The sequence below is a fragment of the Nocardia sp. CDC160 genome, from assembly GCF_035818795.1.
GTDB lineage: Bacteria > Actinomycetota > Actinomycetes > Mycobacteriales > Mycobacteriaceae > Nocardia.
This window is the reverse complement of the sequence record NZ_JAYKYT010000002.1, coordinates 1-57518: the sequence shown is the minus strand read 5'-3', so window position 1 is coordinate 57518 and position 57518 is coordinate 1. Positions and strand designations below refer to the sequence as shown.

At 68.2% G+C, this 57518-nt stretch carries 52 protein-coding genes, 1 tRNA gene and 1 riboswitch; of the genes, 18 read left to right on the top strand and 35 right to left on the bottom strand.

What is annotated here, in order from left to right; translation table 11 throughout:
- Positions 1-34: 34 nt before the first annotated feature.
- From VMT40_RS07615 to VMT40_RS07600, 4 genes are all read right to left on the bottom strand, one after another.
- The gene (locus VMT40_RS07615; protein ID WP_326357283.1) at positions 35-1105 is read right to left on the bottom strand and encodes a hypothetical protein; all 1071 of its coding nucleotides are present in this window, start codon (positions 1103-1105) and stop codon (positions 35-37) included.
- Between the two features lie 70 nt (positions 1106-1175).
- Positions 1176-1358 carry a hypothetical protein gene (locus tag VMT40_RS07610; protein WP_326357282.1) on the bottom strand — a complete coding sequence of 61 codons (183 nt, stop codon included), beginning with the start codon at positions 1356-1358 and terminating at the stop codon, positions 1176-1178.
- Positions 1359-1367: 9 nt separating this feature from the next.
- Entirely contained in the window at positions 1368-1793 is a 426-nt protein-coding gene (locus VMT40_RS07605) for a DUF1707 SHOCT-like domain-containing protein (protein WP_326357281.1), read from the bottom strand.
- A 92-nt stretch (positions 1794-1885) separates the two neighbouring features.
- Positions 1886-2812 (bottom strand): LysR family transcriptional regulator, encoded by a 927-nt coding sequence (locus VMT40_RS07600; RefSeq protein ID WP_326357280.1) that lies wholly within the window; start codon positions 2810-2812, stop codon positions 1886-1888.
- 64 nt (positions 2813-2876) lie between these two features.
- Between VMT40_RS07600 and VMT40_RS07595 the strand changes: the two genes are divergently transcribed.
- On the top strand, positions 2877-3443 hold the full coding sequence (locus VMT40_RS07595; RefSeq protein ID WP_326357279.1) for a UbiX family flavin prenyltransferase: 567 nt from the start codon (positions 2877-2879) through the stop codon (positions 3441-3443).
- Positions 3444-3469: 26 nt separating this feature from the next.
- Positions 3470-4963 (top strand): UbiD family decarboxylase, encoded by a 1494-nt coding sequence (locus VMT40_RS07590; RefSeq protein ID WP_326357278.1) that lies wholly within the window; start codon positions 3470-3472, stop codon positions 4961-4963.
- Between the two features lie 5 nt (positions 4964-4968).
- Here VMT40_RS07590 and glsA read toward each other — a convergent pair whose 3' ends face one another.
- On the bottom strand, positions 4969-6804 hold the full coding sequence (gene glsA / locus VMT40_RS07585; RefSeq protein ID WP_326357277.1) for a glutaminase A: 1836 nt from the start codon (positions 6802-6804) through the stop codon (positions 4969-4971).
- A 144-nt stretch (positions 6805-6948) separates the two neighbouring features.
- On the opposite strand from glsA, the gene dxs reads away from it, so the two are divergent.
- Complete coding sequence (gene dxs, locus VMT40_RS07580) at positions 6949-8886, top strand: 1-deoxy-D-xylulose-5-phosphate synthase (RefSeq protein ID WP_326357276.1); 1938 nt, start codon at positions 6949-6951, stop codon at positions 8884-8886.
- Between the two features lie 114 nt (positions 8887-9000).
- Positions 9001-9804: an enoyl-CoA hydratase gene (locus VMT40_RS07575; protein ID WP_326357275.1), complete on the top strand. Its 804-nt coding sequence runs from the start codon at positions 9001-9003 to the stop codon at positions 9802-9804.
- Between the two features lie 31 nt (positions 9805-9835).
- Here VMT40_RS07575 and VMT40_RS07570 read toward each other — a convergent pair whose 3' ends face one another.
- Positions 9836-10300 carry a hypothetical protein gene (locus VMT40_RS07570; RefSeq protein WP_326357274.1) on the bottom strand — a complete coding sequence of 155 codons (465 nt, stop codon included), beginning with the start codon at positions 10298-10300 and terminating at the stop codon, positions 9836-9838.
- 168 nt (positions 10301-10468) lie between these two features.
- Between VMT40_RS07570 and VMT40_RS07565 the strand changes: the two genes are divergently transcribed.
- Positions 10469-10891: a MarR family winged helix-turn-helix transcriptional regulator gene (locus tag VMT40_RS07565; protein ID WP_326357273.1), complete on the top strand. Its 423-nt coding sequence runs from the start codon at positions 10469-10471 to the stop codon at positions 10889-10891.
- Entirely contained in the window at positions 10891-11901 is a 1011-nt protein-coding gene (locus tag VMT40_RS07560; protein ID WP_326357272.1) for an alpha/beta fold hydrolase, read from the top strand. The genes VMT40_RS07565 and VMT40_RS07560 overlap by 1 nt, the downstream gene beginning before the upstream one ends.
- Here the strand turns inward: VMT40_RS07560 and VMT40_RS07555 are convergent.
- Both VMT40_RS07555 and VMT40_RS07550 read right to left on the bottom strand, forming a co-directional pair.
- Positions 11886-13130 carry a ribonuclease D gene (locus tag VMT40_RS07555; RefSeq protein WP_326358517.1) on the bottom strand — a complete coding sequence of 415 codons (1245 nt, stop codon included), beginning with the start codon at positions 13128-13130 and terminating at the stop codon, positions 11886-11888. The genes VMT40_RS07560 and VMT40_RS07555 overlap by 16 nt on opposite strands.
- 203 nt (positions 13131-13333) lie before the next feature.
- Entirely contained in the window at positions 13334-13960 is a 627-nt protein-coding gene (locus VMT40_RS07550) for a DUF3000 domain-containing protein (RefSeq protein ID WP_326308289.1), read from the bottom strand.
- A gap of 74 nt (positions 13961-14034) precedes the next feature.
- Between VMT40_RS07550 and hemE the strand changes: the two genes are divergently transcribed.
- Complete coding sequence (gene hemE, locus VMT40_RS07545) at positions 14035-15102, top strand: uroporphyrinogen decarboxylase (RefSeq protein ID WP_326357271.1); 1068 nt, start codon at positions 14035-14037, stop codon at positions 15100-15102.
- 309 nt (positions 15103-15411) lie between these two features.
- Positions 15412-16758, top strand: a complete 1347-nt coding sequence (locus VMT40_RS07540) for a protoporphyrinogen oxidase (protein ID WP_326357270.1) — start codon at positions 15412-15414, stop codon at positions 16756-16758.
- A gap of 28 nt (positions 16759-16786) precedes the next feature.
- Here VMT40_RS07540 and VMT40_RS07535 read toward each other — a convergent pair whose 3' ends face one another.
- Positions 16787-17737: a serine/threonine dehydratase gene (locus VMT40_RS07535; RefSeq protein WP_326357269.1), complete on the bottom strand. Its 951-nt coding sequence runs from the start codon at positions 17735-17737 to the stop codon at positions 16787-16789.
- Between the two features lie 190 nt (positions 17738-17927).
- Here VMT40_RS07535 and hemQ point away from each other — a divergent pair, with 190 nt between their 5' ends.
- Entirely contained in the window at positions 17928-18623 is a 696-nt protein-coding gene (gene hemQ / locus VMT40_RS07530; protein WP_326357268.1) for a hydrogen peroxide-dependent heme synthase, read from the top strand.
- Between the two features lie 137 nt (positions 18624-18760).
- Here hemQ and msrB read toward each other — a convergent pair whose 3' ends face one another.
- The 4 genes from msrB to VMT40_RS07510 form a co-directional block, all read right to left on the bottom strand.
- On the bottom strand, positions 18761-19204 hold the full coding sequence (gene msrB, locus VMT40_RS07525) for a peptide-methionine (R)-S-oxide reductase MsrB (RefSeq protein ID WP_326357267.1): 444 nt from the start codon (positions 19202-19204) through the stop codon (positions 18761-18763).
- A 10-nt stretch (positions 19205-19214) separates the two neighbouring features.
- Positions 19215-20510 carry a glycosyltransferase family 87 protein gene (locus tag VMT40_RS07520; RefSeq protein ID WP_326357266.1) on the bottom strand — a complete coding sequence of 432 codons (1296 nt, stop codon included), beginning with the start codon at positions 20508-20510 and terminating at the stop codon, positions 19215-19217.
- Between the two features lie 216 nt (positions 20511-20726).
- Positions 20727-22289, bottom strand: coding sequence for an alpha/beta hydrolase (locus tag VMT40_RS07515; protein ID WP_326357265.1), 1563 nt, complete (start codon positions 22287-22289; stop codon positions 20727-20729).
- Positions 22290-22321: 32 nt separating this feature from the next.
- Positions 22322-23095, bottom strand: coding sequence for a pyrimidine reductase family protein (locus VMT40_RS07510; RefSeq protein ID WP_326357264.1), 774 nt, complete (start codon positions 23093-23095; stop codon positions 22322-22324).
- A gap of 35 nt (positions 23096-23130) precedes the next feature.
- Between VMT40_RS07510 and zapE the strand changes: the two genes are divergently transcribed.
- Both zapE and VMT40_RS07500 read left to right on the top strand, forming a co-directional pair.
- Entirely contained in the window at positions 23131-24153 is a 1023-nt protein-coding gene (zapE, locus tag VMT40_RS07505) for a cell division protein ZapE (RefSeq protein ID WP_326357263.1), read from the top strand.
- A 100-nt stretch (positions 24154-24253) separates the two neighbouring features.
- Entirely contained in the window at positions 24254-25060 is an 807-nt protein-coding gene (locus VMT40_RS07500; protein ID WP_326357262.1) for a tyrosine-protein phosphatase, read from the top strand.
- A 7-nt stretch (positions 25061-25067) separates the two neighbouring features.
- On the opposite strand, the gene VMT40_RS07495 is transcribed toward VMT40_RS07500, so the two are convergent.
- Positions 25068-25349, bottom strand: a complete 282-nt coding sequence (locus VMT40_RS07495; protein ID WP_326357261.1) for a hypothetical protein — start codon at positions 25347-25349, stop codon at positions 25068-25070.
- 123 nt (positions 25350-25472) lie between these two features.
- Between VMT40_RS07495 and VMT40_RS07490 the strand changes: the two genes are divergently transcribed.
- The gene (locus tag VMT40_RS07490; protein WP_326357260.1) at positions 25473-28784 is read left to right on the top strand and encodes an AfsR/SARP family transcriptional regulator; all 3312 of its coding nucleotides are present in this window, start codon (positions 25473-25475) and stop codon (positions 28782-28784) included.
- Between the two features lie 168 nt (positions 28785-28952).
- On the top strand, positions 28953-30833 hold the full coding sequence (locus VMT40_RS07485; protein ID WP_326357259.1) for an ABC-F family ATP-binding cassette domain-containing protein: 1881 nt from the start codon (positions 28953-28955) through the stop codon (positions 30831-30833).
- A gap of 7 nt (positions 30834-30840) precedes the next feature.
- Here the strand turns inward: VMT40_RS07485 and VMT40_RS07480 are convergent, their stop codons facing one another.
- Together VMT40_RS07480 and VMT40_RS07475 are read right to left on the bottom strand one after the other, a co-directional pair.
- Positions 30841-31371, bottom strand: a complete 531-nt coding sequence (locus VMT40_RS07480; RefSeq protein WP_326357258.1) for a GNAT family N-acetyltransferase — start codon at positions 31369-31371, stop codon at positions 30841-30843.
- Between the two features lie 8 nt (positions 31372-31379).
- Positions 31380-32612, bottom strand: a complete 1233-nt coding sequence (locus tag VMT40_RS07475; protein WP_326357257.1) for an MFS transporter — start codon at positions 32610-32612, stop codon at positions 31380-31382.
- A gap of 221 nt (positions 32613-32833) precedes the next feature.
- Here VMT40_RS07475 and VMT40_RS07470 point away from each other — a divergent pair, with 221 nt between their 5' ends.
- Together VMT40_RS07470 and rox are read left to right on the top strand one after the other, a co-directional pair.
- Entirely contained in the window at positions 32834-33829 is a 996-nt protein-coding gene (locus VMT40_RS07470) for a hypothetical protein (RefSeq protein ID WP_326357256.1), read from the top strand.
- Positions 33830-33996: 167 nt separating this feature from the next.
- Positions 33997-35424 carry a rifampin monooxygenase gene (gene rox, locus VMT40_RS07465; protein ID WP_326358516.1) on the top strand — a complete coding sequence of 476 codons (1428 nt, stop codon included), beginning with the start codon at positions 33997-33999 and terminating at the stop codon, positions 35422-35424.
- 206 nt (positions 35425-35630) lie between these two features.
- Here rox and VMT40_RS07460 read toward each other — a convergent pair whose 3' ends face one another.
- From VMT40_RS07460 to VMT40_RS07420, 9 genes are all read right to left on the bottom strand, one after another.
- Entirely contained in the window at positions 35631-36755 is a 1125-nt protein-coding gene (locus VMT40_RS07460; protein ID WP_326357255.1) for a hypothetical protein, read from the bottom strand.
- 215 nt (positions 36756-36970) lie between these two features.
- Positions 36971-37273, bottom strand: a complete 303-nt coding sequence (locus VMT40_RS07455; protein ID WP_326358515.1) for a hypothetical protein — start codon at positions 37271-37273, stop codon at positions 36971-36973.
- Between the two features lie 114 nt (positions 37274-37387).
- Positions 37388-37460, bottom strand: a tRNA-Gly gene (locus VMT40_RS07450).
- A 259-nt stretch (positions 37461-37719) separates the two neighbouring features.
- A complete protein-coding gene (locus VMT40_RS07445; RefSeq protein WP_326357254.1) occupies positions 37720-39084 on the bottom strand; it encodes a hypothetical protein in 1365 nt (454 codons plus the stop codon).
- A complete protein-coding gene (locus tag VMT40_RS07440) occupies positions 39081-40736 on the bottom strand; it encodes a cutinase family protein (protein WP_326357253.1) in 1656 nt (551 codons plus the stop codon). Before VMT40_RS07440 ends, VMT40_RS07445 begins: the two co-directional genes overlap by 4 nt.
- Before the next feature lie 17 nt (positions 40737-40753).
- Positions 40754-41464 carry a hypothetical protein gene (locus VMT40_RS07435; protein WP_326357252.1) on the bottom strand — a complete coding sequence of 237 codons (711 nt, stop codon included), beginning with the start codon at positions 41462-41464 and terminating at the stop codon, positions 40754-40756.
- Positions 41461-43164 carry a hypothetical protein gene (locus VMT40_RS07430; protein ID WP_326357251.1) on the bottom strand — a complete coding sequence of 568 codons (1704 nt, stop codon included), beginning with the start codon at positions 43162-43164 and terminating at the stop codon, positions 41461-41463. Before VMT40_RS07430 ends, VMT40_RS07435 begins: the two co-directional genes overlap by 4 nt.
- A gap of 4 nt (positions 43165-43168) precedes the next feature.
- Positions 43169-43780 carry a hypothetical protein gene (locus VMT40_RS07425; protein WP_326357250.1) on the bottom strand — a complete coding sequence of 204 codons (612 nt, stop codon included), beginning with the start codon at positions 43778-43780 and terminating at the stop codon, positions 43169-43171.
- A 2005-nt stretch (positions 43781-45785) separates the two neighbouring features.
- Positions 45786-47072 (bottom strand): hypothetical protein, encoded by a 1287-nt coding sequence (locus tag VMT40_RS07420; RefSeq protein WP_326357249.1) that lies wholly within the window; start codon positions 47070-47072, stop codon positions 45786-45788.
- Positions 47073-47616: 544 nt separating this feature from the next.
- On the opposite strand from VMT40_RS07420, the gene VMT40_RS07415 reads away from it, so the two are divergent.
- Entirely contained in the window at positions 47617-48273 is a 657-nt protein-coding gene (locus VMT40_RS07415; RefSeq protein WP_326357248.1) for a hypothetical protein, read from the top strand.
- Positions 48274-48276: 3 nt separating this feature from the next.
- On the opposite strand, the gene VMT40_RS07410 is transcribed toward VMT40_RS07415, so the two are convergent.
- The 3 genes from VMT40_RS07410 to VMT40_RS07400 all read right to left on the bottom strand — a co-directional run bounded on the left by VMT40_RS07410 (position 48277) and on the right by VMT40_RS07400 (position 49833).
- Positions 48277-48591 (bottom strand): DMT family transporter, encoded by a 315-nt coding sequence (locus VMT40_RS07410; protein ID WP_326357247.1) that lies wholly within the window; start codon positions 48589-48591, stop codon positions 48277-48279.
- Between the two features lie 9 nt (positions 48592-48600).
- Positions 48601-48663, bottom strand: a riboswitch (guanidine-III (ykkC-III) riboswitch).
- 79 nt (positions 48664-48742) lie between these two features.
- Positions 48743-48937, bottom strand: coding sequence for a DUF397 domain-containing protein (locus VMT40_RS07405; RefSeq protein WP_326357246.1), 195 nt, complete (start codon positions 48935-48937; stop codon positions 48743-48745).
- Entirely contained in the window at positions 48934-49833 is a 900-nt protein-coding gene (locus tag VMT40_RS07400) for a helix-turn-helix domain-containing protein (RefSeq protein WP_326357245.1), read from the bottom strand. Before VMT40_RS07400 ends, VMT40_RS07405 begins: the two co-directional genes overlap by 4 nt.
- A gap of 562 nt (positions 49834-50395) precedes the next feature.
- Between VMT40_RS07400 and VMT40_RS07395 the strand changes: the two genes are divergently transcribed.
- Positions 50396-50623, top strand: coding sequence for a hypothetical protein (locus tag VMT40_RS07395; protein ID WP_326357244.1), 228 nt, complete (start codon positions 50396-50398; stop codon positions 50621-50623).
- Between the two features lie 60 nt (positions 50624-50683).
- Here VMT40_RS07395 and VMT40_RS07390 read toward each other — a convergent pair whose 3' ends face one another.
- Entirely contained in the window at positions 50684-51430 is a 747-nt protein-coding gene (locus tag VMT40_RS07390) for a DUF3658 domain-containing protein (RefSeq protein WP_326357243.1), read from the bottom strand.
- Between the two features lie 101 nt (positions 51431-51531).
- Between VMT40_RS07390 and VMT40_RS07385 the strand changes: the two genes are divergently transcribed.
- Complete coding sequence (locus VMT40_RS07385; protein ID WP_326357242.1) at positions 51532-51885, top strand: VOC family protein; 354 nt, start codon at positions 51532-51534, stop codon at positions 51883-51885.
- A 487-nt stretch (positions 51886-52372) separates the two neighbouring features.
- On the opposite strand, the gene VMT40_RS07380 is transcribed toward VMT40_RS07385, so the two are convergent.
- The 6 genes from VMT40_RS07380 to VMT40_RS07355 form a co-directional block, all read right to left on the bottom strand.
- Complete coding sequence (locus VMT40_RS07380) at positions 52373-52573, bottom strand: hypothetical protein (RefSeq protein ID WP_326357241.1); 201 nt, start codon at positions 52571-52573, stop codon at positions 52373-52375.
- 33 nt (positions 52574-52606) lie between these two features.
- Positions 52607-53449, bottom strand: coding sequence for a hypothetical protein (locus tag VMT40_RS07375; RefSeq protein WP_326357240.1), 843 nt, complete (start codon positions 53447-53449; stop codon positions 52607-52609).
- A complete protein-coding gene (locus tag VMT40_RS07370) occupies positions 53446-55788 on the bottom strand; it encodes a TPR repeat region-containing protein (protein ID WP_326357239.1) in 2343 nt (780 codons plus the stop codon). Before VMT40_RS07370 ends, VMT40_RS07375 begins: the two co-directional genes overlap by 4 nt.
- Positions 55789-55791: 3 nt before the next feature.
- Entirely contained in the window at positions 55792-56118 is a 327-nt protein-coding gene (locus tag VMT40_RS07365; RefSeq protein ID WP_326357238.1) for a type VII secretion target, read from the bottom strand.
- An 86-nt stretch (positions 56119-56204) separates the two neighbouring features.
- Positions 56205-56597 carry a hypothetical protein gene (locus tag VMT40_RS07360; RefSeq protein WP_326357237.1) on the bottom strand — a complete coding sequence of 131 codons (393 nt, stop codon included), beginning with the start codon at positions 56595-56597 and terminating at the stop codon, positions 56205-56207.
- Between the two features lie 37 nt (positions 56598-56634).
- Positions 56635-57114 carry a PPOX class F420-dependent oxidoreductase gene (locus tag VMT40_RS07355; RefSeq protein ID WP_326357236.1) on the bottom strand — a complete coding sequence of 160 codons (480 nt, stop codon included), beginning with the start codon at positions 57112-57114 and terminating at the stop codon, positions 56635-56637.
- Positions 57115-57518: the final 404 nt, after the last annotated feature.

Below are 57518 nucleotides of genomic sequence, written 5' to 3'. Positions count from 1 at the left end.
TCTATTGATCTGCCGCGGCACCGGATTGGCCGCGTCAGGAGGTGCGCAGGCTGGCGATCATCTGCTTGGCCTGGTCGGCCGGGAGCTCACCGGTGGTGCCGCGGTCGGCGAGGACGGTCATGACCAGGGTGGCATTGCGGGGACCGGCGAAGGCGAAGGTGTAGACGGAGTATCCGTTGGTGGTGCAGCCGGGCTGGGTCGGCTTCCACGGACCCGACGTCTCGACCTGCTGCCCGGTCATGCCGCTGGTGGTGGTCACCGCTACCGGCGCGCCGGGCTTGCCGCCGGTCGGGTCGTCGTAGCCGCCCTCGATGGCGATCTTGGCCGCCTTGGTGGCGGCGGCCCCGAGATCGGTGCCGGGGAGCTGGGCGACGAAGGCCAGGGAGCGGAAGGCCGAGCCGGGGCAGTAGTTGTCGCCCTCGCTGGACCTGGCATACCCGATGAGCACGCCGTCGGCCCCGGACTGCGTGGAGGTTTGGGTCGGCGCGGAGATGGTCCACCCGGCGGGTACGTCGTAGCTGATGCCCAGGGCCGGGGCGACCACGGTGCGGCCGCCCGGCTTCGAGCCGGAGGGGGTCGGGGACGGGCTGCCGCCCTTGCTGGTGGACGGATTGCCGCCCTTGCTGGTCGGGGGCGCGCCCGCGGTGCTGGTGGGCGCGGCGGACGTGCTACCGGAATCGTCGCGGGTGAGCGCGTAGGCCGCGATGCCGCCGCCGACCAGCACGAGCACCGCCGCCACGGCACCGAGAATCAGCCACGTCCGATTCGGTCCGCCCGGCGCGGGAGGTCGGCCGTAACCCGGAACCGGTTGCTGCCCAGGAAAATTCGGGTCGGCCTGCCCGGGATAGAACTGCTGCGTCGGCTGGTAACCCGGCTGCTGATAGCCCTGCGGCTGATTCGGGTCGATCGGCGGATACGCGGGCTGCCCCCACCCTTGCTGGCCCTGCTCCGGCTGTCCCCAGCCCTGCTGCACCGGCTGCCCCCATGCCTGCCCCGGGTCCGGGTACGCGGGCTGCTGGTACGGGGCCTGCGGCGGATATCCACCCGCTACACCGTGATTCGCGGAACCATAGGGATTCGACCACTGATCATGGTTGTCCGTCACGTGTTTTCACCCTCGCACCCGGCCCGCCGAGACTCCTCGGCCTGTCGCGGCTCACCCTAGCGGCTGCGCTCTAGCCCTGCGAGGCGGGAGTTTCCGGATCCGTGTCGGGCGGGGTGGCGGGGGAGGGGGACAGCTTGATCACACCGGCATCCAGATCGATGGCCAGCCGCGGCCGGTGCGTCTGCCCGTCGCCGCTCTCGCTGCCGTCGTCTTCCAGCTTCTTGCCGGGGAACAGTTCGCCGATGACACCCACGAATCCACCCTAGATCCGGTAGTACCGGGGCCCACGCGGCCCGAACCCGCGCCGACCGCGAACGAATGCGAAGAACAGCACCGGGAACAGGAAGAACGGGAAGAAGTGGGTCGCCACCGCGAAGGTGATGCCGAAGACCAGAATCGCCGCCACCCCGATCGGCGCGTACGGCAGCGCCCGCCGCGGCGCCGGAACCGGTGTCGGCGCGAGGACCTGCGGCGCGGGCGGCTGCGGCCGGGGTAGGTCCCCGAACAGCGCCGCCAACTCACCCGCGGTCTTGGCGGCGTACGCCCGCCCCACCCGCTCGTCGTATTCGCTGACGTCGAGGCGGCCCGCCGCGAAGTGCTCGCCCAGCGCCGCGGCGGCCTGCTCGCGTTCCGCGGTGCCGACGCGGACATCGGACGGTCCGTAGACCGCGGGGTCGAAATCGGTCATGACATCCGCCTCATGGGAGGAAGGGAATCTCGTTGTCCGCCAGCGTAGGCGCGTTTTCGGCGGCGCGCCTACACCCGTCGGCGTAATCCGCGCTACGCCTGCTGACGTATGTCCGCCGCGCGGTGTTCGGCGGCCAGCGCTGCGAATTCGGCCACGCGCGGATGATCGTTGTCGGACCGCCAGACCAGCAGCACCCGGGCCGCGGGCAGACCCGTCAGCGGCACGAACGCCACTTCCGGATGGGTGAAGTAGCTGGGCATGGCGGTGGTGGTGGCGAACACCGCGTTGTTGTGGGCGACGGCCGAGAGCATCTCGGGTTCGGTGCGGGCGGGCGCGGCATGCGGAATCGGGCGGCCGGACGGCGTGGTGGCGGGTGGCCAGAAACCGCGCGCGAATTCGGGACTCACGTCCGGGTGCGGCGCGATCACCCGCAGGTCGGCCAGCTCCTCGATATCGATGCTGTCCCGCGTCGACCACGGATGGCTGCGCGCGATGGCCAACAGCCGCGGGAACACCGCCAGCTCCGGACCCACCGTCAGATCCGGTTGTTCGACCGGGGCCACGCAGATCTGCACATCCACCTCGCCGCGCCGCAGCGGCCCATGGATATCGGTCCACGCGACCTGAATGCGCGTGACCGGACAGTCCCGGTGCCGGGCCCGGAACACGGCCAGCGCCTCGTCCAGCGTGGACCCGTACGGCCCGAGGAATCCGACGCGCAATCCCCGTGCGGCGGTGCGGGTTTCGGTCAGCGCGCGCTGCAGGTCGGCGAAGGCGGGCCGGACGCGCGCCAGCAGGTGTTCACCCAGCGGATTGAGCGCGACCCGGCGGCTGGTGCGCTCGACCAGCCTCCGGCCGATGCGCCGCTCCAGGCTCCGGATCAACTGGCTCACTCGGGGTTGCGACAGACCCAGGCGGGCCGCGGTGCGCCCGAAGTGCAGCTCCTCGGCCAGCACCACGAAGGCTTCCAATTCGGTGGGGTCGACGCGAGTTTCGCGAGCAGGGTCTTCGATCAGCATTGCTTATCGATCTTTCCGGATTTCGCCGTTGATGGCCATCCGGCGGATATTCGATGCTGAAGCCGTGAGTGACGTGCGGCGTTTGGTGGTCGGGATCAGCGGGGCGACCGGGATCGCCTACGGGATGCGGGTGTTGGAACTGGCCCGCAAGGCCGGGGTGGAAACGCATCTGGTGGTGACCCCGGCCGGGCAGCAGACCCGCGCCTACGAAACCGAGCTGAGCGCGGCGGATCTGGCGGCGATGGCGGATGTGACCTACCGGCCCGCCGATATCGGCGCGGCCATCGCCTCGGGGTCGTTCCGGACCGCGGGAATGATCGTGGCCCCCTGCTCGATTCGCACCCTGTCGGCGGTCGCGTACGCCAATAACGACAACCTGCTGACCCGCGCCGCCGACGTGACCCTCAAGGAGCGCCGCCGACTGGTGCTCATGGTCCGCGAAACCCCGCTCACCCTGGCGCATTTGCGCGCCATGACCGCGGTCACCGAGATGGGCGGCATCGTCATGCCGCCGGTGCCCGCCTTCTACCTGAACCCGGAATCGGTGTCGGACATCGTCGACCACACCGCCGGGCGCGCCCTGGACCTGCTGGGCATCGAGGTGCCCGAACTGCCCCGCTGGGGCGAGTAGACCGACCGAAGGAAGTGAAAGAACCTGTGGCCCACTTGAAGAGCCTGCGCGAGTTCATCGACGCCCTCACCGCGATCGGCGAGATCCAGGAGATCACCAAGGAGGTCGACTGGAACATGGAGCTGGGCGCGATCATTCGTCGCTCCTACGATCTGAAGGCCCCCGCTCCGCTGTTCACCAATATCACCGACTACCAGGACAGCGGATTCCGCGTGCTGGGCGCGCCCGGTGCGCTGTCGGGCCCGGCCCATCGGCTCGCGCGAATCGCGTTGGCGTTGGGTCTGCCCGCCGAGGCCAGCGGTCAGCAGATCGTCGAGGCGCTGGCCGACGCGCGTGCCAAGCCGGGCATTCCGCCGGTCGTGGTGGACCGCGCGAGCGCGCCGTGCAAGGAGAACATCAAGCTTGGCGACGACATCGACCTGTTCGTGTTCCCTACCCCGAAGCTGCACGGCAACGACGGCGGCCGCTACATCCAGACGTACGGCATGAACATCGTCAAGACCCCGGACGGTTCGTGGACCAACTGGTCGATCAACCGCATGATGATCCACGACCGCAACACCCTGGCCTGCCTGATCCCCGGGCCGCAGCATCTGGGCATCATCCGCTCGAAGTGGACCGAGATCGGCAAGCCCATGCCGATCGCCCTGGCCATCGGCGTGGAGCCGGGCCTGCCGTGGGTGGGTGGCATGCCGATTCCCGAGGGCGAGGACGAAACCCACTTCCTGGGCGCGCTTTTCGGTGAGGGCCTGGAACTGGTCCCCGCCGAGACCGTCGATTTGCTGGTTCCCGCCACCGCCGAGATCGTGATCGAGGGCCATATCGCCCTCGACGAAACGGTCATGGAGGGCCCGTTCAACGAATTCCCCGGCTACAACGCCACCGAGGCCAGCCCCAAGCAGGTCTTCCACGTCTCGGCCATCACCTACCGTGACGGCGCGATCCAGCCGACCGTGGCCGCGGGACCGCCGGTGGAAGAGGACCACACCATCATCGGCACCACCAGCGCCGCGGAAATCCTCTACCTGCTGCGCCAGGCCGGACTCCCGATCTCCTCGGCCTGGTACAACTTCGAGGCCGCCGTGCACTGGCTGACCCTCGCGGTGAAGCAGGACTGGCACGAGACCACCGGCCTCGGCTCGCACGAACTGGTCGACCAGATCGCCAAGATCATCTTCACTGGCAAACCGTCGGTGAACGCCCCCAAGATCCTGGTCGTCGAGGACGACGTCGACATCACCAACCTCGACGAGGTCGTATGGGCCTTCGCCACCCGCTCCCATCCGGATGTCGATCGCGGCGAATTCCATTACCCGCCCGCCGTTTCCGACCAGCTCGCGGTCTACCTCTCGCCGGAGGAGTCGCACAGCTTCAAGGCGGGCAAGGTCATCTACAACTGCCTGCTGGCCGACCACTTCCCGCAGGGCCGCCGCCCGGTGAAGGGCAGCTTCGAAAACGGCTGGCCCAAGGAAATCCAGCAGCGCGTGCTCGACAACTGGCAGGCCTACGGCTACCGCTGATCCGGTCAGATGCCGCCGTGCGCCGCGACCGCGCGCACGGCGGCATCGGCCTGGGTGTAGGCGGCGGCCGCGAGGCGTTCCAGCAGGGCGAGTTTGATTTCGGGGGCCTGGCTGGTGAGTTCGTCGAATTTCACCGGGGGGAGGACGGCCAGGCGGACCGTGGTTTCGGCGTAGACGTCGTTGGCGTAGGGCATGTCGGCGAGCATGGAGGTTTCGCCGAAGGACATGCCGGGGGTGAGGGTGATGAGGCGGTGGCGGCGGTTGTCGCGGTCGGTGAAGGTGAAGCGGACACGGCCGTCGAGGATGAGGAACAGGCCGCAGCGGGGGCTGTCGCGGGGGACGATGAGCTCGCCGCGGGCAATGGTGCGGGTCTCGAATTCCTTTGCCAGGCGGGCGCGTTCGTCGTCGGGCATATCGGCCAGGGCCGGGTGCTCGTCGATGGTCAGGGCGGCGGGGCATTCCTGGCCGGGCGGGCGGTGCCGGTCGAGAATGAGTTGTTCGCACCATTCGGTGGCGGAGTCGCGGTCGATGAAGACGCGGCCGCGCGGGTCGTCGGGGACCAGGCTGGAGAACTGGTGGCCGAGTTTGGCGTCCGGATCGACCAGGGCCACCCGGCAACCCGCCGCGGCCAGTTCGGCCTCGAGATCGTTGAGCATGCGGATGGCGATCGGACTCACGTCCCCGACCTCGCGCAGATCCAGCACCAGCGCCTCGAGCGTCCCGGCGGTCTCCTCGACGGTGCGGACCGTGGATTCGGCACCGGCGAAGAGCAGGTCGCCGTGGAGTTCGAAGATGCGGGCGCGGTCGCCGAATTCGTGCAGGACGGAGAGTTCGTCGCTGTCGCGGCGCAGGCGGGAGGGTGCCTCGGCGACGGAGTAGGCGGCGCGGATTGCGGTGTGGGCGGCGCGGGTCACGTGCAGGAAGTGCAGGCCGAGGCGGTCGGAGAGTTCGCGGCAGGCCTTGACGCCGCGCACGCTGCTGCCGTGCGGGTCCAGGCGCGGCGAGTACACGGCGATGCCGATCTGTCCGGGCAGCACGGCCAGAATCCCGCCGCCCACACCGCTTTTCGCGGGCAGCCCGACGGTGGTCACCCAGTCGCCCGCCGAGTCGTACATGCCGCAGGTGGTCATGACCGAGAGCACGTGCTCGACCAGCGGCCGGGTCAGCGCGCGTTCGCGGGTCAGCGGGTTCACGCCATTGTTGGCCAGGGTCGCGGCCATCATGGCCAGATCGCGGCAGGTGACGTCGATCGAACACTGCCGGAAGTAGCGGTCCACCGCCTCGTCCGGATCGATGTCGATGATCCCCGCGCCACGCAGCAGCAACCCGATCGCCCGATTGCGGTATCCGGTGCGCGCCTCGGAGGCGTAGACGGCCTCGTTCAAGCTCAGCTCACGTCCGGCGAATCGGCTGTAGCTCCGCCGAATTCGGGCAAACCGGTCGGCCGCATCGGTGCCCTTGATCAACGAGGCCGCCGCGATGGCCCCGGCATTGATCATTGGATTGCGCGGCCGCTGCGTCTTGGGGTCGAGACTGATTTCGTTGAACGGTTCCCCGGACGGCTCCACGTCGATGCGTTCCGCCACCGCCGCGGGCCCGCGATCGGCCAGGGCCAGCGCGTACGTGAACGGTTTGGAGATCGACTGAATCGTGAAGGCGGTGTCCAGATCTCCGCTCCCGTACACCCGTCCGTCCGCCGTAGCCAGGCAGATGCCGAACGAATCGGGTTGCACCGCCGCGAGTTCGGGAATGTAGTCGGCGAGCGTTCCCGACGTGTCGGCCCGGCACAACTCGTAGACTTCGTCGACGATGCGGGCCACGACGCCGCCGGAGGGGACCACCGAGCCACTGTAACCGGCGTAACGTGTGTTGAGCTTCACATCCGCCGGGGATGTCGCAGGTGACGAATGTTCCTGGCGTCGGGGGCCGAAAATGCCTCCGTAGACTGTTGCAATCACAGGAGACATCCGGAGGGAGCAATAGCCGTGGGAGTGCTTTCCCGGGTCGACACGCCCGAGGATCTGCGTCGGCTGTCGGTACCGGAGCTACACGAGCTGGCGGAGGAGATTCGCGAGTTCCTGGTGCGGAAGGTCGCCGTTACCGGCGGGCACCTGGGGCCGAACCTCGGGGTCGTGGAGCTGACCATCGCGTTGCACCGGGTCTTCGACTCGCCTGCCGACCCGATCATCTTCGATACCGGTCATCAGGCTTACGTGCACAAGATCCTCACCGGCCGCAAGGACGGGTTCGACACGCTGCGCAAGGAAGGCGGCCTGTCCGGCTATCCGTGCCGGGCCGAGAGCGCCCACGACTGGGTGGAGTCCTCGCACGCCTCGGCCGCGCTGTCCTACGCCGACGGGCTGGCCAAGGCCTTCGGGCTGACCCGGCAGAAGCGGCACGTGGTCGCTGTCGTCGGGGACGGCGCGCTGACCGGCGGCATGTGCTGGGAGGCGCTGAACAATATCGCCGCGGGGCAGGATCGCTCGGTCATCGTGGTGGTCAACGACAATGGCCGCTCCTACGCGCCGACCATCGGCGGGCTCGCCGAGCGGCTGGCCGGGCTGCGTACCCAACCCGCCTACGAGCACGCGCTCGACGCCACCAAGCGGATCGTGCAGAGCATTCCGCGCGTGGGGGATTCGGCGTATTCGATGCTGCACGCCATCAAGACCGGCATCAAGGACGCGGTCGCGCCGCAGGAGCTGTTCAGCGATCTCGGGCTGAAGTACGTGGGCCCGGTCGACGGACACGATCCGGTGCAGTTGGAGGCGGCGCTGCGGCGCGCCAAGGACTTCGGCGGTCCGGTCATCGTGCACGCGGTGACGCAGAAGGGGCGCGGGTACACCCCGGCGGTGAATCACGAAGCCGACCAGATGCATTCGATCGGCGTCATCGATCCGGAGACGGGCGAACCGCTGCCGGGCTCGTCGGGCACCAGTTGGACCTCGGTGTTCTCCAAGGAGCTCATCGCGCAGGGCGAGCAGCGCGACGACATTGTGGCCATTACCGCCGCCATGCCGGGACCGACCGGTCTCACGCCGTTCGGAGAACGCTTCCCGGACCGCATGTTCGACGTCGGCATCGCCGAACAGCACGCCATGACCTCGGCGGCCGGTATGGCGCTGGGCGGGCTGCATCCGGTGGTCGCCATCTACTCGACCTTCCTCAATCGGGCCTTCGATCAGCTGCTCATGGATGTGGCGCTGCTCAAGCTGCCGGTGACCCTGGTGCTGGATCGCGCGGGCATCACCGGCGACGACGGCGCGTCGCACAACGGCATGTGGGATCTGTCGGTGCTGGGCATCGTCCCGGGGATGCGGGTCGCCGCCCCGCGCGACGCGGCCACGCTGCGTGAGGAATTGGACGAGGCCCTGCACGTGAGCGACGGGCCCACCGCCATCCGGTTCCCGAAAGGCGCTGCCATCGAGGAGATTCCGGCGGTCGAGCGCTTCGAGGGCGTGGATGTGCTGCGTCTGCCCGCCACGAAGGACGCGTCGTATTCGGTGCACGCCGATGTGCTGCTGATCGCGGTCGGGCCGTTCGCCGATCTCGCGCTGAAGGTCGCGGATCTGCTGGAGGCCGAAGGGGTTTCGGTGACCGTCGTCGATCCGCGCTGGGTGCTGCCGGTGTCGGACGCCGTGGTCAAGATGGCCGGGAACCATCGCCTGGTGGTCACGCTCGAGGACAGCGGCCTGCACGGCGGCATCGGGTCCACCGTCTCCGCTCGACTCCGCAGCTCGGGCGTCGACGTGCCGACCCGCGATCTCGGTGTGCCGCAACAGTTCCTGGATCACGCCGCGCGGGCGAAGATCCATCAGGAGCTCGGCCTCACCCCGGGCGAGGTCGCCCAGCGCGTGCACGTCTGGCTCGGTGCCTCCGACACCTCGGATATGCAGGACGCTCTGCTACCGGCCGCCGAATGACGGCTCGATACCGACGGACCCGCGATCTACGGATCGCGGGTCCGTTCTTCTATGCGTAACCGAACCCCTCGCGTAGATTCTGAAACAGGTTACAGTTTCGGAGCAGGAGTTCGGATGTCGTTTGTGCTCGTCGAGAAGCCGCGTCCCCAGATCGCGCTGGTCACCTTGAACCGGCCGGAGCGGATGAACGCCATGGCGTTCGACGTCATGGTGCCGCTGCGCGAGACCCTCGAGGAGGTGGCGGCCGACAACGAGGTGCGGGTGGTGGTGCTCACCGGGGCCGGGCACGGGTTCTGCTCGGGCGCGGATCTGCAACACGCCGGGAAGGTGCCGGGGGTGGAGGGCTTGACCCGCACCAGCATCGCGCGCCGCTCCATGACGTTGCTCGACAATGTCATGCTCACCATCAAGCGCATGCATCAGCCGGTGATCAGCGCCATCAATGGCGCGGCCATCGGCGGCGGCTTCTGCCTGGCCATGGGCACCGATATCCGAATCGCCTCGGAGGACGCCTATTTCCGTGCCGCGGGCATCAACAACGGCCTCACCTCCGCCGAACTCGGCATCAGCTACACCCTCCCGCGCGCCATCGGCTCCACCCGCGCCTTCGAGATCATGCTCACCGGCCGCGACGTCGACGCCGCGGAAGCCGAACGCATCGGCATCGTCTCCCGCGTCGTCCCCGCCGACAAACTCCTCGAATCCGCCTACGACACCGCCGACCAAATCATCCGCTGGTCCCGAGTAGGCGGCGAACTCACCAAACGCCTCCTCTGGAACGGCCTCGAAGCAGCCTCCTTCGAATCCCACATGCAAAACGAGGGCCTGGCCCAGCTCTACATCCGCCTCACCACCGACAACTTCGACGAGGCCATCCGCGCCCGCCGAGACCGCCGCGCCCCGGATTTCAAGGACTGAGCCCACGCTTTGGAGGACTGAGCTTCTGGTACTAGCTGCCGGGCAGGAGATTCGAGCTGCCGGAGCCGAAGCTGCCGCCGCCGCCGGTGCAGGCGCCCTGCTTGGGTTGCTGGGGTGTTGGGGAGCCCGCGGGGGCGGCGACCACGGTCACCGTGGTCGAATCCGACCAGCTGCCACCGGTGTTGGAGATGGTGTGGGTGCCCGGGGTGAGCGGCACCCAGGCGACGGAGTGGCTGCCACCCCCGAGGCAGGTGCCGTTGTCGTAGAAATTGGCCATGGGCGTGTTCGTGCTCGTGCCGTCGTAGGGCGCGTAGATCCAATAGCTTTGTCCGACAACAAAAGATGTGGGTGTTACGCAGTTTCGTCCGGCTGTGTCGCATTGCTCGAACTCGATACCGTGGATGCCCGCGCTGGCGAGGCCGGGGGACAGGGCGGTGAGGCTTCCGGCGACGGCGACAAAGGTTGCGGCCCAGGCGATGTGGCGGGTGGTGGGCATGTGTGGACTCCTGTTCGAGACCCCGGGTTCGGGTCGACAGAATCTAACTTCCACGAACTGTGAAATGCGTTCACTTCAAAAAAGTGCTGTGCCCCGACTTGCTGGGGCACTAGAAGTTGGGTGGTCCGGGCCTGGTTCGCGGCTTCGGTAATTGTTAAGATCTTAACTGTGAACGAGGCTGCGATTTTGATGAATCGGATTGCGGGGGATCTGGCTCGGGCCGGTGATCGGATTCTTCGGGCGGAGCTTGGGATTTCGTATTCGCGGGTGCTCGTGTTGCTTGCGCTCGATCTCGATGGCCCGGCCAGTCAGCAGGATCTCGCCAGGTGGCTCGGGTCGACGGCCCCTGCGGTCACCGGGCTGCTGGGTGAGCTGTCCGCGGCGGGTTACGTCCAGGTCAGCGCCGATCCGGACAATCGGCGGCGCAATCGTGTCGACCTCACCGGGGAGGGGCAGCGCATCATTCGTGCCGCGCGCGCACTGCTCGACCGCAGCTTCGACGAACTGCTGCGCAAGGCCGACGTCGATGGCGCGGTGCTCGTCACCGCGCTCTCGCGCATCGCGGCGACAATCCAGAAGGCAGGCGACTGATGGTCAATCCACTCGCGGCGATGCTGCGCCGTCCGCTCGAACGTCGGCGGCGCGCACGGCTGCTCGAACTCGTTGGGCCCGATGCCATTCGCGAGGAATCCTTCGTCTCGTTGGGTGGCATCGATCAGTGGGTGACCATCCGCGGACGCGATCGGTCGAACCCCATTCTCCTTGTGCTGCACGGGGGTCCGGGATCGCCGTATACGCCGTTCAACTCGTGGCTGGGGGACTGGGAACGTGAGTTCACCGTCGTCCAATGGGATCAACGCGGTGGCGGCAGGACATTCATCCGCGCCGACGAGCGGGCCCCGGACCTGTCCCTCGACCGTCTCGTCGCGGACGGCCTGGAACTGAGCGAGTCGCTCGTCGCGCGGTTCGGCCGTCGGGTGCTGGTGCTCGGCAGCTCGGTGGGCAGTCTCATCGGCGCGATCATGGCCAAGCGACGCCCCGAGCTCTTCACCGCGTTCATCGCGGCCAATGTGCTCGCGCCCGATCCCGAACACGAGGGCTTCCGCCTGGTGTACGAGCGTGCGGATCGGCGGCGCGATCGCCGCGCGCTGCAACGCATCGGACCGGATTCCACCCGCTGGAGCCCCGAGGAGTCACTTCGGTTCAGCAAGATCGCCCTTCGGGCGAGCGTGGGAGCCCCCGACATGGTCTACGACCTCATGCTCCCCGCCCTCATGTACGACCCCGAGCTGAGCATGTCCGACATTCGCGCCTTCGACCGGGGCATGACCGTCTCGCTGCACGCCCTGCAACCCGAGTACGAATCCTTCGACTTCGACGGCCTCGGCTACGACTACGCGGTGCCGGTCGTGATCGTGCAGGGGGCCGCCGACCTGCTGAGCCCGCCCTCGGTCGCGCGCCGCCATTTCCAGCGCGTCCAGGCACCTAGGAAGCGCTTCGTCGAGATCGAAGGCGCGGGCCATCTGGTCGAATTCGCCGACCGGTCACGCTTTCTCGCCGAGCTGCGCACCACCGACCGCGTGGGTCAGGCCTTCGGATAGAGGGCTTCGGCCAGGCGGGGAACGGCGAGTTCGCGCTGCCAGGGACGGGCGCCGCCCGCGGCGAGATAGTCCTCGATGAGGGTGGGTGCCTCGCCGTTGGTGGCGGATTTGGGCAGGCCGTCCCAGCACATGCGGCGCAGCAGGTCGGGGGTGAGGAGATTTTCGACGGGGATCGAGACCTCGGTGGAGAGATCGGTCATGGCGGCGCGGGCGCGCTGGAGGCGGGCGGCGGCGGCCGGGTCGCGGCGCTCCCAGCGGTTGACCGGCGGCGGGCCGTCGAAGGGCTGGGTGAGCGGGGGGAGTTCGTTGTCGGGCAGGGCGCGGGCGCGTTCGATGGCGCCGAGCCATTCGCGGGAGTAGCGGCGCTGGCGGGGGCCGCCGAAGATCGGCAGGGTGCGCAGCTGGGCGATGGACTTGGGCTCGTTGGTGGCGGCGGCCACGATCGCGGAGTCGGGCAGGATGCGGGCGGGTGCCACATCGCGCAGGCGGGCCAGGCGGTCGCGGGTGGTCCATAGTTCGCGGACGATGGCGAGCTGGCGGGTGCGGCGCAGGGTGTGGATGCCGGAGGTGCGCCGCCAGCGGTCGGCCTTGGGGCCCGACGGTTCGGCGGTGCGGACGTGCTCGAATTCCTGTGCGGCCCAATCGGATTTACCCTGCTCGGCCAGGTCGGCGGCGACCGCGTCCCGGAGCTCGATGAGTAACTCGACATCGAGGGCGGCGTAGTTGAGCCAGTCGTCGGGCAGCGGGCGGGTGGACCAGTCGGCCGCGCCGTGGCCCTTCTTGAGCTCGCGGCCGAGCAGCTTCTCGACCATGGCGGCCAGGCCGACGCGCTCGTATCCGGCGAGGCGACCGCCCAGCTCGGTGTCGAACAGCGCGGCGGGATACAGGCCGAGTTCGGCCAGCCCGGGCAGGTCCTGATCGGCGGAATGCAGCACCCATTCGAGCCCGTTGATCGCGTCGGCGAGCGGGGCGAGATCCCCGTCCACGGGAATCGGATCGATGAGGAAGCTGCCCGCGCCCTCGCGGCGCAGCTGGATCAGATAGGCGCGATTGGAGTAGCGGAAGCCGGAGGCGCGCTCGGCGTCGACCGCGAGCGGACCGGTGCCAGCGGCCAGTGCGCGGGCCGCGGCCGCCACCTCGGCGGCGGTGTCCAGTACCGGCGGTACACCGTCCACTGGCGCGAGCAACGGTACCGCGGCAGTGGCTTCGGGTTCATCTGGTACGGACATGGTCTTGAACTTTACGGGTAGGGCAATGGCGAGCCGCGTCACGTCGGTGAAACGACCGGCCGTGACACTGCGTCGGGCCATTGGGAATCGTACGTCGCGCCGGTCGATTTCGTTGCAGTACAGACGTTCTCGCAGGCGAGGGGCGATTTTCTGGCAAGGCGTGCGGGATTTGGCGGGTCGGCGGCCGGGCTCTGGTGGGCAAGTTATTCCGGGCTCTCGTCCCGGCGCACGTCCAGCCGGGTTACCCCCGCGGGCGGCAGCCCGGCCGCGTAGGCGAGCACCTCGCAGAAGGCCTCCACGTGCGGGCGCATGACCGTGTCGGAGACGGTCCAGGAGGCGCGCAGTTCGAGTTGATGCGCGCGCGGTGGTCCGGCGATATCGCCGTAGCGCACCGAGCTGGTGGAGGTGACCGTGCCGCCGAGGGCGGTGAAGGAGGTGCGCGAGTCGAGCGCGTCCACCAGCCAGCTCCAGGCCACCTCCGGCAGCAGCGGGTCGGCGGCGAGCGCGGAGTCGATGTCGGCCTGGATGTAGGCGACCAGTCGGAACACCCCGTGCCAGGCCTCCTGCCCGGCCGGATCGTGCAGCAGGATGAGGCGACCGAACGCGTCACCGTCGGAGTCGACGGGCACCACATTGGTGTCGGGCCGCGTGACCTCCGCGCCGAGCGCGTACGAGTAGGGGGCCAGGCGCTGCGGCGGACGGATCGGTGCCAGCTCGATTCGAGGATGCACAGATGCGGTTCCCATGGCCTCGACCGCGGCGCGGAACCGGGCTGGTTCTTCGGGCTCCGGGGTCGGGGCAGCGCCGTCGCGGAAGTCGAGCGGTGTCACGAAAGGCACCGTAGACCTTGTGGGTGCGCAGCGGTGCGAGGCGCGCCGCCGGGGCCCCTTTACGATGGGCGGTGATGAACACTCACGCCCGCCGCCAGCTGACCGATGCCCCCTACCTCGTCGCCGCCACCGGTGGGGTGCCGCGGCGGCGGCCGGTGTGGTTCCAGAGACAGGCCGGTCGGTCCCTTCCGGAGTACCGCGAGGTGCGCGCCGGAATCGGCATGCTGGAATCGTGTTTCGATCCGGAGCTGGTGTGCGAGATCACCATGCAGCCGATCCGCCGCCACGACGTGGACGCGGCAATCCTGTTCTCCGACATCGTCGTTCCGCTCAAGGCGGCGGGCATCGACCTGGATATCGTGCCGGGCGTGGGTCCCGTCGTCGCCAATCCGGTGCGCACCGTGGAGGACGTGCGCAAGCTTCCGCGCCTGCGGCCCGAGGAAGTGGGCGCGGTGACCGCGGGCATCGGTCTGCTGCTGGACGCGCTCGGTGAGGTCCCCTTGATCGGATTCGCCGGTGCCCCGTTCACTTTGGCGTCCTACCTGGTCGAGGGCGGGCCCAGTAAGAACCACGAGCGCACCAAGGCGATGATGCTCGCCGACCCCGAAATCTGGCATCAGCTGATGGGCGTGCTCACCGACATCACCATCGAATTCCTGCAGGCCCAGATCGGCGCGGGTGTCGATGCCGTCCAGCTCTTCGACTCCTGGGCGGGCGCGCTGACCCAGGCCCAGTACCGCGAATACGTGATGCCGCACTCGGAACGGGTCTTCACCGAGATCGCCGACGCGGGCATCCCCCGCGCCCACTTCGGCGTCGGCACCGGAGAACTGTTGGGCGCCATGGGCGAAGCGGGCGCGGACATCGTCGGCGTCGACTGGCGCATCCCCCTGAACGAGGCCGCCCGCCGCGTCGGCCCCGGAAAAGCCTTGCAGGGCAACCTCGATCCCGCCGTCCTCTTCGCGGGCCCGAAGGCCATCGAATCCGAGGTGCGCCGCATCGCCCACGAGGCCGACGAGGCAATCACCTTGGGCGCCAAGGGCCACATCTTCAACCTCGGCCACGGCGTCCTCCCCAACACCGACCCCACCGTCATCACCGACACGGTCGCCTTGATCCACAGCCTGCCCGCACCGCTCTGAGCCGACACCTGCGGAAGATATATTTCGCCGCGCTGTCGGCTGTCGAGGTTGCGCGGTATCAATCACGTTTTGCCGCGAGTCATTTTCGTCGCGGTCGCGCCTTCACACCGCTGCTGCAGGTGAAAGCCCAGGTGAGGGCCAGGTTCGCGAGAAGTGGTTCGGGGCTCGGCGGGCGGGGACCGGGCGCGGGCGAGCGGCGTGCCCGGGAGTAGGTTGGCTTCGAGAGCGACTCGACGCGTAGGCGCGGAGTCGCGGTCGCGGGTGCGAAATGGTGCGGTCGCGACGCTGACGAGGTGACGAGGAGTGTCGATGCGGGTCGCGATTGTCGGGGGCGGCATCAGTGGGCTGGTGGCCGCGTATCGGCTGCGGAGGGCGCTGGGGGACGCGGCGGAACTGGTGCTGCTCGAGCGACGTGACCGGGTCGGGGGGATTCTGCGGACGGTCGATATCGAAGGCGATCCGGTGGATCTGGGGGCCGAGGCGTTCGTGGGGCGGCGGCCGGAGATTCCGGAGTTGATGCGGGAGTTGGGGATCGAGGAGCAACTCGTGCATCCGGCGGGGAAGCGACCGTTGGTGTGGTCGGAGGGGACCGGGCATCGGCTGCCCGAGCGGACTCTGATGGGTATCCCCGCGGCGGCGGAATCGGTTGTGGGACTGGTGGATGCGGCGACCCTGGCGATGATCGCCGATGAGCCGACGCGACCGTTGACCTGGGTGCCGGGCGGGGATGTGTCGGTGGGGGAGCTGGTGCGGGATCGCTTCGGCGAGAAGGTGGTCCGACGCAGCGTCGATCCGCTGCTCGGCGGAGTGTATGCGGGCCTTGCCGATTCGATCGGTGTGCGCGCCGCCTTGCCGACCTTGGCCGCCGCACTGGATCGGGGAGCGCAGAGTCTGACGCAGGCGGTCTCGGAGGCCTTGCCGCCGCCGAGCACCACGCCGGTGTTCGGCGGCATTCGCGATGGCTACGGGGTCCTGCTCGAGGCCCTGCGCACCGCCGCCGACGTGAAGGCCGAAACCGGCACCGCCGCAACCCGACTCACCCGCACCGCCACCGGCTGGCACCTGGACCCGGTCGGTGACGTCGACGCGGTGATCCTCGCGACCCCCGCCCCGGTAACGGCGGAACTCCTCCGCGACACGGCCCCCGAAGCCGCCGACCTCGCCGGTGGCATCGAACTGGCATCCGCGGCGGTCGTAGCCCTGGCCCTCCCCGCCGACACCGACCTCCCCGACAACTCGGGCATCCTGGTCGCCACCGGTGAACCCTTGCGCGCCAAGGCCTTCACCCTCTCCAGCCGCAAATGGCCCCACCTCGCCGCCCGCGATGTCGCCCTGGTCCGCGCCTCCTTCGGCCGCTTCGGCGACCCCACCTCCCTGTCCTGGTCCGACGAAGACCTCATCACCGCCGCAGTCGAAGACCTCACCACGGTCACCAACACCGAAATCCGCCCCCTCCACGCGGTAGTCCAACGCTGGCCCGGCGGCCTCCCCCAATACGCCCCCGGCCACACCACCCGCATAGCCGACCTCCGTTCCGCCACAGCCGATCTCCCCGCCCTGGCCCTCGCCGGTGCCTACCTCGACGGCGTAGGCGTCCCCGCCTGCGCCGCCACCGGCACCAAGGCCGCGGCCCGCATCACCGCCCACCTCGCCTGAGTCGACAACTATCGACCAGGGTCGGCTGTCAGCGGGTGACGAGGTCGCTCGGGTCGGTGTTGGCGCCGCAGATGATGACTGCCACGCGTTCGCCGGGGGAGGGGACGTACGCCCCCGAGAGGAGGGCTGCTAAGGCGGTGGCCGCGGCGTGTTCGACGGCGAGTCTGCGGCAGTCCCAGAGGGTTTGGCGGGCGGCGATGATTTGTTTGTCGGTGACGAGGACCGAGCGGACGTCGCCCTCCGCGGCGGCGGACAGGGCCATGGGGGTGACGCGGCGGGCGCCGAGGGCGTCGGCCGCGATGGAGTCGATCTCCACGTCCACCGGTTCCCCGGCTTCCAGGGCGGCGTTGAAGGAGCGGCAGTTCTCCGGTTCGACCGCGACCACGCGCACGCCATGGTGGTTGGCGGAGACGGTGATTCCGGTCAGCAGCCCACCGCCGCCGACCGCCACCACGACGGTGTCGAGGCCGGGCAGTTGCGCCACAATCTCCTCCATCAGCGTGCCCGCCCCGGCCGCGATGTACGGGTCGTCGTAGGCGTGTGAGCGCAGCGCGCCCGTCGCGGCGGCGTAGCGCTCGCATTCGGCGGCGGCGTCGGCATAGGCCTTGCCGCCGGTGAGCACCTGTGCGCCGAGGGCTTTCAGCCGAGCCACCTTCACCGCGGGTGCGGAGTCGGGCAGGAACACGGTGGCGGCGGAGTCGACCAGCCGGGCGGCCCAGGCGCAGGCCACCCCGGCGTTGCCGCCCGAGGCGATGGTGAGCCCGACCCGCGGCAGCCGCCCCTGCTCCCGTTGCGCCAGCACGAAATTGGCCGCGCCGCGCGCCTTGAACGTGCCGGTGTGCTGCATGTGCTCGAGCGCGAACCACACGTCCCCGGCGACCGGAACGGTGTCGGCGTCGGCCTGGGCCAGCACCGCTCGGCGGGTATGGCCGGAGATGCGTTCGGCGGCCGCGGTCACATCGGCGTATGTCGGGTGCACTTGCGCTTCTTTCGTTTTCATCGCCGGTCCGGAACCGATCTACCGTATCGAAATCCCGCGGAGCTTCGGGAATCGAGTTTCCGCGCCGTCGCCCTCCATTTTTCCAGGTGTCCCGGATGAGCGACCTGAATCACCATGTCCGCCCCGCCCCATTTCCGCCGCGTTTTCGCGCAGTGGCACGATGGGTGCCATGGCGCGACTCGACTACAAGGCCCTCAACGACACCATCCGCTACCTCATGTTCTCGGTGTTCCAGGTGGAGCCCGGCGTGCTCGGCGAGGATCGCGCGGCCGCTATCAAGGAGGCCAAGGCGTTCTTCGAATCCCTGGAGGAGCGCGGCGTGGTGGTCCGCGGCATCTACGACGTCGCCGGTCTGCGTGCCGACGCCGACTTCATGATCTGGTGGCACGCGGAGAAGATCGAGGATCTGCAGGCCGCCTACGCAGACTTCCGCCGTGTCACCGAGCTGGGTCAGATCTCCAACCCGGTCTGGAGCCAGGCCGCCCTGCACCGCCCGGCCGAGTTCAACAAGTCCCACATCCCGGCCTTCCTCGCCGGTGAGGATCCGGGCAACTACATCTGCGTGTACCCGTTCGTGCGCTCCTACGACTGGTACCTGCTCCCCGACGAGGAGCGCCGCAAGATGCTGGCCGATCACGGCAAGGCCGCCCGCGACTACCCGGACGTGCGCGCCAACACCGTGGCCTCCTTCGCCCTGGGCGACTACGAGTGGATCCTCGCCTTCGAGGCCCCCGAGCTGCATCGCATCGTCGATCTCATGCGCGATCTGCGTGCCACCGAGGCGCGTCGCCATGTGCGCGAGGAGATTCCGTTCTTCACCGGCCCGCGCGTGGAGCTGGAGAACCTCATCAACGCGCTGCCGTAAGGCGATTCGCGACGAAACGGGCCCGACCGCACAGTGCGGCCGGGCCCGTTTTTCGGTTTCAGGATGCCTTCCGGCTATCTGCCCGCATAATTCGGGGCATGCGTGGAATCGACCCTGCCCCATAGTATTTCTGCGACTCAGTCAGCTGCGCTGTCCGAGGGGTGTAGCCGGAGCGAGATGGAGTTGATGCAGTAGCGCTTGTCCGTGGGCGTGGGGTAACCCTCGCCCTCGAACACGTGCCCCAGATGGCTGTGGCAGGTCGCGCACAGCACCTCGACGCGCCGCATGCCCAGCGAGTTGTCTTCCCTCAGGATGACCGCGTCCGACTTGGCCGGGTCGAAGAACGACGGCCAGCCGCAGTGCGAGTGGAATTTCTCGGTGCTGCGGAACAATTCGGCCCCGCAGGCGCGGCAGGAGTAGACGCCCGCGGTCTCGGTGTCGGTGTATTCGCCCGTGAACGCCCGCTCGGTGCCCGCTTCGCGCAGGACGCGGTATTCGTCCGGGGTCAGCTTGGTCCGCCATTCCTGCGGCGTCAGCTGGATGCGCGGGGCAGGCAGCGAGTGATCGGCTTCGGAACTCATGGGCTCCACGCTAGTACGAGGCGGCGGCCTTCGTCCGGGGCGCGGGGGTGGCGTCGGTGGTCTCCGCGGAGTCGATCGCCCATTCCGGATGCATCCAGGCCGGATCCAGCGACTTGCCGGCCTCGAGCCGTCCCTCGCGCTTGGCGGCCAGGTAGCGATCCCCGAGCACACAGAACGCGACGATCAGCAGCAATCCCCAGCCGAAGGTGGTGCGCAGGTATTCCAGATCGCGCCCGATGCTCTGCCAGCGGTCGGAGAGCCACTTGTCGTAGGACATGAATCCGAAGATCGCCAGCCACGCGGGCCAGTTGCGCAGCAGCGAATTGCGCTGCACGACGGTCAGGAGCATGGGGAACAGGAACATCGAGTAGTACATCTGGCCCAGCGAGCCCAGCAGCATGACCGCGGTGATGAGGATGCCGGAGGTGTTGCAGATGTAGAACACCTCGTCGTCGCGGTAGTACCGGTACAGGATCCACAGCGAGATCAGGACCAGGATGCCCATCACGATGCGCATGGTCCAGGTCAGCCACTCGGCGACACCGTAGTACCCGGCATTGCCGACGATCGCGCTGTTGAAGTAGTCGCGGGCTTCGGCCAGGTACGGCAGCGTGTGGGTGAAGAACTGCTTGTAGTCCACGATCAGCGGCCAGGCGATCAGGTTCAGCGCGATCGGCACACCCAGCGCGGTGATGAACACCTTCCACTGCCCGCGCACCAGCGGAATCAGCAGCAGCGGCACCAGCAGTGGCCCCTTGACCGCGATCGTCAACCCCAATGCCACACCGGCCCACAGGTCTTGGCGCTTGAGCAGCAGGTGGATGAACACCATCATGGCCAGGAACAGACAGCCGTTGATGTTGGTGAAGGCCAGCGTGTTGGTCACCGTCTCGGAGACGAACATGGCCAGCAGCAGCGCGGGCGCGGCCACCGAGTCGAGGGTGAAGTTGAACAGCTTCAGCAGCAGATACCAGGCCAGCAGCAGCGCCAGCGCGTTGACCAGGATGAAGCACCACCGCGACTTCTCCGGATCGATGATCGCCAACGGCGAGATCAACAGCGTCCCGCTCGGCGGATACAGATATGCCGGATCGGTCGAGTTGAAGTTCGCGTCGTACACGGCCCGGTGGTTCAGGAACGCGAGCGACGCGTTGTACACCGGCGTGAAGTCATTGGTCACGTGATAGTTGACAGCGTTGATGAACACCCGATGAATCACGGTGAGTATCGCGACCGGCCACAGCGCGAAGTTCAGAACTTCACTGGTGGTACGAGCGGTCCGGGGCTCGAGCTGTCGAAGGAACACTCGAGCAAACTACACCGAAACCCCGCCGCCCACATGCGCCGACCCGCACTACGCGTTACGTGGCGCACACCCTCAACCCAGGTCCACCCCACCCCCTAACGCACCCCCAATGGTCAACCCCGCCAAGCGCGCTCCACTCCGCGCCAAATCGCCGAGTGGCACGTCCCGGAGGCTATTTGCCCGAATCTGCCTCCAGGATGTGCCACTCGCCGAGCGTTAAGCCGGGCAGGCGGTCCCGTCGGCGGGGAGGGTGGCGTCTTTGAGGTAGTCGGCCAGGGATTGTTGGGCGCAGCCGGAGTGGGCGAAGGTGGGGTGGCCCCAGCCTTGCCAGACGACCGTGGAGGTGCGGGCACCTGCCGCGCCGAGCGCGCCGGTGACGGTGGGGCGGCCGTCTTGGCCCACGACCGGGTCGGCGCTGCCGCCGAGGACCAGGACAGGGAGGTTGAGTTTGTCGGGCAGGACCATGGGGGAGGCGGCGGGCCAGGCGGAGCAGGCCATGAGGTCGATGGCGGCCACCTTGCCGAAGATCGGATACTGCGTGGCCCAGCTGGATTCGAGTTCCTTCGCCTTGTCGGGGGTGGAGGGCTCGTGGTTGTCGCTGCAGCGGTTGACGAATTCGCCGTCATTGGCGATGCCTGCGGCGGCGCGCAGCTGGAAGGGCGTGAGGGGGCCGCGGTCGCCGCGGCCGAGGGCACTCAACGCGTCGGCGAATTCGGTGATCTGCGGATTGCCCTGGGAGCGTGAGTCGCCCAGGAATCCGCTCAGGGTGGTGACGAGTACCGAGGCCGACAGGTCGCCGAATTGTCCGGCCCCGGCGCGATTCACCAGGTCGATGATGGCCTTGCGCGGATCGGCTCCGAGCGAGCAGTTCAGCGAGGCGCAGCGCTGCGCGAACGCGGTGAGCGCGGCCTCCTGCCCCTTGACCCGCTGTTCGGCGCGACCGTTCGCGTCCAGCCCGACCGCCTGCGGCGAATCCAGCACCAGCCGTCCGAGGTGCTGCCCGTACTTGCGCGCGTAGTTCAGCGCCACGTTCGCGCCGGTCCCGGTGCCCATCAGCGCGATGTGGTCCACCTGCAACTGTTTCCGCAGCTGCTCGATGTCGTCGGCGGCGTGCGGCGCGTCGAAGGTCGCCTGGGCGGGTGCCAGGAAGTCCAGGCAGGCCACGGTGGCCTCGCGCCCGGAGGTGCTCATGGCGTCCACGGGATCGTTTGCGCCCCGGGTGAATTGGTTCTGGTCGGCGATCGCCTTGCGCTGCGGATCGGTCATGCAGGTCACCGGCTGTGAGCTGCCGATGCCGCGGCGATCCACCGCGATGATCGGCCGCGCCGCCAGCAGCGCGCTCGCGTTCCCGGCCGCCAGCCCGGCGAGCGTCGCCGTCGAGGACCGATCCGATCCGGAGGTCAGGATCAGCGGCGCGGCGTCCTTGGGTGTCCGGTCGTAGCGCGCCCGCATGGCCGCGTTCTTGAAGTTGCCCGCCACATTCCCGGCCACATCCGTCTGCGACGGATACTCGGCGCATTCCAGCACCAGCCCCTGCGGTGGCGCGCCGAGCGAGAGCAGGTTGAACGTCGGTGCGGTGCAGTCCTTCCAGGACAGGTCGGTCTTGGGCACCTCGGGTGCGGGCGGGACGGCGTCGGCGGGCGCGGTGGAGGGTGCGGCCCCGCCCTGGTGCGGCTGTTCCACGGCGACGGCGGGCCGGTCGGACGGCCCGGCCCCGCAGGCGGTGGTCACCAATACCGACAGTGTCGACGCCAGCAGAGCGGCCCGAGTCCAGCGCATGCGCTACAGCCTGCCAGGTCCGGCCACCGGTTTCAGCCTCGGGTGTGCGCGCGTTCCCATCGGGTCAAGATCGTGCCGTCGGTGTCGAGCAGCAGGTGGCGGGGGACCATCGGGGTGGGCAGGGCCTTGGGGTACACCGCGATTCGGCCCGCCGCCCCGCCCACCAGCTGCGGTGACACGGTCAGGCAGAGGTCGTCCACGCCCCGGTCGGCGATGAGTTCACCGAACAGCGACGGCCCGCCCTCGCACAGCACGCGCCGCAGTCCCAGGCTCTCGAGTCCGGCGCGGATGCTCTGCGCGGTGCACAGGTTCTCGCCCGCCAGAATCAGTTCCGCGCCCGCGTCGATGAGCCGCTTCTTGTTGTCGTCGGATGCGGCGGCGGTGGTGAGGATGATGGGCCGCGCGCCCTCGTCGGTGAACAGCTTGCTCGCCGGGTCGAGTGCCGCGCGGGCGGAGACGACCGCGATGCGCGGCGGCGTCCCGTCCGGATCGCCGCCGCGTCCCTCGGCGTGCAGGCGCTTGCGCAAGGCCGAATCGGTATGCGCCGCACCGTAGTTCTCCGCGCGCACGGTCCCGGCCCCGACCAGCACCACGTCGGCCAGATCCCGCAGCAGCGCGAAGATCGTCTTGTCCGCGGGCGTGCCCAGTCCGCCGGACCGTCCGTCGACGGTGACCGCCCCATCGATGCTGGTGACGAAGTTGACACGCAGGTACGGCGCGGATGGTTCCACCGGGTACGCGTACAACTCGACCAGGTCGTCGCGGGTGAGGTCTGTGAGCTGAATCGCATTGGGCACAGGGGGCATAAGGTCCCATCCCACCACGGCCTTACGCTGACCGAGTGCAACAACGCCTCGTCGATCGCCACCCGGAGGTTCCGGCCGACCAGCTCGTGGCCCAGATGGTTCCGCCGCCCACCTTCGACGAGGTGAGCTTCGGCTCCTACATCCCGGACCCGAAGGAGCCCTCCCAGGCCGCGGCCGTGCAGAAGGCCGAGCAGTTCGCGGAGAACGTGACCAAGCTGCGCAAGGCCGCGGACAAGAAGCCGCTGTTCGGCAAGAAGAAGCCGGTGCACGGCATCGGCCTGTACCTCGACGGCGGGTTCGGTGTGGGCAAGACCCACCTGCTGGCCTCGATCTTCCACAGCGTGCCGACCCCGAAGTCGTTCGGCACCTTCGGCGAGGTCACCAATCTGGTTGGCGCGCTGGGCTTCAACAATGCCGTCGAGCGGCTCTCGGGCAACAGCGTGCTGTGCATCGACGAGTTCGAGCTGGACGATCCGGGCGACACCATGCTGGTCTCGCGGCTGCTCACCGAGCTGACCGACCGTGGCGTGTCGATCGTGGCCACCTCCAATACGCTGCCGGGTCAGCTGGGCGAGGGTCGTTTCGCCGCGCAGGACTTCCTGCGCGAGATCAAGAAGCTGGGTGCGCTGTTCGAGGCCGTGCGCGTGGACGGCCCCGACTACCGCCACCGCGATCTGCCGCCCGCCCCCGAGCCCACCTCGCCGGAGGTGCTGGTCGAAAGGGCCGCCGCCACACCAGGTTCCACGCTCGACGACTTCGACGAGCTGACCAAGCATTTGAGCACGCTGCACCCGTCGCGGTACGGCGCGCTCATCAATGACGTGTCGTCGGTGTTCATTTCGGGTGTGCATCCGGTGCAGGATCAGGCCGTCGCGCTGCGGATCGTGGTGCTGGCCGACCGGCTGTACGACGCGGGCATCCCGGTGACGGTGTCGGGCGCGAAGCTGGACCAGATCTTCACCCAGGAAATGCTCGACGGTGGCTACCGCAAGAAGTACCTGCGCGCCATCTCTCGTCTTCTGGCGCTGTCCCGCTTCGAGGCTCCCACGCCCGCGTAAATCCGACCCGACGGTTCTTAAGGTCCCCTCAGATAATAAATTTCGAGGGTCAACGAAAACCGGGCCGACTTCGGTTTTCGTCCTCGGAAGGAGCTCTACCTTGCGTAACCGTGCCGTCCAAGCCGCCGCGGTGGTGACCATCGCGCTCTCCGCCAGCCTCGGATCGGTGGCGACCGCCTTCGCCGCCGACCCGCCCGCCGCCACGAGCAGCGTGCTGGTCAACACCGACAATCGGTCCGTCGGCCTGACCGGCGTCCTCAATGCCCGGGACGCGGGCGGCTACCGCACGATCGACGGTCACACCGTGCGCACCGGTCTGGTCTTCCGCACCGGCGATCTGTCCAAGGCCACCGACGCGGACCTGGCCCAGCTTGCCGCGCTGAACGTGGTCTCCGTCCACGACCTGCGCACCTCCTACGAGCAGCAGCTCATGGGCGTCGACAAGGTTCCCGCGGGCGCGAGCGCGCACCACGACGACATCATCGGTCAGGCCCCGCCGCAGGTGATGGCCTCCACCCTGTCCGCGGGCACCGACCTCTACCGCGCGTTCATCACCGCCCCCGGCGCGAGTGACGGCTTCGCGAATGTCCTGCGCGACATCGCCTACAACCCCGGCGGCGTGCTGTTCCACTGCACCGCGGGCAAGGACCGCACCGGCTGGACCGCGGCCGTGCTGCTCACCATCCTCGGCGTGGACAAGGACACGGTCTACTACGACTACCTGCTGTCCAACTACTACCGCGGTGCCAAGGACGGCGACATGATGAACGGCGTCACCGCCTCGGCCCTCGACGCCGCCTTCGACCAGGTCGACAAGAGCTACGGCAGCTTCGACAACTACGTTCGCGACGGCCTGAAGCTCACCGACGCCGACATCACCGCCCTGAAGGCGAAACTGCTGGCCTGACAGCGTTTCACGCCGGTGAGGTTCGCATGACCTCGTAGTGGTGGACGGAAACGGGTGCCGGGCGCGGTGTTTCGTGCCAGCCGATGTCCCGGGCCCGTTCGGCGACGGCCACCCCCGCGGCCTCGGCGGCGGTGTCATCGTCGAACAGCGAGATGCTCAATCCATTGCCGGTCGCGGGATCTCGCAGATGGTAGGCGGCGACGAAACCGTCCACCGCGCTGACGGTCTGCATGACCCAGGACCGGTCGTCGTCCGGCATCGGCTCCCATACGGCGATACGCGCGATCATCGTCCCTCCCGCTCGGCGATCATTGTCCGTCCCACTCGGCATCGGCGGTCCCAGCGTGCGCCCCGGCCCTTACCGGCGCATTACACCGGCGGTATCCGCGCAGGTCGGGTTAGGGTGGCGGGCGTGATCCTGTGTCGTGTCCTCGGTCCGGTGGTGATCGAGGTGGACGGCGTGGCGTGTGAGCTCGGCGGCCCCACCCCGCGGCGGGTGCTGGCCGCGCTGGCCACCGGGTCCGGTGCGCCGGTCGAGGATGCCGTGCTGGCGGAGCTGGCGTGGGGCACGGAACTCGACGACAACGTCAAGAACATGATGCGAGTCGCGATTCATCGGCTGCGCGGAGCGCTGGGCCCGGCCGGGCCCGCCACGATCGAGCGCACACCGAGTGGGTATCGGCTCACCGGGTCGGCCGAGCACGAGTTGGCGATGGATCACGAGGTGTTCGCAGCGCGTGTCGATGAGGGTTGGCGGGCGTTGGCGGCCGGTCGCGCGGCCGCGGCGGTCGACCTGCTGACCCGGGCCCTGGGCTGGTGGCGTGGCGACGCGTGGGCCGAACTCGGCGACGCCGTGCGGGTGTCGGCGCTGCGCGCCCGCCTGATCGAGTTGCGCGACACGGCATTCGACGAATTGCAGACCGCCCGCCTGGCCTGCGGTGACCTCGCACCCGTGGTGGCGGACACCAGCCGGGCGGTAGTCGAGACACCGTATCGGGAAAGACGCTGGGAGCTACTGGCTTTGGCGCTGTACCGCACCGGTCGCCAGGCGCACGCCCTGGCCGAGTTGCGGCGGGTCCGACGGCTGCTGGCCGAGGAACTCGGGGTCGAGCCCGGCCCGTCGCTCCGCGAGCTGGAACGACGGATGCTCGACCACGATCCCGCCCTGCTGGCAATGTCGAGCATGGACCGACCGGTGACCGCCGACGGCTCGACCCTGCGGACGCGGGCGGGTGGGGATCGATCGGTGACCGCCGACGGCTCGACCGTTCGGACACGGGCGGGTGGGGAGGCGATCATCGAAACCGAGACGGCAGCAGCGGGTTTCGCCGAGGACGTACCACGGCGGGAGGCGGCCGGGAGTCCGCCACCGACCGGTCGGCCTGTCGCGGCCGCAGGGCAATCCGCCGCCCGAGCAGCCAACAGGTCGGCGGGCTGGGCGTCGACGTCCCCGCCCGGGGTGATGCCGAGCGCGCCCCTGGCCCCGTCCGGCCCTCCCCGCGTCGGCCCGCCCCGGACCCGGCTGATCGGGCGGCAACGCGAGCTCGCGCAGCTCGACTCGCTGGTGGCCGCGCATCGACTGGTCACCCTGGTGGGTCCCGCCGGGGTCGGCAAGACCCGTCTGGCCGTCGAATACGCTGCCGTGCAGCCGCTTTCATGGCTGGTTCGGCTGGCCGACGCACACCACGCCGACACCATCGCCGCCGTCGTCGCGGCCGCGATCGGATTACCCTCCGCCGCAGACGATCCAGCGCTGGCCGTCCGCCGAGCCCTGGCCGACAGCAATGGTGTGCTGGTGCTGGACAATTGTGAACACCTGGTCGACGAGCTACCGAATTTCCTGCTGCCGCTGCTGGACTCGGCGAGATCGATCCACGTCCTCGTCACCAGCCGCCGCTCCACCGCCATCGAGGGCGAGTACCTCGTGCCGCTGTCGCCGCTCCCGCTGGAGGCAATCGAGTCGCCCGGCACCATCGGTGGCGAGCGCCCCGCGCCGGTGACGCCGCCTTCTCGGGAGGCGATCGACGCGCCCGGCACCATCGGTGGCGAGCACCTTGCGCCGGTGTCGCCGCTTCCTCGAGAGGCAATCGAGTCGTCCGGCACCGCCATCGGCGGCGAGCACGTCGCGGCGGTGTCGTCGCTCCCGCTGGAGGCGACGGAGGGGTCCGGCACCGCCGTCGAGCTGCTCATCGATCGGGTGCGCATGCACCGTCCACACTGGCAGCCCGATGCGGCTGAATTCGCTGCGGCGCGGGCGATTTGTGTCGCTCTGGACGGTCTGCCGTTGGCGATTGAGCTGGCCGCGGCCCGCGAGCGGGTCCACGGTCTGGGTGGTATCGCCGCGCACCTGCGCGATCGGATCGATATTCTCGCGCCGACCCCGCGCGGGTCGCTGTCTCCGCATGCGTCGCTGTCGGCGGCCATCGCGTGGAGTGTCGATCAACTCGATGCCGCCGATCGTCGACTGCTGTTGCGGCTGTGGCCGTTCGAGGATGGATTCACCTGGGAGGCCGCCGCCGCGGTCTCGCCGGGTGACACGGCCGTGTTGGCGGGGCTGGCCGGACTGGTCGACCGTTCCGTGCTGGTCGCCGATACCGGCTCCGGGTTCGCGCGTTACCGGATGCTGGAGACCATCCGAATCTATTGCCGCGGTATCGATCCCGATCCGGCCGCTACGCGTGCGGCGCATGCCCGTTGGGTGCGTGCCCTCGCGGTGGAGCAGGCCGCGCTGCTGACCGGTCCGCGCTCGGGGGAGGCCGCGCGCACGCTGTCGGCCGAGCTCGCCAATATTCGTGCCGGAATCACCCACGATCTGGCCGTCGACCCCGAATCGGCGCTGCGCTCCGCCGGGGCGCTCGGGTATCTGTGGGTGACCGGCGGCACGATCGCCGAGGGCCGGGCGCTGACCGAGGCCGCGCTGGCCGCGTGCCCGGCCGCCCCGGCGCGCGACCGTGCCACGGCGCTGATCGGGCTCTCCATCTGCGCCCTGCACGGGGGTGACCACGAGGCTGCCCTCCGCCACGCGGACACGGTGCTGGAACTCCTCGATCCCGCCGACCCTGAGCACGAGGTGCTGCTGGCCCTCGCGCACTCGCGAAAATGCAACGCGCTGGCCCAGATTGCCGACCACACTGCGCTCCGGGCGGCCCACGCCCGCTTCCTCGCCGCCGCCGCGCGCCCCGGCATTCCCGACCACCTGCGGGTGAATGCCCAACTGGGCGTGGGGCTGCTGAAGTTCCGCGACGGCGACGAGGCCGCCGCCCTCGCCACCCTCGACGCGGCGCACGAGATGGCCGGTCGATGCGGGTACCTGTGGGGCGCGGGAATCACCGATCTGCTCTCGGCCTGGTGTCTGCTCGGGCACACCGCCTCCGACGCCAATCGCATCCGCGCGATCCTGCGACTCTTGGAGCGCGCTGTCGAATCCTTTCGCGCACAACCGAATGTCTCCGATCTGATCAGCGCCATGTTCGCGGGCGCCTGTGCACTCGCCGATCTCGGCGACCTCGACGCGGCCGTCCGCCTGCACGCCGCCGTCGGCGCGCACGCTCACCGAATCGGCGTGAACCCCCACCGCTATCTGCCGCTGGCCGGGCCCGCCGCGCGGGAGCGGATGGATCGGCTGGCGAGTCTGGCGTCGGAATCCAGGGAACCGACGCCCGATTGGGAGGCGACGATCGAATTGTTCTTCGCGACGGCGAGGACCACGTCCGCGACGGATTGATCTCGCCGGGGCGGATGGCACGGGTTAATAGGGTTGACGGTCGTGGCGGGGTCGAATTACTGTTCCAAGCCTCATGGGTATCGGTTTCCTGTTTTTGTGATCGCCTCGCCGCGTTGAGCTGAGCTCCGCGGCGGTCCCCTTCACTCACTCCACAACCGGGAGATCACTGTGCTTACCCTCCAATCTTCTTCTGCTGCATCCCAGCTCACCCTGTCCGATGTCACCAAGCGCTATGCCGATCGTGTCGTCTTCGACGCGGTGAACCTGTCGATCCGCCCGGGCGAGAAGGTCGGTGTGATCGGCGACAACGGCGCGGGCAAGTCAACCCTGTTGCGGCTCATGGCCGGTCGGGACGTGCCCGACAATGGCGAGCTGATCGTGCAGGCTCCGGGCGGCGTCGGTTACCTGGCGCAAACCCTGGAGCTGCCGCCCACCGCCACCGTCGCCGACGCAATCGATCTGGCGCTGAGCGATATTCGCGAACTGGAAACCCGAATCCGCACGGCCGAGGCCGAATTGGCCGAGCTGACCGGCCCGCTGGGCCGCCACCTCGACCGGTACACCACGCTGGTGAGCCGGTTCGAGGCGCGCGGTGGGTACCAGGCCGACGCGCGGGTCGATGCGGCGCTGCATGGTCTCGGGCTACCCGGCCTGGATCGAAATCGACTGTTGGGCACGCTGTCCGGCGGGCAGCGGCGGCGGCTGGCGCTGGCGGCCACCCTGGCCTCCGCACCGGAACTGCTGCTGCTCGATGAGCCCACCAATGATCTCGACGACGCTGCGGTCGACTGGCTCGAGCGCCGATTGCGTGACCACCCCGGCACGGTGGTGGCGGTCACCCACGATCGAGTCTTCCTGGAGCGCATCACTTCCACGGTGCTCGAGGTGGACGAGAGCAAGGTCACCCGCCACGGCAACGGCTATACCGGATACCTGCGCGCGAAGGCGGCCGAGCGGCAGCGCCGGGAGCTGGAATACCGCACCTGGCGCAGCGAACTGGCTCGCAATGAACGTCTGGCCGAGTCGAATGTTGCTCGCCTGGACGCGATTCCGCGCAAACTGCCGCTGGCGGTCTTCGCGGCGGGCCCGTTCCGGACCCGCAGTCGAGGCCACGGCGCACAGTCGCGCATCCGCAATGCCAAGGAGCGGGTGGCGCGGCTGACCGCAGACCCGGTCGCACCCCCGGCCGACCCGCTCCGGTTCCGCGCCGAGCTGACCCGCGGCGGATTCGCCACCGACACAACGCGATCGGCAGCCACCACCAAGCGGTCGGCCGAGGCAATGCCATCAGCCGAGACAATGGGGTCGGCCGCGGCAATGCGGTCGGCGGAGGCAGTGCCATCGGCCGAGGCAATGAGGTCAGCCGAGGCTATGCCATCAGCCGAGGCAATGAGGTCAGCCGAGGCACTGGGGTCGGCCGAGGCAGTGCCATCAGGCGAGGAGACAGTCCGATCGGCCGAAGGGCAAGCGGTCGCCGAGTTGTCGGATATCGAGGTGATTGGCCGTCTGCGACTGGACGGTCTGCGCCTCGATGCCACCGACCGGCTTCTGGTGACCGGACCGAACGGCGTCGGCAAGACCACGCTGCTGCGCCTGCTGGCGGGCGAGCTGGCCGCGGACTCGGGCACGGTCACGGTCCGCGGGCGGGTGGGTCATCTGCGCCAGGAGGAGTCGCCGTGGCCCGTGGACCTGACGGTCCTGCGCGCCTTCGCCTCCGGCCGCCCGGGCCACCCGGACGAGCATGCCGATCAGTTGCTGTCGCTGGGCCTTTTCCGCCCGGAGGATCTGCGCCTGCGCTTGCGCGAGCTGTCCTACGGGCAGCGCCGCCGCATCGAATTGGCCCGGCTCGTGACCGATCCGGTGGATCTGCTCCTGCTCGACGAGCCCACCAATCACCTGTCCCCGGCCCTCGTGGAAGATCTGGAGCAGGCGCTGGCGGACTACTCGGGTGCGGTGGTCCTGGTCACCCACGATCGGCGGATGCGCCAACGCTTTTCCGGCCGCCGCCTCGAACTGGCTGCGGATGCAGCCCGGGGGACCACCGCGTAGTGGCCGGTCAGAACTCGTGCTGCATCACATAGTCGTGGTGCAGTTGGGCTCCGACGGTGAAACGCTTGGTTCCGGCGACGGTGAAACCGTGTTTGCTGTAGAAGCGCTGGGCGCGGGCGTTTTCCTGGTTCACGCCCAGCCACACGGCGACGCTCCCGGACGCGCGGGCGGTGTCGAGGGCGGCCTGCATGAGGGCTCCCGCGATGCCGTTGCCGTGCTGTCCGGGCAGCACGTACATCTTGCTGAGCTCGGTCACCGGCCGCCGCGTGATCACGGCCGCGACGTCCGGGTCGGTGGGTTCCATGGCGTTGAGCAGTGCGTACCCGACGATCTTTCCGCCGACTACGGCCTTGAGCACCACCCGGTCGGGGTCGGCGAGGTACTCGCGAAACCGCTCCGGCGACAGCACCTTCGCGATGAACTCGGCTTCGTCCTCGGGTGTCGAGCCCGGCGGGCAGGCCAGCGGGAAGGTGATGGCCGCGACGTCGTGGAGTTCGTCGGCGTCGGCGGCTACGGCCCGGTCGATGGCAACGGTCACCGTTCCAGTCAAGCAGGCTCGGTGGCGGGTTCGACGGGCGAGGGGCGTGCCCCATTGCGGGTGTGGAAGATCCGCGCGAACCCGATCAACACCACCGCGAACCCGAGCGGAATGGCGAATCCGGCCCGCAGATTGGCCGCGTCGGCGACCACCCCGACCACCGCGCCACCGACCAGCGTGCCCGCGTAATTGAAGAGATTGAGCCGCGCGATGAGCGCGTCCAGATCCCGGCCGCTGGTGAGTTGCCCGGCCTCGCTGAAGCACAGCGGCGCGATCACCGGCAATCCGATTCCGGCGACCAGGAATCCGAGAATGGCGGCCACGGGCCCGGGCGCGGCGACCACGATCACCAGGCCGATCGAGCCGACCAGCGCGGCCGTCCGCACCACCGTGCGCGGGCCGAACCGGCGCACCCACAGGTCGCCGGTGAGTCGTCCGAGCAGTGACGCGCCCTGGTAGGCGGCCAGCGCCAGTGCGGCCGTCGACGGCGAGGACAGCAGTTCGTCCTTCAGGTACAGCGCCGACCAGTTGCCGACCGCGAGGTCGATGGCGAAGGCCAGTGCGATCACCACGCCGAAGATCAGGAAGATCCGCACCGGCACCGAGCTGGTCGGTTCGTGTTCGGCCGGACCGGCTTCCGCCTCATCGGTGCCGAGCAGTCGCTGCCCGGCGGCCAGGCAACCGGCCAGCACCACCGCCGCGGCGGTCAGGATCGTGGCCCACAGCGGCACTTTCAGCCATTCGAACGCCGACACGAACAAGGCCCCGGTAATCGATCCCGCACTCCAGGCGGCATAGAACGACACCAAAACGAATCGGCCATAGCCATGTTGAATGAAGACCGCCTGCATATTGGTTCCGGCATCCACCATGCCCACCGCGATCCCGTAAACACCCAGCACCACGAACGCGCAGATCCGGTTCGGCGCGAACGCGATCCCCACGCCCGCGCCCGCGACCAGCAGCAACCCGACGCGCAGCGCGGTCCGGCTCGACCAGCGCAGCGCCACCCGTTCGGCGGTAATGCTGCCCACGCCCGCGAGCAGTGAGATCAATGCGACAATCGCCACGATCAGCCCGTCGGACAGCTCGTAGCGGTCCTTCATCTGCGGCAGTTCGGTGAGGATGACGGCCAGGAAGAACCCCTGCAGCGCGAAGGCCACCGAGTTGGCGGCGCGCGCCGTGCGCAGTGCCGGGGCGAGCGCACTGGACGGCCGGTTCTGGGGTTGCGGGTCGAGCATGGCGAAAGAGTAGCGGCGGCAAGGCGGTCCGGCATCCCGGGCATCGGTTACGAACCGTCCGCCGCTTGATCACACGCGGCTCGCGATCGGGTAACGAATGTGGTCGCTTTCCTGCCGGTTGGCGGTCGCACTGCTGCACTCTGGAAGTAACGGCTCGGGCTGGTGGTTTCCGATGAGGCGGAAGCGGCCCGGGTTTTGAGTGTGGTGGCTGGGGTGATCTTGTGAGCACGAGGCGAGTCGAGGGTCCGCGCGAGCGGGCGGTGGCCCTGGCCGAACCTGATCCGCACTCGAAACCGGGGGTGGGGGTGCGGAATTCGACCGAGTCGGATTCGCGCGGTCGCGCGGCGCGGGATTCGGGTGGTCACGCGGCGGGGGAGAAATGTCGAGAGACCGACTGCCCGGATTGTGGCTGGGATGTGCGGCGGCTCGAGTACTGGTTGCGTGGCCGTCTGCTCGCCGCGGGGGCCGAGGACGCGCAGGTGAACGCTGAGGTCGGCGCGCACACCGTGGACGTGCTGTGGCGCAAGGGCGATCGGGTCTGCGCCATCGAGGTCTCCAGCGCCCCACCCGAGTTGGCGCGCGCCCGAATGCTCACCGCGGAACTACGGAACAGCGGTTGTAGCGAAGTGCTCTGGATTTGCCCGCCCGGCTTCTGGACCGCCCAACTCCCCGCGGTGGGCGTCGACGATTTCGCGGCCGACGGCTGCGACTACCGCATTGTCGGCGGCCTGCTCGCCTCCGGCCCGGGCGGCGTGGTGTCATCCCGTCAATCCGCCTGGGAACTGCGTGAATTCATGACGGCCTGGGTAACCGAGCAGATAGCGTTCGGCTGCCGCGACGAGCACCAGGGAGGATGGGCCACCGTGACCGACTGGGAGCGCCACACCCGGACACAGGCGGCCGTCATCGCACGGCAACGCCAGGAATTGATGAACCAGCGCACCGCTCTCGCCTTGGCCCGCAAGGCAACCCGCGACAAGACGAAGCAACTGATGCGCATGACCCACCGACTTGAGCGCGCCGAAATCGCCGCCCAACAGCAGGCGGATGACCTGGCTCAGACGAAGCGCAAGATCGCCGACCACAACCGCGTGGACGCGACGCTGCGATTGACGGTGGCCAGCCAGCGGGCCGCTATTCTGCATTGGCAGCTGATCACCTGGTTCGCGGTGCTGGTGATCGTGACGTTCATCTGCGCCGGATTGGTGCTGAAGTAAGTGATCGGAAGACTCCGAATTTCCTCCCCTCTTTAACGTATAACGCAGTGAGGGGCTTGCGGCAAGACCCCCTATGTGCCGCACAATCGTCGGCCGGAGGTCAGTACCTGCGAAAATAGCGTTTTCGCATGGGCTGACCGATGGCAACTTCGACGATGGGTGGCTTCATGTTCGATGTGATCATTGTTGGTGCTGGGCCGACCGGTCTGATGCTGGCTTGCGAATTGCGCCTGCAGGGCGTGCAGACCGTTGTGATCGAGCGCGATGCCGAACCGACGAAGGTCGTGAAGGCGATGGGCATGCATGCCCGCACCATCGAGATCCTGGATCAGCGCGGCATCGCCGAGCGTTTCCTGGAGCTCGGCACGCAATATCCGACCGGTGGGTTCTTTGCCGGTATCCACACCGACACCCCGATCACCCTCGATACCAGCTTCCCATTCGTGCTGGGTTTGCAGCAGCCGATCACCGATCGCCTGTTGGCCGAGCACGCGCTCGAGCTCGGCACCGAGTTCCGGCGCGGCGTCGAACTGGTCGGTCTGACCCAGGATGCGAACGGTGTCACGGCCGACCTGTCCGACGGCACTACTCTGCGTTCCCGCTACCTGGTCGGCTGTGACGGCGGCCGCTCCACCGTCCGCAAGGCGATCGGCGTCGATTTTCCGGGCGAGCCCAGCCGCATCGAAACCCTGCTCGGCGAGGTCGAATTGACCGCCCCGCGCGAGGAGGTGATCGCCGCGGTCATGGAACTGCACAAGACCCACCGTCGTTTCGGCGCGGTTCCCTTGGGCGGCACCGTCTTCCGCGTGGGCGCACCCGCCGACGGCCTGGCCGACGACCCCCGCGTCCCGCCGACCCTCGAGGATCTCCGCCGCCAGTTCCAGGCCATCGCGGGCACCGACTTCGGCATGCATTCCCCCCGCTGGCTCAGCCGTTTCGGCGACGCCACCCGCTTGGCCGACCACTACCGTGTGGACCGCGTCTTCCTGGCGGGCGACGCCGCCCACATCCACCCGCCGGTCGGCGGCCAGGGCCTCAACCTGGGCGTCCAGGACGCCTTCAACCTCGGCTGGAAACTGGCCGCCGCGGTAAACGGCTGGGCCCCAACCGATCTCCTGGACTCCTACGAGGCCGAACGCCGCCCCTGGGCCGAGGACGTCCTCAACAACACCCGAGCCCAAACCGAACTCTCCCTCCCCAACCCCGGCCCCCAATCCATCCGCCGCCTCCTCACCGAACTCATGACCTTCCCCGAGGTGAAAAAGCACCTCACCGAAAAGGTCATAGCCATCAGCACCCGCTACGACCTCGGCGACGGCCCCGACGCCCTCGGCCGCCGCCAACGCGACATCCCTCTGAAGAAGGGCCGCCTCTACGAACTCATGCACCAGGGCCGAGGCCTACTCCTCGACCAAACCGGCACCCTCTCGACCGCCGGTTGGTCCGACCGAGTCGACCACGTCGTCGATGTCAGCGAGGAACTCGACACCCCGGCCCTGCTCCTCCGCCCCGACGGCCACATCGCCTGGCTAGGCTCCGACCAACCCTCTCTGAACACAGCCCTGACCCGCTGGTTCGGCACCCCCACCCCCTGATCCACCCAGCCACCTCGCACCGCCCGCCACGTGTGAGGTGATCAAGATCAGGGAGCTCTCACGGCGGCGAACCGGACAAAATCCCTCGCTGAGAACTCCCTGATCTTGTTGCCTCGCATACGGCACTGCCCGCCCCGTACGGCTGTGCCTGCCTGGGCGGCTCTGTCTGCCGCGCGGGTCGCCGCCGCCTCGGCGAAGGTGCGCGGTCAGTTTCCGGGGGAGAGGCGGAACGGGCCTCGGTCCCAGCGCCAGTTGTGGCGGAGGACCAGGGCGGCTAGGTCGAGGGGGGTGAGGTCGGCGCGGAGGGTGTTGAACTCGGGCCAGGTGAGGGGGGTGGTGGCGAGGCGGTTCGTGAGGGTCGACTCGTGGCGGGCGTTGACCGGGCGCGTCATCAGATCCGCGACGGTGTGGCGGCTGCCGGTCCAGGTGAGCCAGCCCCAGCCGTGGGCGTGGGCGTAGGCGCGGGCGGCGCGGGCTCGGGTGCGGTGGACGTGGAGGGCGGTGTGGGTTGGGGGGAGGACGTCGATGAGGGCGGTGCGGCCGTCGGTGAAACGGGCTGCGGCGGTGGGGTAGTGGGTGCGTTCGATGCCGTCGATGTCGTAGGTGACGGCGGCGGGGAGTTCGCGGAACGTTTCGACGCGGCTGCTGCCGTCCAGCAGGCGGAACAGTCGCGCCTGGAGTGCGGTGTCGAAAGTTATTTCGCGGCCGAGCTTTTCGGAGTACATGTGGCCGCGGCCGTCATCGTCGTAGTCGAGCCGACCGGCCGGGAGCGTCGGCATGTCGGCGGGGGTGCCGGAACCCCATTCGACGCGCTTCAGCCACGGGTTCCAGACGTCGTCGGGCACCTCTTCCGGTTGCGCGTTGGGCATCAGATGCCAGCGTCCCTTCTGCTGCCACCCCGCGATTCGCTGAAACACGAACCCCGCCAACCGTTTCGAGTCCTGCAGGTCGTGCCCTGCCAGCCGCAGCTTGAGATACGCCCAGTCCTGCGCCGCGATATCCCCGTCCGTCGCATAGGTTTCCGCGAGCAGCGTCCGAACGAGCCGCTCATCACCCCACCCGACCGGATACCGCTGGGCGAAGACGCCAAGATCCGGTTCCCCGGTGGCCAGCACCTGCCGCAGCATCGTCCCGACGGCCCGGGTATACAACTGCCGCGCCCGGTCCCGCGACACCCCGAACCGCGCCCCCATCAGCATCAATGTCTCCGGGCTCTCCCCATCCAGCCCGAGCCGACAGGTCATCAATTCCGCATCCCGCGGCCGATCCGCGGCCACCTCGCCGACCATCCCGGCCAGCACCTCATTGACCTGTTCCAGCCCGAAATCCACCCCGTCACCCGGGTCTTCGCCCGGTGCCCCGCGCCTCGGTTCCCGAGTCGCCGTCGTGGGTGTATCGCTCGTCGTCAAGGCGGCCCCTACCCGTCTTCGCCAGTCTGTTCGACGAGCCTAACCGCGCCCACCGACACTTCCCGTGTCACGCGCGCGGATGTGGTCCGCGCCGCCCGGATTCGGGTGCCGGACCGGCGCGGGTTGGCAAGGGTCGCTCAGCCGATGACGGCGTTCATGATGGTGCCCGCGCTGGTGGCGATGATGCCGCCGATCATCGCGCCCGCGACCATCTTCGGCGAGGCCAGCCCGCCGCCGGACCATTTCTCCCACGCGAACCGACCGCCCGCGTAGGTAATGCCCAGCACACCGGACAGCAGGACGAACCAGGTGAAGTATCGGACGAGCTTGAGCAGCTTGTCGGCGACCGGCGGGGTCTCCGGCGTGGGATTACCGAGCTGGGCGAGTACCCCACTGTCGATCTGGGAAAGCACAGTGTCGTGGAAGGCGCTGAGCAACATGGTCACCACGAAAAGGTACCGCGAAATGCTGGCGACATGCCCGGGATGTGCGCGAGATCTACTGCGCGAGAACAACTCTCGAAGCCATTGGATGGAAGACCCGAAATTGTGTTGAGCGGATGACGGGATTCGAACCCGCGACCCTCACCTTGGCAAGGTGATGCGCTACCAGCTGCGCTACATCCGCATCGCATCCCTCAGGGCTTGTCGGCCCGTCCGGCTGCGAGAGAGAACATTAGCCCACCCCCACCCACTTCACCAAAACGCCTGGCAACTCTCGGCAACTCCCGCAGCTCTCGTGCCTCGCTGCCGGTGGCAGCGAGGCACGAACCGAGAGGTGGTCGGGTGTGCCTCCCGCAGCCTGGTCGTTGCGCCGACGAGCATGCAATTCTGCAGGGGGTTAGTCGGGCGATGCCTGCTGGATTGCATGCTCGTGGGGTTGGGGGCTACTTGGGGGTGTCTTCGTTGACGGGGACTATGGCGGAGATGAGGGTGGCGTCGCCCTGTTTGGTGGTGATGACCAGTTGGGGGGACCAGGTGCGGGTGGTGGCGTCGGGGTGGTGTTCGGTGACGACCATGATGTGTTGGCCGTCGAAGGGGCCGGGCATGATTTGGACGCAGTAGGTCGTGCCTACGGGGATGGTGTCGATTCCGGCTTGGATTTGGTCGGCGGTGGGGGCGGCGGCGTCGGGGGCGAACATCTCGCGGACGGACTTGCCGGAGCGGTCGACGTAGTAGCGATTCTGTAGGGCGAGAATGACATCCGGGCCGGACTTGGTGCTGCCGGGGCCGTTGCCGCGGACGGTGCTGCCCTTCGTCTCATTGGGGCACAGGTCGGCGGGACCGGCCGCCGGTTGGGCGAAGCCGGAGGCGGTCGGGGCGGTGGTGGCGGTCGGGGCCTGCGGTGCGGCGACCGGCGGGGTGGCGACATGCGGTTTCGAGGGCGTGTGGTCGCCGGTGACCTTGGCGATCTGCACCGCGATGGCCGCGGAAACCGCCAGCACTGCCAGCAACCCCAGCAGCGGAACGACCCACTGCCGCCCTCCGAGATCCAGCGACAACCCCAACCGTTCCCGCGCCGGGGTCGGCTTGGGTGCCCGCTTGAGCGGCCGCCGCTCGGTCGGATACCCGGGCGGCGGATCGAGCCGATCCGCCCGCTTCGACTGCCCGCCCGGATCGAACGACGCCCGCTCCCGCAACACGTCATACGCACTCAAAGCCCGCGGCGACCGATACCTCCGCCCCCGCGGCGGATTCCCCGCAGTCCGCATGTGCTGCGCGTCACCGCCCGCCCGATGCCCAGACTCGACGCCACCGGCCGCCCGAGACCCGGACTCGTAGCCACCGCCCGACTCGGATTCGTAGCCGCCGACCGCGCGACTCCGAACCTCGGAATCATCTGGGCGGTGGCCAGTCTCGTACCTCTCGCCCGAGCGGGGATCGGGCTGTTGGTCTCCGTCCGACCACGATCTCGACCCGTAGTCGTCGGTAGTGCGGGCCTGGGGCTCGTAGTCATCGCCGTTGCCCGGGCGGGGCTGGTGTGCGTGGCGGCCGGTGGGTTGGGGTTCGTAGGCGTCTTCGTCGAGGTCGTCTTCGTCGTATTCGATGGGCTCGTAGTGTTCCCGGGCTCGGGGGTATTCGCCGCTCTCGTAGTAGTCGTCGTAGTAATCGTTGTCGTAGTCTTCGGGATTCGTGTCCCGCCTCGGTGCGGGGGTGCCGGTGATCCAGTCCGACCAGGTGCCTGTGTACGCGCCGCCGGGTGTCGGTGGCGGTGGTTCTGTTGTCCGCGAGTTGGATTCGGTGGTGCTCATGGCGTGGCCTGGGGGCTGAGGTTGGGGATCAGGGGTGCGCCGGACGTCGGGGGTGAGCTGGTGCCGAAGAGGGGTGTGCCGGAGGTAGGGGTGGGGGAGGTGGTGGGGTCGGAGCCGCCGAGGGGGAATTGGTTGTTGGGTGGGGTGGAGGTGGGAGCGGTGGAGGTGCCCGCGAAATCCATTCCGACGCTGGGCTTGTCGCTGCCGCCGAGGGGGGTGCCGCCGGATTGGGCGGCTCCGGAGAGGTCGTGGGCTACGGCGGCGAACCACTGGCCGACCCAGTCGGTCGGGCTTTCGCCGAAGCCCGCGCCCTGCGCGTGGGTGTAGTCGTGCTTCTGGGCGGTGTCCCAGTACCGCACCCAGGTGGTGACGTCGAGCAGATCCTTGTTGTCGGTGATGTTCTGGGTGACCGCCGAGAACGACTGGGTGACCAATCTGCTGATCGTGGTCGGCGGCACCAGGTTGGTGACCGCCCCGAGCAGCTTCCCGCCGAAGACCGCCAGTCCGGCAATGGGATTGGCGAGTCCGGCGGTGGCGATCTCGGCGATATTGGCGGGCGTCAGAATGTCCTTCACCACGGCCACAATGGAATTGATGGCAATGGTCCCGACCTTGAGCAGCGCCTGGAACGCGCCCGGGATATCGACCTGGGTATTGGGATTCGAGGCGTCGGCGATGCGCTGGGAGATCGACTTCTGCGGCTGATACGACAGATCCGCGATCGAAGTCCCCGACACGTCATTGTTCACCACCGAGGTGACGGTCTTGATCGAGGTGTAGGCCAGCGCCTCCGCGATCGACTTCAGCGACCCGATCGGGTCACCGGCCGAAAGCTCCACCTGCCCGGCGATATTGGCGACCGTCCGCACCAGCGGCGCGCCGACGGGCGTATCGCAGGCCAGATCGCCCTCGGTGCAGAATTCCGCGACCCGCCCGACCAGCGACCCGAAGTTCTCCAAAGTAGCGCTGTCGGGCGCGATTCCGGCCCCGGACGCGGTCTTGGTGGCGGGCGGATCGCCGAGCCCCGACACCGCCTTGCCGTCGGTGCCGGGTGCGGCCGTGGGCAGCTTCTGATCCGGCTTGCCGGGGAACAGCGGCGCGTTGGCATTGCGGTTGGGATCACCGAAAAGCGCTACGGCCGCGACCTTCTCGGCCGACACCGTGCCCTTGCCCGCGCCGACCTCCTGGGCGAACTGCGAGGCCACGTGCGCGCCCTGCGAGTACCCGGCGATCGCCAATCGCGAACTGGGGCACCGGTCGACGACCTGTTTGGCCATGGACCGCAGCCGGTCCAGCCCCTCGTCCACGGACTTGGTGTAGGTGACGGTGCTGGCCGAGGTCGCCCCGCCGAACGACGCCTCGTACGGCACGTACGCGCGATCGACCAGCCCGGGATCGCTGGCGGCGGCCATCATGGGGCGGAATACCTCCGACAGCATGCCGGTGTCGGTGGTGACGGCGGCGTCGGGGGAGGATTCGCCGGTGCCCTGGATGCCGAGGGCGAACAGGGCCGGGCATTTGTCGATGGGCACGGTGGTGTCCGGCGGTCCGCCGCGGGCCACCCCGGCGGCGGCCATGGCGAGGACGCAGACGACCGCCGTCAGTAGTGACGAGCTGCGGAATCCTATGGTGGGCAGCGGGTTTCGATGCACGTCGCACCTCGTTCAGATCAGGGATCGGCTGATTCCGCGCCGTGCTGCGCGCGTTCGGTGATCCGCGCCCCGGCAATGCGTGCCGCGGTGAGGATCTGTTCGGCCAGGAGCCGAACCGGTTGCGGGGGAGTGCGAGTGGGATCACCGTCGTCCATCGGGGTGTGTCCGGCGGCGGGATCCCATTCCGCCATTTCGTAGGGTTCGAGGGCCCGCCATTGCTCGAGCCAGCCGAGCCGCCAGGTGCGGGCGCCCAGAGCGAGGGCCAGTCCCTCCATTTCCTCGCGCCGCTGCGCGACCGGAATCGGCAGTGGCCGTGCGGCGTCCGCCACCGTGAGCACCCCGACCACCGTGCTGCCCACCGGCGTGGCTTGCGCCTGATGCGCCAGCAGGGCGCGATGCAGGGCGTTGACACCGCGCAAATGACTGCGCCCGACCAGGACGACCAGCGGCGAATCCATATCCCCGCTGAGCCCGATCCGCGCGGGCCACCGCTGCCCGGCATCCCCCGCCCAACTCAAACTGGCGGCCAGACTGCTGACCCCGGCACCCCCGTGTACGCCGACCAGCCACACGAGTGGCGGTCTGGCGGGCCGATTCGGTACGGCCCGATGCCACATCGGCACCGGCTGCATGACGGGCGCGGCCTGCCCCGCCGAGGCGACAGGCATGGACTGCCGGTGCTCTCGGCCGGGATCTACCCCATAGGGGCGCGATAGTTCGATGGTCATCGCAACGCCCCCAAGAGAGCGAGGTAGGCGTCCCGGGTCTCGGCGGCTAGGCGATGCCACGAAATGGTTCCGCCGCTCGCGAGGTGAATGTCGAATGGAATCTGCAGCACGTCCCGCACCCACGAACCCAGGTGCGTCCGAACGTGATCCATCACGGCCGCTGCGGAGCCGGGCACCTGCTCGGTGAGCACGATTACGGCGTCGCCGACCACGAACTCGCTGAAGCTCTCGTCCAGCCACGCCAGCGCGGGTTGCAGCCGGTTGATGGCGTCCGGCCGCGCGGCCACGGTGATCACCAGCCCGACACGAGGATCGGACAGCAAGGGCGCGGCCAACCGACTCGTGACGGGTGCTCCGGCATCGAAAATCCCCAGGAGCCCGGCGGTTTCGAGATGCCGAGCCACCGATACCAGAGATTCCCTGCGCGGCAATGGATCCGGCGTTCGCGCCAGCACCCGCACCCCGGTGGACGTCTGCCCCGAACAAGCCCCCACGCTGGACGCGAGCCCCGGATACGCGGTCCCCAACCACTTCTGAAGCGTGCTCACCGGCGCGGCCGCATCACACCCCCGCAACGCCACATCCCCACCCCCGAGCGTCGCATCGACGACAACCGGCCAAATCTCCCCATCACTGTCCACAGCCGCCGCCGCGGCCAACCCCAACGCGGTGGTCGTGGCCCCCGACGACCCCGACCCCCCGAGCACCAACACCGACGGCACCGCCGCCCGCACCAGCCGCCCCTGCCCACCCCGCAACGGCACCGCATCCGTCGGCGACCCCGCAGGCGCAGGCTGCCACAACTCACTACCCCCCGAATCCCCTTCCCCCACACCCTCACTCACCCGCACCGCCTCCAACAACCGCGCCACCACCTCACCCGACCGCCCCACTCCACCCTCTACTTCCGCACCGGCTTCCGCCGACATCCCCGCCGAGTCCGCCTGCCGCTCGACTGGAATCCCACGCCGCGCTACGGGATTGGTCTGCTGCGCAACGGGTCCAATCCGCTGCGCCGCCGGATCAGTCGGCAGCGCCGCTGGTGTGCTAGGTCGCGCCGCGACGGGTGTCTGCTGCGCGACGGGTGTGGCCTGCAGCCCGCCCGGGTTGGGCTGTCGCGTAGCCGGGGTGCCCTGCGCTGCCCGACTGGACTGCGCCCCGGCGGCGTTGACCTCGCCCGCTGCCGCACTATTGGGTCGCTGGGGCGGGGAATCGTTCTGTGCTGGCGGGTGGGGTTGCGCGGCTGCGGGATTCGGTAGTTGTGCGGCGACGTGGTGTGGTGAGGCTGGATCGGCTTGCGCGGTAGCGGGGTTGGGTGGCGTGGGGGTTGGGGCGGGGCGCTGAGCTGCCAATGCGGCCTGCCATGCTTCGGCGGCGGCTCGGCGGGCGGCCTCGGTTTGTTCGGCTGTGTGGGGTTGGTGGGGTGTGTCTAGAGGCGGCGCGGGGGTGGGTGGCTGCCACATCGGCGGCGTGGACGGGTCTGCGGGAGCGGCGGAGTTCGGCTGTGGGGGTGCAGGGTTGGGCTGCTGGGCGGTGGCGTCCGGGCGGAACCAGAAGTCGCGGTGGGGTGTTGGGGAGCCGTGTGGTTCGGCGGGGGCGGGTTGGGTTGCGCCCGCGCCCGCGCCCGCGCTCGGGTGAGGTGGGTTGGGGTGGGGTGGGCCGGGGTGCGGGGGGCGGAGCCGGTCGTCGAGGTCGACCATGGGGTTACCGGCTTCCGGCGACGATGGCGGTGATGCGGAGCTGGCCGTCGCGGACGGCGGTGGTGATGACCTGTTGCCAGGAGGTTTGGGAGCCGTCGGGGTGTTTCTCGTCGACGGTGACGTTCCAGTGGTCGGGGTCCGCGCCGGTGATGGTCACGCAGTGCTGGGTGCCGGAGGGGGTGGCGGCGATGGCGTCGCGGGTGGCCTGTTCCGGGGCGACGCGGGCGTCGGGGGCGAGCAGGGCTCGCACCGCGTTGGCGTCGCGCTGGACGTACCAGGCGTATTCGAGGCGCATGATGATGCCGGGGCCGCTGCCGAGGTCGCCCGCGCTGGCTCCGCTGACTCGTTCGGGGGTATTGCGCTCCTGGCACCAGGCCACCAGTCCGGGCTGGTTCGCGGGCGTGGTGGCGGCGCTCGCCGTGGTGGTCGGAATGGCCTGCGGCGCGCCGGAATCCCCGGGCGTGAGGGTCAGCCATGCCACGACAGCCACGATCACCAGAGTCAGCGACACTCCAGCAATCGCGAGGGCGCGCTGGCGAATCCGAATCCGCCGCTGCGTCTGCACCGCCCGCCGCCGCGCCTCGACCACCAGCGCGGCCATCGGATCCTCGGCCATCAGGTCGTAAGGGCTGGCCCCGGCTTCCCGCCGCGGACCGCTCGGCGCCGGCGCACCGCCTTCGGTCAGCCACGAAGCCCACCCGGGCTCCGTACTTTCCGCCTCCGCTGCGGGCACCACCCCCGCCCCCGATGGCGCGAGCGCAGGCATCGGCGGCCGCCCGCCCCCTTCACGCCGCACCCCCGGCCGCGCCCCGGCAACATCGATGTCCTCCCGCCAGGCCCGCGCCCGCGACCCCGCCCCCTCCGGCTCGAACCGCCGACCCCCCGATTCGCCCGCCGCCCCACCGATTTCAGCCCGGAACGACGCGGACTCCCGCCAACCCGAGCCACCTCCGACCCGATCCGCCCCATCCCCGAACCGCTCACGAGCGAATTCGGAACCCCCCGAGCCCGATCCGGCACTGGCCGAGCCAGATCCGAACCGGTCCGCCGCTGATCGAGTGCGGTCCGCCGATGACCCAGTGCGATCCTGGCCCGATTCGACGCGCCGCGCCGACGACCCGGCGAGGTCCGGTGAAGTCTCGGCACGGCCCTGACCTGATTCGGCGCGGGCTGTACCGGACCCGGGACGAGCCGGATTCGATTCGGCGTGGGCGGCAGCCGATCCGGGACGAGCCGAGGTCGATTCGGTGTCGGTGGAAGCCGATCCGGGACGAGCTGGGGAACTTTCGGCGTGAGTCGAAGCGGACCTCGGACTGGCCGGAGTAGGTGTGGCGTGAGTCGAGGCCGACTTGGAACGGACCGGGGAAGTCTCGGCGTAAGGCGGAGTTGGGCCGGGACGGGTCGGGGTCGATTCGGCGCGTGGCGAGGGTGAATCGGGTCGCGGCGAGGCTGAATCGGGCCGGGCTGGGGTTGGTTCGGCCGGAATGGAGGTTGGTTCGGCCGGGATCGAGGTCGAGTTGGGGTGGGGCGGGGTGGGTTTGGCCTGATCCGATATGGATTCGGCACGCGGTGAGGTGGATTCGGTAGATGGGGTGGTGGCTGCGGGTCGGGTGGGGTTGCCGCTTCGGTGGGTTGCGCCGGGCTTGGGGAGACCGGACTCGCCGGTGAGGCGGCGGGTGGTTGATCCGGTGCGGGGGTTGTCGCCGGTGAGGCGGACCGTGGCGGGTTTGGGCGAGTTGGGCTCGCCGGTCAGGCGGGTCGGGCCCAATCCGAGTCGCGGATTGTCGCCCGTCAGCCGGGTGCTGCCTGACCCGGCTCGGGCGCTGCCGGACCCGGTTCGGATGGTGTCGGACCCGGTGCGTGTGGTGTCGGACCCGGTGCGGGTGGTGTCGCCGGTGAGGCGAGCCGAATTCGATGCGCCCCCAATGGCCGCGGATCCAGTGGTGGCCGACCCTGATCGACCACCGGCTGCGGAGTCGGCAGCGGTCGAACCTGCCTCGGAACCGGCGGGGGCCGGACTTGGCTCGATGCCGGTGGTGGCGGATCTGGTCGTGGCCGAGCTTGATTGACCACGGGTCGCGGATTCGGCAGCGGCTGGGCGCGCCTCGGAGGTGGCCGCGGTCGGACGCGGCTTGGCGGTGGCGGCGGATTTGGTCGTGGCCGAGCCCGATTCGGCACGGGCGGCGGGGGGTTGGTCGGCGGACGGGCCTGATTTGGAAGCGGTTTCCGCAGGGGCCGGGTCGGTGTGGGTAGTGCCGCCCGTGTGTGCCGCTGCGGTTGAGCCGAGCGTGGTGGCGGCGTTCGTAGGCTCGACCGAGGTCCCGCTTGTTTCGGCGCTGGCCGCTGCGGGTTGTGCTGCGGCCGGGCTCGATCCGACATTGGCCTCGGCGCGCTCGCCCGCAGCCGGGTGCGATTTGGCGGTGGCTTCGGCGGGGTCACCCGCAGCTGGGCGCGATTTGGGGCTGGCCTCGGCGGATTCGGCCGCAGGCGGGGCTGATTCGGTGTTGGGCTTGGTGGGGTTGGTGTTGGGCGGAGTTGGGGTCGGGGTTAGGCGGGTGAAGTCGGGGGATAGGGGGGTGGGGTTGTCGTTTGTGGTCACGGCGGCACCCGTGGTGTTCCGGTCAGGCGCCCGGGGCGGCGGGTTGGAGGGCGGCGAGGAAGGCGTCGGGGGTTAGGGCGGGCATTTGGGCCACCGCGGTGCGGAATGAATCCACCTGGGTGTTCACCGCTTCCGTCACCTGGTCGACGAGGGGCGCGGCTTGCGGGCCGACCGCGGCGCTCACCTGCTGACCCATGGTTGTGACGGCCTGCTCGACCACCGGCGCGGCCGCCTCCACCACCGGGGCGACCTGCTGTCCCACCGTGGCGGCCACCTGCTCGACCGCCGGAGCCACGACCTGAGCCTGCTGATCCACCACCGCGGCAACCTGCTGCACCACGGGCGCGGCCACCTGCGCGACCGGCGCGGGCACCCCCGGCAGATTCAAGAAGTCCGCCACCGGCTGCACCGCAGGCGTCACGCCGGGAACCCCCGGACTCGAAAGCGGCACCTGCGCAGCGGTATCGACGAGAGCCGTGGGCATCGCGGGCGCGGGCTTGGTGGCATCGCCGCCACTCAGCGCGCCCGCGCCGAGTGCCGCGAGAGCGCCGCCGCCGACAACCAACGGGACGCTGAGCATGCCACCCAAAGAACCACCGCCGACGCAGCCAGCGATTCCACCGACGATCGCGCCTGCAGGCGCGCCGACGCCAGCGGTCGGAACGCCAGCGATCGCCGCTCCCGCGAGCGCACCGACTACTGCGCCGACTCCGCACCCGATCGGTGCCAAAACGGCTGGTGCGGCAACACCGACCGTGCCCGCGCCGAGCAGGGCACCCATCGAGCTCGAAGCCGCCATTCGGTCGGACTCGTCTCGCGAGAAGCCCATTCGGTCGTAAGCGGCCGCGATCTGCCACTCCGCCATGTCGAGATACGCCTGGGCCTTATCCCGCGTCTTGGTGTCGATGAAGTCGGGTAGTTCGACCTGACCGGTGCCCACACGTAGCTGGTGCGGATCAGCGGGCATCACCTCGGGCGCATTCGCCGCGGGCTGATCCTGCGTGGCCTCCGGTTCCGTCGGCGTCACCTTGGGCGACGTCTGCGGCTGGATGATCGTGTCCTGCTGCGGCGTGGTCTGCTGCTTGGGCCGCGGCCGGTTCGGGGGAGCGACGGGCGGGTCGGGAATCCAATCCGCCGGGCTCGGTGCGGAATTCGCGGGTGGCTGGTTGGGCTGGGTGCTCAGGCCGGGTTGACCGTCGCCGGGCACCGCCAGGCCGGGTTGGCCCGGGGCCGCGGCGGCCACCCCTTGGCCTGCGACCAGCGCAATGGGCAGCATCGACAACAGGAGCGACGTTCGTGTGGTCTTCATGTCCCCAATTCCCATTCCCCGAACGGACAACACCGGGCGCGAAGCCCGAATCCCCCGGCTGCCATGGCATTCCACACCACCGGCTCACAACACAGGCGGCCCACCGGAACTGCGCTCCGATGATCCATCATGAAACCCCACCACCTGCGATGATCATGTTTCGGACCAGATCTTACCCGGATCGCCAGTCCCCACAACCGGATCCGTGACAGGAGTTATCAACTGTTAAACCCAACCGACTATGACTCGTAGGGTCAACCGCCCCCACCCGGGCAATCCCTGATCCCGCGCCACCGCAATCCCTGATCCTGCGCCACCGCAATGCCAGATCCCGCACCATCGCAAGCCCGATCCCGCGCCACCGCAAACTTGATCCCGCGCCGCCGCGAAATCAATCCCCGCGCGATCAGCGAAACTCGATTCCACTCCACCGCGACATTCGATCCCGCATCACGCAATACTCGTTCCCGCCCCCTCGCGATTTTCGATCCCGCGCCACCGCAACACTTCTCGACCGCACCCCGGTGCCTCCGAAGGAAACCCCATGCGCGCCAAGTCAGCACACCATGCGCAAACATTCGCCGCCGCGGCAATGACCCTGGTCGTCTCGGCCTGCGCCCTGACGCTCGCGGCCTGCGGCGGCAGCGATCACAGCGCCTCGACGACCAAGACCACGCAGGTAGACCCGGCGCGAGCCCCGTCGGACGTGCACTGGGAGAACTATCAGGGCGTGCAACTCCCGATCGGCGATTACGACGGTCCCAGCAAACTCGGCACCACCGCCGCGGGCTACTCCCACACCCCGCAGGGCGCGGCCCTGGCGGCGATCAACCACAGCACCCGACTGTCGCTGGCCCCCGACGGCGTCTGGCCGCAGATCGCGGCGATCTCCCTGATCCCCGGCCCCGCCAAGGACTCGTGGGTCCTGGCCCGCGCCCAGATCTCCCTGACCGCCCCCGCCAACCCGACGGTCGCCCCGCACATCACCGCCTACAAGATCACCAACTACACCCCCGACCGCGCCGACCTCACCGTCTACTCCACGTACTCCGACGCCAGCATCACCGCGACCGCCGAAACCGTGCTCTGGGTCTCCGAGGATTGGCGACTCCTCCTCCCCGACCCCGCCGCCAAAATCCAAACCGTCCAATCGGTATCCGCCATCCCCGCCGACACCGTCAAACTGGAAGCACCCAAATAGTCTCTACCCGACCAGCTTCAACCCGATCACGCACGCCACGATCCCGCCGAGCAGCAACAGCTTGACCGCACTCACGGCCGCCCCGCCCGTGGCCATGGAGTAGACGACGGTCAACACGGCTCCGATCCCCACCCACACCGCGTACGCGGTCCCGACCGGCAGCCCCCGCATGGCATAGGCCAACCCGCCCATGCTCGCGACGAGTGCGACGCCGAACACCACGCTCGGCCCCAGCTTGGAGAACCCCTCGGACTTCCCGAGCGCGGTGGCCCACACCGCCTCGAAAACCCCGGACACGACCAGTACCAGCCACGACATGACAACCTCCGAAGGCCGTCTTGTCGCACACCGGGTACGGCTCCCTCGTCCGGGCCCCCGCTCGGGGACTACCTACACGATGGCAAACTCCCAGCGACCAGGGCAAATTCCCGCGCGGTGATCTCGGCCTCCACCCACCGAGATCACCCGGTCACCGCCAGATGCCGCTCTCGAGGAATCGATCCCACTGCTCGCCCGAGAACACGAGCACCGGCCCCGCCGGATCCTTGGAATCACGCACACCCACGGAGCGCGCGTTCCCTATGAAGGCGACCTCGACGCACTCCGAGGCATTGGCAGACCTCGAGGACTTGAACCACTGGGCACCGGACAGATCATTGATCACGCGCTGTACTCCTTCGCGATCGTCGACACCAGATCCCTGGAGTCGTCTTCACTCAAAGCTACCTGCTGAATACCGTTCAGCGCCTGCCGGAAACGGGCAATGACCGATTGTTGTTCGAGGTACAGCGCGCCCTCGGTGCCCTCCACGTAGATGACCGGTGGCTCGATCAAATTGATTGCCAGGTGCGGGAATTCGAGCAACGTGAACGACTGGAAGGCGACACCGATGCGCATGTTGACGCCAAACGGCACGACACGGATCGAAACGTTCTCCTGGCAACCTATCTCGGTGAGGTGCCGCAGCTGGTCGTGCATGGTCGCCGGATCGCCGAGTCGATGTCGCAGCGCGGCCTCCGACAGCAGTGCCTCGAATCGGAACTCTTTGTCGGCGAGCCGTTTCTGCCGCCGCGCGGCAAGTTCCAATCGGCGTTCCATGTCGACCTCGGACACACCGGGCTCGGTCGCCTCGATGATCTCGCGTCGGTATCGTGGGGTTTGCAGCAAGCCGTGCAGCAGCGCGAGCTGGTGTGTCGCCAGATGATTGGCCCGCTGCTCCAGGCGCATGTAATGGTCGAAATGCGCTAGATACTGATCGGCATATGCATGCCACCAGCCCTTGTACGTGCCTTGGAGCTTGGCCGCCTTGTCTTGCCGTCGAACCTCCTGCCACAGGTCCAGCGCCTCTGTCCGCACCGCCGCGGTGACCTCGTAGAGGTCCAGCAGTGACTCCAGTTCTGGCGTGGACACTTTGGTGGGCTGCCCGCCTTCCAGCCGAAGGATGGTTTGCTTGGAGGTATCTATCCGCACGCTGGCCGTCAGAAGTGTGACCCCGGCATGTTCGCGGAGCCCGCGCAGAAATCGACCGAATGCCCTTTTGGGAATGGTAGATCCGACCATTTCGTTAGCCTCGCTATCTGGGGATTGCATTTCACGGAACGGTCCACCGTGGAACTCCAACGAATTGAACGTGAATCCACCCTTTGATGGTGTCAATTCGGGTCGCTCGGTGTCTACTGGGATTCGGCGCGCCACACCGAATTTCACCGAACAATTCGCAAAAGGGAGCCTGAAATGCCCTGGGACGCATGGGCGCTGCTGTCCATCATCGTGCTCTGCACCGTCGTGATCGCTCGAACCTGCTGGGATTCCTACCGAATCGGCCACGAGTCGACTCGCGAGTCCCTCCGCCTGTCCCTATTCACCGGCGGCCACCTCGAAATCCCCTGCTCGCCAACCCATCCCACCGGCCGACACCGAGCCGCCCCACCAAGGTGATCCCGATGGCCCTGACCGCTTGCCGCCGCGAGATCTCCTGCTCGCGACTCCATCCCACCCGGCTGCCACCGCGCCGCCCCACGACGATGATCCTGAGGTCTCTGACCGCTTTCAGCCTCGAGATCTCCTGCCCGTGACTCCATTCGATCGGCCGCCCTCACGCGACCCCTCCGAGGTGATCCCCATGACCCCAGCCGAAATCGCGGTCCTCGCCGCCCTCCACCCCGACCACACCCTCACCGCTCCCCAAATCGCCCGCAATGCCACCCTCACCAGCTGGCGCACCCGAAATGCCCTCTCCCACCTCGAATCCCGCGGTCTCATCACCCCCAGCCGCCCTCGCGGCCGCTACCGCATCACCCCGCGAGGTCGAGCCGCCCTAGCCACCAAATCCCGCCGCTTCGCCAACTGACCTTCCCTCGACGCCCCCTCATCCCCTGACGACCGGCCTCTCGATCTCCGACGAAAGGAGTTATGGGCGTTTGACTTTTGTTCGGCGGGATAGCCAGGGACTGCCGTCGGCGAGGACTGATCCGGACTCGATCAGGGATTTCATTCGCCATTTCAGGATTGCGTCATCGGCTTTCATTCCGGCCATGACGGGGGCTATGGCTCGGGCGAGGGGGGTCCACTCCGGGCGTACGTGGTAGAGCAGTGCCTTGTCGTAGTGGTCGGCGGGGGCGGAGACCAGGTTGCCGTCCTCGACGACTCGGAATGTCTCGTTCTCCTGTCGAAGCCGCTGCCAGGTCTCGTGGACCCGGGTTCGTTCGGCGTCGGTGATCGGGCGGGCGCGAGTCGCGTAGTAGGCCAGTTCGTGGGGTGAATAGAACGGGACCGCTACGGGGACCTCGACCACATCGAGCGGACGGTCGGGCAGCCTGTGGCAGATTTCGTGGAACATCGCCGACTCCTGGGCATTGTCGCGGCCGTACCAGACCACCAGATGATCGGCCTGTTCGGCGCGTGCCCAGAAGGCCGCCATGAGGTCGGGCAGGGTGCCCACCCGGGTGGGATCGAACTCGGGGAATTCCGTCCGGACCATGTCGTCGTGCCAGCTCCACCATTCGACGCGGGCGGCGTAATCGTCGGGCTCCAATGGTCCGGAGTTCAAATTGTCGGGAAACCACTCGATGGAATCGGCGGCACGGTCGCTGTCATCGAGCACCGCGCACACCACCTCACCCGCCGACGGGCCGCCAACCAGGTGCAATGTCGTCATTCAGCCAGTGTGCCCACGGTTAGCCGACCCCCGCCTCCGGGTTTACCCCCAATTCCCGATCACCCCCGATTCCGGCCGAGACAATCCCTAGAGTCTTAGCCATGAACTCCTTGTTCTTCGGCCTGGCCGTGACCGATTTCGCGGTCGCCGACGACTGGTACTCCCGCCTGTTCGGGCGGGCCGCCGATGTCGTGGTCACTCCGGGGACCGAGGCGATGTGGCAGCTCGCCGACACCGCATTCGTCTACATCGTGGTCGATCCCGAACGGGCCGGACACGCGCTGGTCAACATCGCCGTGCCGGACCTGGAGACCGCCGTGGCCGAAATCGGTTCGCGGGGACTGCATCCCGGCCCGTTCATGCTGGTTGGTCCGGACGGTGCGGCGGGCCGAAAGGCTCCGTTCGTCGATCCGAACGGGAACTCGATCTTCGTCATCGAGATCGCGGGAACATGAGTGTCGTGTGCCGATCGGCCGCCCCGGCCGGAACTTCGGCCGGACTCATTTTCGGCGGAGCGGCGGGACCGCTGGCCGGAGCCGGAGTCGGCGGGGATGCCTGCGGCAGGGGCTTGATCACCACCGGGAATACCAGACGAAAGCGGCCGTCGGAGACGGGGGCGTACTGGCCTGAGATGAACTCGATGCCGACGAGGATAAACGCAACCATTGCCATGACACCGGCGAGGGGTCGTAGGAGCGGTAACCATCGCTGGCGCGCCGATCGTGCCAATGATCCGGAGATGTCAGGCATGTTCCGCTCCCTACCGCGCCGGAGCCCTCAAGGGTCTGTCGCAAGGCGGGAATCGGTTGTTACGGGGGCGGATTCGTTGGGTTGAATGGGCCGATTCGTGCACAAATCGCTCCCAGCGGGCAGTTTCCTGCCAATTCCGGTGGGATTGTGCAGGAATAGGCCCATGATCAACTTCGGGGCCGCTGCCGCGGATCACCACGGGGGAGCGAGAATCGTCCATTCGCGTTCGCGCTTCCAGTCTTCGAAGCTGATCGCGTTCGTATAGGCCGGGACCGGGGTGAAAGGCGGATCGGCGGGGTCGTTCAGGTCGCCGAGGTCGGGTGGATCGGCCGGTACGCCAAGGGGTTTCGACAGCGCGGCTCTGATCTCCTTGGGCAGGTCCAACCAGCTCATAGCGCGCTCCGGATCGGTGAATTACTGGGAGGCTTACGTTTTGCTCGCGGGCCAGCCAGGGTAGGGGTCGAGCGTGGGGGCTGGAGTATCCGAGCTCTTTCTGGAGTCACGGGCGCGTAATGCGGTGGGAACCGGGTTATCGGGGCGGTCGGCGCAGAGGTTCGGTTCGCCGGGGAAGTCTGTTCCCGAATCCGTCATCTTCGCATCGGTGACCTTCCAATCGCCGAACACATCGTTGCTCGGATATCGTGCCGGGCCTTCGCCTGCGGAGTTACGGGTGGGTCGTCCGGTCGACGGTGGCTGCATGGTCAGTCGAACGGTACGACCGGTTCCGGTGAAATTGTCCCCGCTGCCGACGTTCACGAAGGGCCGGTATCGATCGCCGAAGGGGTCGTCGCCCGGGTGGTCCGACTTCACATCCAGTCCATCGACCCAGACGCACATCGTGGCATGCCAGGTCTGCGGGTTCGTGTCCGAAGTCAATTCCAGCAGTTGGGCGTAGAAGGTGCCCACGGTTCGAGTGTCCGCGGGCTCATAGAGTGCCATCGACATCCCGTCGAGCCTCATATTGCTACTGCCTCGTTCGGGTGACGCGTGCTCGTAGCCCGGATAGGAGAATTTGTTCGGCGTCGGCCATGGATTGCCGGTTGGATCTGTGCGGTAGGAGATGAACGCTGACTCCATGTAGGCACGCGCGATGATCGAGGCGTCCGAGGTCAAGTTGATGCCGTGCTCGGCGGACCAGCGGAAGTTGAATTGCAGCCGATCGAGTAAACGATATGTCGGCGCACTCGTTGTGCAGGCAGCAAGCGTGGCAACCAGGACCCCGGTCACCGCGAGCCGCCGCAAGGTTCTGTGAGGCAGGGAGGTGTTCATCGCGGATGCTGTTCGGATTGGCTGTGCCCGTTGTCCCAACCGTTCTCGAAGGCAAGCAGCCCGGGAAGGAACTTCTTCATGCTTTCCTTGAATTTCGGGAGGCTGGATTCGGGTGTCCCATCGAGCTTCTCGATTGTTTCGAACGACAGCAGTTTGCCCTCTCCGTCGAAGTACCGTCTGAGGTTCGGATCCTGTGAGTACTCCGGATGATCCGGCACCAGCGTCATGCCCTCGAGAATGTTGTAGAAGCGTTTGGCCTGGCTGCCGTATCCGTCCAGATCCGCGGTCGGACCGAGTTCGGGTACCGCGCCGAACAGCCAGTTCTTCACCTCGGGAGCCGCGACCTTGACGCCGAGTTCGGTGAAGTCGCTGAGGGTGAAGCCCAGTGGCATGGTGAGGGATTCGCCGAGCCCGGCTCCGGCGATGCGTGGGATGTGCTTGCCTCCGAACGCGGCGATGTCCTTGACCGAGTCGAAGATGGTTTGCTCGTACTTCAGCTGAGTGGCTTGATCCAGTTTCCGGCCGTCGAGTTCGAGCTGCATTCCCGATTGGGCGGCGGCGTCGATTCGTCCGGCCCATTCACCGAGCGCGTAGTCGGTGCCACCGTGGATGCCGAAGGACTGGTTCATCTGTGCGATCGTCACGTACGCCGCGCGGTTGAAGTCGACGGCGGCGTCCTTGTTGGAATCGATGACGGCGAAGACGTTCTTGACATTCGCCGGGTCGATTTCACCGAACCCGTGAGCGCCGAACATGTCTGAGGGGACGCCGACCATAGTGGGAATATACGTGGCCAAGGTCTGCCCGAGCGCCTTGGTCATGTCCGGGTTCACCCGTCCGATCGAGTAGTCGCCGCCGTCGAGGTGGAGCAAGTCATTGCTATGGGTGCTGGCGTAGCTCGCCAGGGCCCAGGCGGATTCTCCCGCTTGCCGATTCAGCGTCGGGTCGGTCGACATGCTGTATTGGCCCGCGGTCTGGATGACCTTCGTGACGCCGTCCTCGTGCCCGTGCCAGTCGCGGCCGATGATGTCGGCGACGTGGGAGGGGGCGTCGTAGTGGCCGCCCTCGGTGACGGTGCACTGCATATTGGTGCCGTACAGCAGGTCGTGGACGGCCAGGCGGTCGCTGCCCGCGCGGGCCAGCATGCGGTCGGCCAGGTCGGTCACGCTGTGCGGCTTGGGGTCCGGGACCAGGTTGACGGCGCTGGCACCGGCGATTTCCGCGCCCTGTTTGAGGAGTCCGCGGTCGAGATCGCTGCCCTGGGCGAGGGCGGGGGTGCCCTTGCCGAGTAGGTCCACGAAGGTGGCGAAGTCGGCTTCGTGGGGGACGTCGATGAAGTTGCCGATGAACTCGCTCGAACCGTACTTCTCGCTGCGGCGGACGGGGTTCTCCTGCAACAGGTTTCGCACCTGGGTGGGCAGTTGGATCATGCCGCCGCGGTCCTCGACAGTGCCGTCGCCGACGGTTTCGATCTGCGGGTTGGACATCAATTGCATGGCGTCGACCACGCCGGTTTTCAGTGTGCCCTGCTGGTCCGGCGGCAGCTTGTCGCCGAGTTGCGCGAGGTCGGACACGCTCATGCTGTCCATGCCGCGCAGGAGGCCGCGCAGGTAGTCGTAGCGCTCCTGCGGCAGGTTCACGGCCTTGCCGTTGAGGAGATCCTGGAGTTGGTCGGGGGTGAGCTGGGTGGCCAGGCGCAGTCGCTCGAGCTGATCGGGGGTCGACTTTCCGCTCTTCCAGGCATCCAGATCGTGTTGTGCGAGTATGGGATTCAGTCCGGCCGAGGCGGGCGAGAGCTGTTCGATGGCGGCCAATGCCGTGCTGATCGCGGTCGCCACTTCGTCATCGGCGATCCCGATGTCGGCCGCCAACCGTTGCAGGGCGACGGTCTGGTTCGCCGCCTCGTTCGACCGGTCGGTTTGCAGTTGGTTGATTTGATCCGTCTGCTGTTGATTCCCGCGCGCCAGCACCAGCGCAGCCGGATAGTTGTATTTGTCGGTGACATACCAGTTCTCGGCCACCTGATAGCCGTCACCGGTCAGCACGGCGACCGTCTGCCGGGCCGAGGTGACCATGGGCTCCAACCGCGCCTGACCATTCCGGCACGCGGTCGCGAGCTCGTCGAAGGCGTCGGCGAGCACACCCATCTGCTGGCGTTCCCGCTCGGCGCGGCCGTCCGCACCGACTCGTCCTTTGCCGGACCAGTTCAGGCCGTCGATGGTCTTGTACATCGTCGACGCGTTGTCTCGGATGCCTTTGGCGATCGATTCGATTGTCGGCGCGAGGTAGCCGAGGTCGACGATCCAGTTCAACACCGTGGACTTGCTGGGTACGGCCATGAGTCACCGCTCCCCGGTATTCAGGTCACCCAGTGCCGCGAACCGCGCGGCCGCGTCTTCGTCGGTGCCGTGATAGGTGTCGGCGGAGGTGCGCAGCAGCCCGGCGATCTCCTGATATCGCCCCTCGACCACGCCCATCGCCTTGGATCGCACCGCCTCGATCCGGTCGAGTTGGGCCGCCGTGGCGGAGCCCGCCATGCCCGAACCCAGGGAACCCAAGAGCCCCGAGGCCGTGAACGGCGCGGCGAAGGTCGCGAGTTTCCCCACCGCGTCGGCGATTCCGTCGATGGTGCTCGCCGCGTCCCGCAGTTCCTGCGGCGACACCTCCATGCAGGCCCCCTGCTCAGATTCGCCTCACCTGCAACGCATTTCGCGCCACAGCACGATCAGTCGGGACCGAACGATACCAGAGCGGGTCAGGAGATTCGCTTGATGCGGGCGTGGGCGTCAGCCCAGGAGAGAGGGAGATCGGCGGGGGTCGCCGTGGAATCGGCGAAGTGTGGGTCGCCCAAGCGGCCCTTCATGTCCTCCAGCATTCTCGCGTGCACACCGCTGTGGACGAACTTCTCCATGGCCTGCTTGTCGGACCAGGCGGACAGGGTCCAGAAGGTCTTCACGAACGGCTGGGCGTCCAGCGTGTAACCGGCGCAGCCCTCGGCGGTCTTCAACTGCGTGCGAATCCGCATGGTCCACATCAGGAATCGGGGGACGTCTCGGAAACGGTTGAGCGGCAGGTTGCTGGTGAGCACATGGAGTTCGGTTCCGTCGGCGGGCTTGTAGAGTCCGGCGGACCAGGGGAGGGCGACCATCGACGGCCTCTTTCCGATCGAATTCGAGAACCCGCGGTCAGGACTCGCGCGGGCTGAGCTCCAGATACACGGTCTCCTCGGGGACGGCACCGAAGAAGATCCGGTCGTACAGGCGAGGTATCAGGCGGTAGAGGGAATTGCGCGCCTGCTCCGCGTGCGGCCATTCGGATTCGTCCAGCACCCGCGCCGTGGCCCGCATGGCCGGACCGAGCGGCCGCCCGCGCACATTGCAGGGGGCTATGAGCGCGTGCGGATTGTTCCGAATGCGCTTGACCTTGCCCGAGTTTCGCTCGGTGAAGATGTAGGCGATGCCCTTGTCATCGAGCCCGAACCACACCGGTGAGGGGACCGGCTCGCCGCTGCGCCGGAACGTCACCAGCACCGCGTGGCGATGGCCGCGCAGGCCTTCGAAATCACCTGCCACCGCGGAGGATTCGGTGAGCTCGAACGCACGCCGATCCCGCAGACTGTCGTACACCAGATTCATCCGGGTACCGAACTTCGCCAGGATGCCCACGATTACCACCTCCGGCACCGCATGTCGTGGCCCGCAACCACGATACGTCAGCCGGTACGGTCCCGGTCGAATATCGTTGCGCGCCGCTCGAATCCACGACTGTAAGAGGATTGAAATGTCGTCGGCGCAGGCTGTCACGGTGACGCACAGATCGACGGTGATGGCGGGGCTGCTCTCCACGCTTTGCACGGCATTGGTCTTCGGAGCCGCGCCGACCGAGGCCAAGCCCAGTCCCGCCGGGCAATATCTGCACAACGAGTACTACGACGGCTGTCTCAGTGCGTGTTATCCAACTGATCGCATAACGGTCCCAGTGTTCTGAGCTGCCGAAATCTGTGGGGCGCTGTTGTTGTCGTGGTCGGCGGCATATCGTCGGTGCGGGGGCTTGGTCGGTGTGGAGGCGG

Bases quoted from the DNA above. Each gene is read 5' to 3' on its own strand.
- VMT40_RS07605 (WP_326357281.1), bottom strand. From the start codon at position 1,793: ATGACCGATTTCGACCCCGCGGTCTACGGACCGTCCGATGTCCGCGTC.
- VMT40_RS07600 (WP_326357280.1), bottom strand. From the start codon at position 2,812: ATGCTGATCGAAGACCCTGCTCGCGAAACTCGCGTCGACCCCACCGAA.
- VMT40_RS07575 (WP_326357275.1), top strand. From the start codon at position 9,001: ATGTCGTTTGTGCTCGTCGAGAAGCCGCGTCCCCAGATCGCGCTGGTC.
- VMT40_RS07570 (WP_326357274.1), bottom strand. From the start codon at position 10,300: ATGCCCACCACCCGCCACATCGCCTGGGCCGCAACCTTTGTCGCCGTC.
- VMT40_RS07560 (WP_326357272.1), top strand. From the start codon at position 10,891: ATGGTCAATCCACTCGCGGCGATGCTGCGCCGTCCGCTCGAACGTCGG.
- VMT40_RS07555 (WP_326358517.1), bottom strand. From the start codon at position 13,130: ATGTCCGTACCAGATGAACCCGAAGCCACTGCCGCGGTACCGTTGCTC.
- hemE (WP_326357271.1), top strand. From the start codon at position 14,035: ATGAACACTCACGCCCGCCGCCAGCTGACCGATGCCCCCTACCTCGTC.
- VMT40_RS07540 (WP_326357270.1), top strand. From the start codon at position 15,412: ATGCGGGTCGCGATTGTCGGGGGCGGCATCAGTGGGCTGGTGGCCGCG.
- hemQ (WP_326357268.1), top strand. From the start codon at position 17,928: ATGGCGCGACTCGACTACAAGGCCCTCAACGACACCATCCGCTACCTC.
- msrB (WP_326357267.1), bottom strand. From the start codon at position 19,204: ATGAGTTCCGAAGCCGATCACTCGCTGCCTGCCCCGCGCATCCAGCTG.
- VMT40_RS07515 (WP_326357265.1), bottom strand. From the start codon at position 22,289: ATGCGCTGGACTCGGGCCGCTCTGCTGGCGTCGACACTGTCGGTATTG.
- VMT40_RS07510 (WP_326357264.1), bottom strand. From the start codon at position 23,095: ATGCCCCCTGTGCCCAATGCGATTCAGCTCACAGACCTCACCCGCGAC.
- VMT40_RS07495 (WP_326357261.1), bottom strand. From the start codon at position 25,349: ATGATCGCGCGTATCGCCGTATGGGAGCCGATGCCGGACGACGACCGG.
- VMT40_RS07475 (WP_326357257.1), bottom strand. From the start codon at position 32,612: ATGCTCGACCCGCAACCCCAGAACCGGCCGTCCAGTGCGCTCGCCCCG.
- rox (WP_326358516.1), top strand. From the start codon at position 33,997: ATGTTCGATGTGATCATTGTTGGTGCTGGGCCGACCGGTCTGATGCTG.
- VMT40_RS07455 (WP_326358515.1), bottom strand. From the start codon at position 37,273: ATGTTGCTCAGCGCCTTCCACGACACTGTGCTTTCCCAGATCGACAGT.
- VMT40_RS07445 (WP_326357254.1), bottom strand. From the start codon at position 39,084: ATGAGCACCACCGAATCCAACTCGCGGACAACAGAACCACCGCCACCG.
- VMT40_RS07435 (WP_326357252.1), bottom strand. From the start codon at position 41,464: ATGACCATCGAACTATCGCGCCCCTATGGGGTAGATCCCGGCCGAGAG.
- VMT40_RS07430 (WP_326357251.1), bottom strand. From the start codon at position 43,164: ATGGTCGACCTCGACGACCGGCTCCGCCCCCCGCACCCCGGCCCACCC.
- VMT40_RS07425 (WP_326357250.1), bottom strand. From the start codon at position 43,780: ATGGCCGAGGATCCGATGGCCGCGCTGGTGGTCGAGGCGCGGCGGCGG.
- VMT40_RS07420 (WP_326357249.1), bottom strand. From the start codon at position 47,072: ATGAAGACCACACGAACGTCGCTCCTGTTGTCGATGCTGCCCATTGCG.
- VMT40_RS07415 (WP_326357248.1), top strand. From the start codon at position 47,617: ATGCGCGCCAAGTCAGCACACCATGCGCAAACATTCGCCGCCGCGGCA.
- VMT40_RS07410 (WP_326357247.1), bottom strand. From the start codon at position 48,591: ATGTCGTGGCTGGTACTGGTCGTGTCCGGGGTTTTCGAGGCGGTGTGG.
- VMT40_RS07400 (WP_326357245.1), bottom strand. From the start codon at position 49,833: ATGGTCGGATCTACCATTCCCAAAAGGGCATTCGGTCGATTTCTGCGC.
- VMT40_RS07395 (WP_326357244.1), top strand. From the start codon at position 50,396: ATGACCCCAGCCGAAATCGCGGTCCTCGCCGCCCTCCACCCCGACCAC.
- VMT40_RS07390 (WP_326357243.1), bottom strand. From the start codon at position 51,430: ATGACGACATTGCACCTGGTTGGCGGCCCGTCGGCGGGTGAGGTGGTG.
- VMT40_RS07385 (WP_326357242.1), top strand. From the start codon at position 51,532: ATGAACTCCTTGTTCTTCGGCCTGGCCGTGACCGATTTCGCGGTCGCC.
- VMT40_RS07380 (WP_326357241.1), bottom strand. From the start codon at position 52,573: ATGAGCTGGTTGGACCTGCCCAAGGAGATCAGAGCCGCGCTGTCGAAA.
- VMT40_RS07375 (WP_326357240.1), bottom strand. From the start codon at position 53,449: ATGAACACCTCCCTGCCTCACAGAACCTTGCGGCGGCTCGCGGTGACC.
- VMT40_RS07370 (WP_326357239.1), bottom strand. From the start codon at position 55,788: ATGGCCGTACCCAGCAAGTCCACGGTGTTGAACTGGATCGTCGACCTC.
- VMT40_RS07365 (WP_326357238.1), bottom strand. From the start codon at position 56,118: ATGGAGGTGTCGCCGCAGGAACTGCGGGACGCGGCGAGCACCATCGAC.
- VMT40_RS07360 (WP_326357237.1), bottom strand. From the start codon at position 56,597: ATGGTCGCCCTCCCCTGGTCCGCCGGACTCTACAAGCCCGCCGACGGA.